The organism is Acinetobacter albensis (assembly GCF_900095025.1).
In the GTDB taxonomy this organism is placed as follows: Bacteria; Pseudomonadota; Gammaproteobacteria; order Pseudomonadales; family Moraxellaceae; genus Acinetobacter; species Acinetobacter albensis.
This window is the reverse complement of record NZ_FMBK01000019.1, coordinates 1-46,186: the sequence shown is the minus strand read 5'-3', so window position 1 is coordinate 46,186 and position 46,186 is coordinate 1. Positions and strand designations below refer to the sequence as shown.

Below are 46,186 nucleotides of genomic sequence, written 5' to 3'. Positions count from 1 at the left end.
TCGAGTAATTTCTACCATCAATCAATGAAAATAATTTCGATCAATCAATCAGTAAAAATCCACACAAGTTGTTCTTCATAAGCTCTTAATGATCTCTCTTATTCCTCGTCAGAATAAGTCGCTCAACAACATAAACTTGAAAACTCAGCATCTAGCGCTTCGTACTTTCCGTCTATCTCGTCGGGATGCAGCGTATTCTATACACTTTATAACAGCACGCAACCCCTAAAATGATTTATTTTTCACGTATGCTTATTTTTTCTACCAAATCTCTCAAAAACTCTATTTTTAAGCTATTTTTTATACTTTTATTGGGTGGGAAGCTGATTTTTTCTTAATTGGATTTGTTTTTTTCTAAATAAAAGTACTTCTAGTTCTTTAAAAAAGAACTTTAGCTGTGAGCTCTTCGATTTTTTCACATAATTGTAATTGTAAGCCATAAAATAAGCTTATCGCCAAAGTGGTTATTTTAAGCTTTTAATTTAAAAAGAAAGCGATCAATCCACTCTTCTTTCGAAATCATGTGATTTATTTGTGAAATTCATCCCAGCCTATAAACCGTTTAGAGAAAAACAAGGGAGCTTACTTTTATTCTTTTACTAATTGATTTGAAAATATCCGCGCAAACCCAGATTACTTTTTTAATTGCATAAGCTCTGTCGTGATTATTCCCAAAAGAAGAGATCAATCACCTGAGAACATGGCTTTATTATGCTAAAAACTGGCTTAATAAGCTGAGTTAAAATTTACTCAATTTTAAATAGAAAAAAAGAAAGAGATCTCTCCCAAAACCTCTCCCTCGGAGTTAGACCATTAACCGATCCATGATGTCATTATTATAGTTATCTACAAAACTTAAACATATAGAGTGTTTCACACATATTATATCCACGCTGCGTGGCGAATAAATCTTATCTATAAACAAATAACATTACAAGCTTTTTGGGAAAATTTAATCTTTGTTTTTATAGGACTTTTTCTGAATTTACTTATTCATAATCCAGATATATAAATAAAAAATAAAAGCAGACCAAGGTCTGCTTTTATTTCAATAATTTAACGCTTTTTTAGTCAATGAAAATAACCTTCGCAATCGCTTTTTTGCCTGCTTGAATAATATAAGTTTTATTCTCAGCAACTGAAAAGTTTGCATCCACCACTTCCCAATCTACCTTTACAGCGCCACGCGCTACTGCATCTTTGGCTTGTGCTGCATTTTTGGTTAAGCCAGCCGTACGTAAAATAGAAGCAATAAACATTTCACCGCCAAATTCTGACCGTGAAATAACTACTTCTGGCGTACCTTCAGGAAGTTCACCTTCGGTAATAATATTGCCTGCACCTTTATGGGCATTAGCAGCGGCATCTGCGCCATGAAAACGCTCCACCAACTCCAGTGCCAGAATCTTCTTGACTTCTTGTGGGTTACGCCCTTCTGCCACTTCTTTTAATAATGCCTCAATCTCTTCAACAGATTTAAAACTGAGCAAATCGAAATAACGTTCAATTAAGGTATCTGGCATTGAAAGGACTTTTTGGTACATTGCACCCGGTGCATCAAAGACACCAATATAGTTACCCAAAGATTTAGACATCTTGTTGACGCCATCCAAACCTTCGAGAATGGGTACTGTAATACAAACTTGCGCTTCTTGATCATAACGACCTTGTAGCGTACGACCCATTAATAAGTTGAAGGTTTGGTCTGTACCACCAAGCTCTACATCAGCCTCTAATGCAATTGAGTCATACCCTTGAACCAATGGATACAAGAATTCGTGAATCGCAATCGGCTGATGACTGTTATAACGCTTGGTAAAGTCATCACGCTCAAGCATACGAGCAACTGTTTGCTGTGAAGCCAACTGAATCAGATCAGCAGCCGTTTTTGTGGCGAACCATTCAGAGTTAAAACGCACTTTGGTTTTATTTGGATCAAGAATTTTAAAGACTTGTTCTTGATAAGTTTTGGCATTTTCCAATACTTGCTCACGCGACAAAGGCGGACGTGTTGCACTTTTACCTGTTGGATCACCAATCATAGCAGTGTAATCACCAATTAAAAAAGTCACTTCATGACCTAAATCTTGGAACACCTTTAGCTTATTAATCAATACAGTGTGACCTAAATGTAGGTCAGGTGCTGTTGGATCAAAGCCCGCTTTAATTTTTAAGGGGCGACTTTCTTTAAGTTTCTTTAACAGATCCTCTTCAGAAATAATTTCATGAGTGCCTCGTTGAATGAGGGCAAGTTGTTCTTCAGCCGGCAGGAAATTTGACATCACAAAACCCAATACATCTGTTATACAATTTGTGCGATATACTAACACTTTTTCAGCACAATGCAGGCTTAACTATCATCATGACAGCGATCTATATTGGGGTAATGACCGGCACCAGCATGGATGGCGTTGACATCGTGGCTGCTTCCTTTGATCCTTTGCAGCTTCACGCCACTCTGACCTTGTCCTTTGATTTAGATTTACGTGATGAATTAATGGCGCTCACTTTGCCAGATGACAATGAAATTGATCGTATGGGTAAAGCAGATGTTGCTTTGGCTCAAATGATTGGGCATGGGATTAATGAGCTGATTGAAAAGAATCACTTAGATCGTAACCATATTAAAGCGATTGGTTCGCATGGACAAACCATTCGTCACCGCCCTGAACATGGCTTTACCCTTCAAATTGGCGACCCCAATATCATTACCGAAATTACTCAAATTCCTGTGATTTCAGATTTTAGACGTCGCGACATGGCTGCGGGTGGTCAAGGTGCACCTTTAGTGCCTGCATTTCATCAAGCCTTATTTCAACATTCTAGTATTCATCGCGTCATTTTAAACCTGGGTGGTATTGCCAATGTCAGTATGTTGCCTGCAAACCATCCTGAAGGTGTATTTGGTTTTGATACAGGGCCTGCCAATATTTTAATGGATGCTTGGTGCCATCGTTATACTGGACAACCTTATGATGAAAATGGCAATTGGGCTGCCTATGGTCAACCTATTCGCAGCTTACTTGACCGCTTACAATCTCATGAATATTTCTCCAAAGAACCTCCAAAAAGTACAGGTCGTGAAGACTTCAATTTAGAATGGCTCGATGAACAAATAGCCGACTGGCATAATGATACTGAATATAACGAATTAGAAGATACACCTGAGAATGTTCAGGCAACACTCTTAAAACTCACCACACGCGCCATAAAAAAAGCGATTTACCGCTCAAATATGGATACAGGTGAAGTCTATGTATGTGGAGGTGGTGCCTATAATTCATATTTGCTTGAACAATTACGTTGGCGCTTACGCAAACACAATTGGTCAGTACAAACTACCTCTGTCTTAGGTTTAGCACCAATTTGGGTAGAAGCGACCGCATTTGCATGGTTGGCCATGCGTTTTATCACCCAACAGAGCGGTAACTTGCCTACGGTGACAGGTGCATCTGGATATCGTATTTTGGGAACAATGACTGCTGTATAAGAATAAGTTAGCCAAAATAAAAAGGTCAGCTTCAAGCTGACCTTTTTGATGATCAAAAATTTATTGCATCATATTTTTAGCATTTTCATTGCGAATAACACTTAAAATTTGTTGTCCTGCACGTCCTGTCGAACTTAAACCCAAACGAATTTGCTCTTGACGAATGGCTTGACGACTTTTATCACCAATTAAACCATCCACTGCACCAATGTCATAACCACGATTAATTAAAAATTGCTGAATTTCACGGCGCTCTGCTCTTGAGGTTCCCGCATCTGCTGTCGGCCAAGACTTACTAAAACCCGCTTTGCCTTGTAAACGATCAGATAAATGCGCAATCGCTAAAGCATAACTTTCCGCAGCGTTATAACTATAGATAGCATCGAAATTTTTAAACACCAAGAATACAGGACCATTTGCACCCGCAGGTGCCATTAATCCAGCCGAACTGTTTTCAGATAGACTCCCTTGTACTAAAGGACTACCATCGGCACGAACCAAACCACGGCTCATCCAATGACTTAAAGACTTTTTATTACGACGCCCTTCACCATTTATCGACATTGTCTCAGGAATTCGAACCTCAAAGCCCCAAGGTTGCCCTGTTTGCCAACCCCGTTTTTTTAAGAAATTTGCAGTAGAAGCCAAGGCATCTGAGGTACTCGAAACCAAATCACGACGGCCATCGCCATCAAAGTCAACAGCAAGCTCTTCATAAGTAGATGGCATAAATTGGGTATGACCAAACGCACCCGCCCAAGAACCTTTCATTTGAGATTCACTTAAATCACCGCGTTGTAAAATTCGCATGGTGGCAAAAAACTCGCCACGAAAATAACTTTGACGACGCCCCTCACAACTTAAAGTACCCAAAGCCTGCAATAAAGGATAACTTCCCGAAATTCCACCAAAATTACTTTCAACACCCCAAACAGCCACCACTGTTTCAGCAGGCACTCCATATACAGATGCAACGCGATTGAGTACCTCCCGATGTTGAGCTAGTTTTTGCTGCCCCAGCTGTACCCGCTCATCATCAACCAAACCAGACAAATAGTCCCAAATAGGTGTAGAAAACTCAGGTTGATAATTCAATTTATCAATCACTGAATAATCAGGCATTAAGTTTTGGGTATAACGATCATATGTCGAGCCATTTACCCCTGAGGCCACTGCCTGAGAACGCAAATTTGCAATACATTGCTGAAAATTATTTTGTGCAGAAAAACTTGGTGCTGGAGAAAGATTAGAACTTGCTGGTTGGCCATTAATAATCAGCTCAGCATGGGCTTGAGTCATTGCAAGAAAAACTGAACCTAAAACAGAAGCTAAGCGAATCATCATATCCTTTACAACATTTGAATCTAAATTATATTTTTACCATACCATCATCATTCAAAAAGTTCTAAATCAAATCGTAAATTTAAATTCATTTTTCTTTATTTTAAATTCATATTCTGTATTTCAACCGAAAAACTTATCCACATTTTTATTTTTCGCCCTTTTGAATTCAAAAAACCACCACCTATATGAATTTAAATTCATTTTTTAAATTTAAACCGATTATTTGAATTCAAATAGCCTGTGGATAAATTAATTATCTAATATTTCAATGAATTAAATTTTATTTTTTTAAATTCAAAAACCATTCACTCAAGTTAAAATTTTAAATTCAAACACTACGATCCGACTTTGAATTCGTATTTTATAAAATCAAAAATAACCCTGCTGTTTAAATTCATAAACTTTGAATTTATTTTTAATGATTTGAATTTAAAAGCTATGCTTGTTAGTTTCCAGTAATGTAAGAACACCGCAAAAATTTTGAATGATTATATTTTTAATATAAGAGCTTAACTTACATCGCCTATTTTTTTATTCTGCCCCGATCCATGATGCTTTCTCTTAAAAAGGGCGCAATCATGCCCGAACTTCAGACCTAAAAAAAGCGCTCATAAACATGAACGCTTTTTTTGTATTCAATCTCAGGATTAAATGTTCATATCTTGAGTCAATGCTAAAGGTTGAGGCAAAATTTTTGCCAATTGACGACATAAACGGGTCAATTCGATGCTGTCATTTGGCATCAGTGTAATATGACCAATTTTACGACCTTCACGCTCTGCTTTATTATACAGATGTAAGTGTGCGCCATTCAGTGCCAAGACAGCTTCCGTTTTTGGATGCTGACCTATAATATTGACCATCACACTCGGACGAATCACATCAGTTGAACCTAAAGGTAAACCAGCAACCGCACGAATGTGATTTTCAAACTGTGAACATACTGCACCTTCAATCGACCAATGCCCTGAATTATGCACGCGAGGTGCCATTTCATTAGCAAATAGACCTTTATCTGTGACAAATAATTCTAAAGTGAGAACACCGACATAATTTAAATGATTGAGTAGGCGAGTAATATAATCTTGCGCAACCGGTTGTAAATCTAAGCTTTTTGGTGCCGGTACAATCGAATGCGATAAAATACCGTTGTGATGATGATTTTCAGCCAATGACCAAGTTTTAACTTCACCATTTTGTCCACGAACGGCAATAATGGACACTTCACGCGAGAAATTCACAAAACTTTCCGCAACAAGCGAACCTGCTGGCCCAAGTTCGAGCCATGCTTGCTGGATTTGATTGCTGCTACGCACTACAAACTGACCTTTGCCATCATAACCACCTGTGGTGGTTTTCAGAACAATTGGTAAACCCAGTTCTGTCACGGCTTGTTCTAAACTTTCTAAAGAATTGACCGCTTTATACGGTGCAACAGGAATACCGAGCTCATCAAATAATGCTTTTTCAAGCAAGCGGTTTTGGGCAATCGCCAAAGCCTGACGCGATGGATATAATTCTTTTTGTTTGGTGAGTACATCAACATCTGCAAGAGGCGTGTTTTCAAACTCAAGGCTAAAAACATCTGCACTCTGAATAAACTGATTTAATCCATTTTCAGCTTTAGGAGAAATGACCTGACCCAATGCAACCGATGGACAATCTGCATTCGCTTCAAAGAAAGTACATTGAATATTTAGGGGAAGGGCAGCTTGTGCCATCATACGGCCAAGCTGACCTCCTCCAAAAATACCGATGGTCTTATCCATAATATATGTCTCGTTTTAAGCTTGACCGGGGATATTGTTACTGGCGACTTTATCCGTCTGAGCAGCACGAAATGCTGCAACATTTTTGGCAATTTCAGGGCGGGTTAAACCCAAGATTTGAGCTGCCATAATGGCTGCATTGGTTGCACCCGCAGGGCCAATCGCCAATGTGCCAACTGCAATACCCGCTGGCATTTGTACAATTGAAAGCAATGAATCTACACCATTTAAAATCGAAGATTTTACGGGTACGCCTAAAACGGGTAAATCGGTTTTTGCTGCGCACATCCCTGGTAAATGTGCTGCACCACCAGCACCGGCAATAATCACTTGAATACCACGATCACGCGCTGTTTCGGCATATTCAAATAAACGATCAGGTGTACGGTGTGCAGAAACCACTTCCGCTTCAAATGGCACGCCCAGCTGTTTCAGCATATTGGCGGTATGTTCTAAAGTTGCCCAATCAGATTGAGAACCCATGATAATTCCAACGAGAGGTGTGTTTTGTGCAGCAGCCGTATTCATTGCAAATATTCCATAAACGAATGTAAGGAAGGGAAAATCTTGACCCATGCCAAGCTTTAAATGAATTACAAGCCCGCTATTATAGACTGAAAATTCGTCTCGCCAAAATTTAACAGTTCGTGTAGCGCGATATTTTCGCTATTTTTAGAAAAATAATAAATAAATTGATTTCAAAAACTAAAACTAAATTGATGCTTAGAAACGTTATTCGTAAACTGAGCAATCAATAGAGTAGATTTTGTAGCATAAGCCGAGAATACACTGAATAAGCAAAGTTTCTGTAATTGATAGAATTTTCGGCCTATTTAATGATTTTTGCGTATAGCATGCCTATGCTTACTTTTCCCCAATCAAACTCAGTCGAACCCAGTTTATGTCCAGAATTCAATCACCATTGAAAAGACTCTGTTGTACAAACTATATAGACTTTTTATCAGCTTAAATTTTACTGGCTTCTAAACACAAAATACACGCAGCCTAAAAGACACAAACCTGCCCAAATATAATCCAATTTAAACGGTTGCTTGAACATCAAAAGCATAAAAGGAATAAAAACCAGTAAAGTCACCACTTCTTGGGTAATTTTCATTTGCCCAACTGCCCAGCCTTGTTGTGCTAAAAGTTTAGTAGCAGGAATCATTAAACTGTACTCAAACAGGGCAATGACCCAACTCAATAGAATCGCTTGCCAAAGCGGCGCATCATGAGGTAAAAATTTTAAATGCCCATACCACGCAAGTGTCATAAAACAGTTAGCAAAAATCAATAATAATAAGGGAAATAGCATGGCAGATAGATCACGGGCAAGACTTTATATTTTACGTTTTTCACTCTAAAAAGTATGTTATTTCGCTTCATATTTCTGCTTAAAAATAAAAATATATTCCAATATAACCGCTGTCTAGATTGCAATGAATAAGATACAAGAAAGACTATCTTTTCGGTAAAACCCTTGATATCGTTGCTTCCAAATCGAATAAATCATGACAACAGCACGTCTGAATATGTGATGTGTCAAAATAATAGTGGAGTTAAAATCAATGCATCTGCATATTTTGGGTATTTGCGGCACTTTTATGGGTTCGCTTGCATTATTGGCACGAGATTTAGGACATACCGTGACGGGTTCAGATGCAAACGTCTATCCACCGATGTCAACCCAATTGGAAAATGCAGGCATTACCTTAATGCAAGGTTATGATCGTAGTCATTTACAACCGCATCCAGATTTAGTGATTGTGGGGAATGCCATGAAACGTGGTATTGATGCCATTGAATATATGTTGAATGAAGGTTTAGCCTATATTTCAGGTCCACAATTTTTGGCAGATTATGTACTGCAAGGTAAACACGTTTTAGGTGTGGCAGGGACTCATGGTAAAACCACAACGACCACCATGTTGGCATGGGTACTCGATCAAGCGGGTTTAAATCCAGGGTTTTTGATTGGTGGCGTACCACTGGGTTTTAGCGAAAGTGCACGTTTAGGCGGCGGACAATATTTTTGTGTAGAAGCCGATGAATACGATTCTGCATTCTTTGACAAGCGTTCCAAGTTTGTACATTACCACCCTAAAACAGCTATTTTAAATAATCTGGAATTTGATCATGCCGATATCTTTGATGATTTGGCTGCTATCCAAAGACAATTCCATCATTTGGTGCGTACTATTCCAAGTGAAGGCCGTATTATTGCACCGATCACTGAAACCCATATTGATGAAGTTCTAGAACAAGGCTGTTGGACACCTGTGGTTCGAACAAGTTTAGAAGCCCATCCACAAGCGGTACTTTCAGCCGAGCAATTGAGCGCTGATGGCTCACATTTTAAAGTGCTTGAAAATGGGATATTAAAAGGCGAAGTTAAGTGGAATATGACTGGACAGCACAGCGTTGCGAATGCTTTAGCAACCATTGCCGCAGCAGAGCATGTCGGTGTTGCGATTGAAACTGCATGTGAAGCACTTTCAAACTTTGGCGGAGTCAAACGCCGTATGGAATTATTAGGTACGGTGAAAGGTATAGAAGTTTATGATGACTTTGCTCACCATCCCACAGCCATTGAAACGACTTTAGACGGTGCCCGTAAACGCTTAGGTGAACGCAAACTTTGGGCGATTATTGAGCCTCGTTCCAATACTATGCGTATGGGCAGTCATAAAGATGGACTTGCACATTCTGCGCGTTTGGCAGATGAGGTGATTTGGTATCAGCCAGAAGGTTTAGACTGGGATTTACAGCCTGTTATTGATGCTGCATCTAACAAAGCCATTATTGTACGTACTCTAGATGAGATTCTTCATCAGATTGTGGCTGAAGCAGGTGAGGGCGATGCGGTAGTCATCATGTCAAATGGTGGCTTTGGTGGTTTACATCAAAAATTAATTGCTGCGTTAAAAGCCTAATTTATTTTTAAAAAAGCCCGCGAAAGCGGGCTTTTTTATAAAATTCATACGGTTTTTTTTAAAGGTCAATAAAATGCCTTTGATTTTCTGGATCATTTCAGCATTTTCCATCAACTTCTTAATTTTAGAATATTCATATCAAAGCTTAAATTCTTTAAATCAGATATTGGGAATGTAATATTGACTGAGAACAGCATATTTTTCGACCAACCCGCTTTATCCAAATGACTTTAGGGTTGTGTTTAAGCGACTACATCTGCCAGACTTTGATCACGTTTAAACATCACATCGACATAAGAACAGGTCGGAATAATTTTTAACTGTTTTTCACGTGCAAATTCAACCAATATATCGAGTAACTGGCGTGCTACGCCTTGGCCACGTAAAGAATCGTCCACCCAAGTATGATCTGCAATAATGGTATGTTCATTACGCCAAACATAACTGATTTCTGCAATACGCTTACCTGTCTCATCAAAAGTAAAAAATTCGCCTTTCTGTTGATTAGCTTGATGTTCAAATTGCATACATTTTCCTTAATCTGATTCACTTTTACCTCATTCAGAATACGTTAAATATATCTTCTTTTAAAACCTCTTTTTGCTGCTTCATTCTTGAAAAACTAAACCTATACCGTATTCATTTTTGTTTATGTTACTGACCACTGTGAGCTAACGATGATTCAAGAGCATTTTTTCGTCTTTATTTTTAAACTTAACAAATGACATGTTTAAGCCTAAACTTTAGCATTCTTTTGTAAATTATCTGACCATGTCATCCTTATCTCCCGAACCATTATCCAACCCAACGCGGCAATGGATGTGTGTTATTGGCTTAGCCTTTGCTGCATTTATTTTTAATACCACTGAATTTATCCCTGTGGCATTACTCAGTGATATTGGACAAAGTTTTAATATGCAAGCGACAGATGTGGGTCTCATGATCACGCTGTATGCTTGGGTTGTCGCTCCTATTTCTCTGCCGTTGATGTTACTCACTCGTAATATTGAACGGCGTTTTTTACTCATTGCACTGTTCAGTGTTTTTATTGTCAGTCATGGTTTGTCTTACTTTGCTTGGAATTTTAATGTTTTATTAATCAGCCGAATTGGGATTGCTTTTGCACATGCATTATTTTGGTCAATTACCGCCTCTTTAGCAGTCAGGGTCGCGCCTAAAGGCAAAGAATTTCAAGCCCTCGGCTTATTGGCGACAGGTACAGCTTTGGCCATGGTCTTGGGCATTCCATTTGGGCGTATGATTGGAGAAGCTTATGGCTGGCGCAATACTTTTGCTCTAATTGCACTCGGTGCCGCCATCATTTGTATTATTTTAGCCAACCTATTACCCAAACTTCCCAGTATCAATTCAGGCTCCATAAAAAGTATTGGTGTTTTATTCAAACGCCCAAGCTTGGTGATGGTATTTATACTTACGGTGATTATTATTACCGCACAATTTACGGCTTATAGTTATATTGAGCCCTTCAGTTTAAATATCGCCCATTTTAGCTCTGCACAAACCACCAGCTTATTACTGATTTACGGCGGCGCAGGCTTTTTAGGTTCTTATTTATTTGGAAAATTTGGTCCACGGCATCCTAAAGTTGCCATTCCTTTAGCCGCCTTCTGTCTGGCCATTTCAATGTTGCTGTTACTCCCTTTAGCACAAGGTATGAGCCATTTATATTTGATCAGTTCATTTTGGGGAATGGGGATTATTGCCATGAGTTTAGCCTTGCAAGCCAAAACATTAAGTCTGGCTTCAGATGCAACCGATGTCGCCATGGCCATTTATTCAGGGCTTTATAATGTTGGCATTGGTGGTGGTGCTCTATTGGGTGGCATGGTCACAGCTCATTTTGGTTTAAGTTATATTGGTATAGTGGGCGGCTTGCTTGCCGTGATTGCCACCTTATTTGCGTTGGTATTGATCACACGCAAGGACTTTATGGGTACATAAAAAATAAGATAAAATTTGCACAATGCTCATAAATATGCGATTCTTCAACCACATTTGGATTTAATCCAAAACAAAATTGAGTTGAACAAGGGGAGTAGCCTCCTCCAAACCTAAGCTTTTTAACAACTTAAAATCTGTTGAAACTTAGGTGTCAGACTATCGTCATTACACTTTGAAAAAAGTCGGTATCTGAGCATCTAAAATACGCAATATACGTATTTAGATGTAGGCAAGACCTTGATCATGTTGAAACAGATGTTTAATTCATCTGGCAACTGGTCAAGGTTTTTTTATGCCGAATCCATTTGCCCGATGTGGAGATTTTTATGGAAACCATCGGCAACCCTGGGTTGTACTTAGCATTTTTTGCGATTGTGGCAGTCATGCTGATTATCGACTTTTTAGGCTTTAAACAAAAAGAAGGCCAACCTGTCCAAATTAAAACGGCAGCCTACTGGAGCATTGCTTGGGTCAGTGTTGCAATGCTATTTGCAGGTGGCTTATGGCTGTATTTACAGCAAACCGCTGGTGTTGTATTAGCCAACCAAAAAACCATGGAATATATTGCGGGTTATTTACTCGAAAAATCACTGGCTATTGATAACGTGTTTGTCTGGTTAATGATTTTTGCAGCCTTTGCAATTCCCCCTGCATTACAGCGTAAAATTTTACTCTACGGTGTATTGGGTGCAATTGTACTTCGTACTTTATTCATTTTTATTGGTGCATGGTTCGTTCAAGAATTCTCTTGGGTACTTTATATCTTCGGTGCTTTTCTGGTCTATACCGGTTATAAATTTCTTCGCGGTCATGAAGAAGATCCCAATATTGAAGAAATGCCGTTGCTGAAATGGTTACGTAAACATATGCGTATTACCCCACAGCTTGAAGGAGAAAAATTCTTTGTTCGTCAAAATGGGCTATTGTGGGCAACGCCGTTATTTTTGGTGCTAATTTTAGTCGAAGCGTCGGATGTCATTTTCGCTGTTGATTCAATTCCTGCCATTTTTGCTGTAACTTCCGATCCATTTATCGTATTAACTGCAAACTTGATGGCAATTTTGGGTTTACGTGCGATGTTTTTCTTACTGGCAGGTGCAGCGTCTAAAATGCATTATCTGCCTTATGGCTTAGGTATTATCTTGCTCTTCATTGGTTTCAAAATGTTGATGTTAGACGTATTCCATATGCCAATTTGGATCTCTTTAGGCTTTATTGTCATCGTATTGGCGATTACTGCTTGGTTATCCGTTCGTTATAATAAGAAGCAAGAACAGCTTTAATACTTCAATAACAGAGGAAGCCTTTCATCTTTAGGTGAAAGGCTTTTTTATTGAATCAATAAAACGTAACTGAAAATATTGAATGGCAATATAGTCTTCACTCAAATCAATGATTTAAGCCCATAACAAAAATTTGGCAAACTTCTTGCTTAAACAAATAAAAAAAAGCCAATTTTTAATCCAACTGCACAGTGTTGGCGCACACTCAAATACTCTATGCTAAAAATTAATGTATCTCATTCTTTATCATCATGTCTTCACTCCAATCGCTTACCCACAAATCAAGTGAATACTGTTTAAAACCATACATTCAGGTACAATCAATCGAAAAAATGAAAAGTTAAAGGTATTGTATGTCTCCCATTCAAGCTCAACACGCCGTTCGTGGCCGCTTTCTCGATATTCAGTACAGTGTTTCTCAAGCCTCTGATATTGCACAAGCGGTACGTTACATTGGAGATGGTTTACTCATCACCGTCGATGGAAAAATCACATGGTTTGGCACATGGCAAGAAGGGCAAGCTTTACTGAATAAAGACGTGATTTTTGAACACTATCCTGAACAGTTGATTGTCCCTGGATTTATTGATACCCATATCCATTTTCCCCAAACAGAAATGGTCGGTGCATATGGCGAACAACTTTTAGAATGGTTAAACACATATACTTTTCCGACTGAGTTACAGTTCAAAGATAAAGCCTATGCCGACAAAATCGCACAATTTTTTGTTCATGAACTGCTTAAAAATGGCACCACCACTGCTTTAGTGTTTTGTAGCGTCCACACTGCATCGGTTGATGCCTTATTTGAAGCAGCAGAACAGCACCAAATGCGTTTAATTGCAGGCAAAGTGATGATGGATCGTCATGCACCAGCAGAGCTTTGCGACACGCCAGAAAGTGCCTATCAAGACTCGAAAAAATTAATTGAAAAATGGCATGGTAAAGGACGCAATCTCTATGCAATTACCCCGCGTTTTGCACCCACATCAACGCCTGAACAACTGGTCAAAGCAGGGCAGTTGAAAGCCGAATATCCCGAGGTATATGTTCATACCCATTTAAGTGAAAATAAAAATGAAATTGCTTGGGTGAAAGAATTATTTCCAGAACAAAAAGGGTATTTGGATGTCTATCATCATTATGGTTTAACTGGCCAACGCTCGGTATTTGCGCATTGTGTTCATTTGGAAGAACAAGAATGGGATTGCATGCATGAAACTAATTCCGCAATCGCTTTCTGCCCAACCTCGAATTTATTCTTAGGGAGTGGTTTATTTCCGCTGAAAAAAACGTGGGAAAAACAGGTGAAAGTTGGCTTAGGTACAGACATCGGAGCAGGTACGTCATTTAGTCAACTCCAGACCTTAAATGAAGCCTATAAAGTCCAACAACTTCAGGGCAATAAACTTTCAGCCTTTGAGTCTTTGTATCATGCGACACTAGGTGGAGCCAAAGCTCTAGATCTACACGATAAATTGGGCAATTTTAATGTAGGTAAAGAAGCCGATTTTATTGTTTTAGATTTAAATGCCACAGCACTACAAACGCTGCGCCAACAACGTACACAAGGTATTGAAGATGCATTATTTGCGCTTATGACCATGGGCGATGATCGTAATATTCAAGCCACCTATGTCTATGGAGAACGGGTTTATGTCAAAAAATAACAGCAATAAGCAACCTACTAAAAAGTTTTTTGTATTGATTGGCATCGCCATTATTTTTACGCTGGTGCTTAAACGCGATAGTGCAGCTCCGCAGAGTTGATACATTTTGAAAAGCAAAAAAGGTGCATCAATTGACCAGATGTATTAAAATTAAGATGTCTTTTGAGGTGTTGCTGGTCAACACCTTTTTTATTTTTTGATTTTTTTTAGGTATCTACCCATGACCGTTCAAATGAGCGTAATGATTTCGGCTGAAGAAATTCAAGCCAAAGTCAAAGAGCTTGGCGCAAAAATTGATGCTCACTATGCCCATAGTGACAAAGAACTTGTTTTGATTGGTTTACTTCGTGGTTCTGTCATTTTTATGGCAGATTTATGTCGTGTCATCAGCAAGCCGCATGAACTCGATTTTATGACTGTATCTAGTTATGGTGGGGGTATAGTTTCAAGCCGTGATGTTAAAATTTTGAAAGATTTGGACGGTGAGATTCGTGGCAAAGATGTGTTGATTATTGAAGATATTATTGACTCAGGTAATACCCTCAGCAAAGTTTTAGAAATACTTGAAACTCGCCAACCAAACTCTATTGAACTTTGTACTTTAGTTAGTAAACCTTCACGCCGTGAAATTGAACTTAAGGTCAATTTTTTAGGCTTTGAAGTTGCAGATAAATTCATTGTGGGTTATGGCTTAGACTATGACCAGAAATATCGTCATCTACCGTTTATTGGTGAAATCGGTCTATAAAATTTTTCTCAATTTTAAAGTGGCTGATAGCCACTTTTTTTATCGGCCAAACTTCTCTAAGAACAAAAAAACAACAGTTATTAGCATGATTCATCTATTCGTTTTGTCATAAATCATGAATGATTACTTTTAAATCTTGATGAAAATATATAAACAAAAGATAAATGGAGAGCACTTATGTGGACATTAATCGTTGCCATCGTAGTAGGTTTTATTGCTGGTTTAATCGCGCGTGCCATTCATCCTGGTAATGATAAATCTGGATTTATTGTGACCACATTATTAGGTATTGCAGGTTCTTTACTGGCCACTTATGCAGGTAGGTTGCTCGGACTCTACGACCAAAACTCTGCAGCTGGATTCATCGCATCAGTGATTGGCGCCATTATTATTCTGTTTATCTATAATTTAATGACCAAAAAATCTCGTGTTTAACCCATCAATATTCAATTGAAATAAAAGCACCTTTCAATAAGGTGCTTTTTATTTGATATTTATTTTGTAGAAACTGCAATACTTTATAAACCCAATTCTTTCCAAATTTTCTCTATTTCTAAAGCAGGGTAGGCACCCATCGCTTTAAAGCCATTTGAAAAAATAATCGTGGGTGTACCGTTTAAACCTAAAGATTTTCCTAGATTTAAATTACGTTCAACGGGATTGGCACATGCTTTTATTGAACGGGGTTGAATCCCTTTGCCTATTAAATTTGACCAAGCTAAAGCAGGATCTGACTCACAAAAAATCTGTTTTGATATTGCAACCGATTGTGTTTTGATCGGATAAATAAAAGTATAAATAGTGACGTTGTTTAATTTATTTAATTCAGTCTCAAGCTGTTTACAATACGGGCAATTTGGATCAGAAAATACTGCAATCTGGCGTTTCCCATTACCTCGTACTGTTTTCACAGCATCTTGTAAAGGCAATTTTTTCCAATCAATACTGTTTTGTTTAAGCACTAAATCTTTGGTGATATTTTTTTGATCACTGAGGCGAAACATAGAGCCAATCAGGATATGTTGCGCATCTTCGCCCATATAAACCACTTGATTATCCATCAATCCACTATAGATACCTTTCATTTCAGTGGTTTGAATATTTTCAATCTTCAGTTTTGGATGTAGTTGATTCAAATTGGTTTTCACCGTATTCACATCTGCCCAACTTAAACTTGAGATAACACTGACTAAGGCGAATAACCATGTTTTTTTAATCATGTTAAATATCACTTATAAATATTGCAGCCAATTCTACTGAAAATTTAATTTTTAAAGGCGTTATTTTAAGAACTGATTACCGAAAAACCACATATTTATCTGTTAAAGTTTCACGTGGAACATCTAAAATTTTTCATCGTGGATTGTTTTTATTCATTGTTCAGTGATACAGCCCAGATTTATCAAAATGGGAATAAAATATGATGGCTTAATACACTGACAGATAGCCTCATTTCTGCAAGATATTTTCCAACCCTTTTACTTGACTCTGAAAGCGAATTAAATTTTGGATAAAAGATTAAATTTTTCAGAATTATTAAAAACTTACCACTGTAATATTTACATGTTATAAATTGACGATAGCACGCTCAAAGAATTACTCTATGATTCTCCCTTTCCTCTAAAAGTATTCATTTTTTGACCAAATGGTGAATCTTTCTGTGAGCTTACATGATGAGTCAGCAATCATGGCGACCCTTTTTAATGGTGAGCCTGGCACTATGTATTGGTACGATCGGCACGGCTCTGGCCAGTCCTTTATATCCGATTTATCAAGAACTATGGCATCTTTTACCTAGCCATATTACTTATATTTTTGTAGCTTACATGTTCGGTTGTTTGGCAACCTTGTTGTTTCTAGGACGAACCAGTAATAGTGTTGGATTTTTACGCACCCTGCAAATTGGGATTGTTTTTGTAGTCATCGGTTTGCTGTTATCTGTTATAGCCTCTAATGCACTTTGGCTCGGTCTAGGGCGGTTTATTATTGGGATTGCCTCTGGACTCATCAGCACCTCTGCAATGCTTGGCTTAATCACCACCATTCCAGATAGCCATAAAAAAAATGCACCACAATTAAGTTCTATTATTACCGTGATTGGTTTCGGCTTAGGGCCTTTTATCGGCGGATTAATTGCACAATTTTCTCATGAACCTTTAGTTACGCCCTACTTACCCATTATTGTAGCTGCAATTTTATGTTTTTTCGGTTTATATCGCGTCAAGACTCCTCAATTTAAATCTCAGCCATTTTCGATAGCACCACATTTAGAAATTCCAGCACCTCAATACAAATCTGAATTCTTTATTGCAGGATTAACTGCTTTTTGTGCCTTTGGCGTGTTTGGCCTATTTGCTTCTTTATCGCCTTCATTTGTTAAAGATTTAATTCCTTGGCATGGACCTTTCGTAAGTGGGGCTGCCATTTCGAGTATTTTATTTATTTCCGCAATAGTACAATTTTTTGCCAAATCATTGGCTGCGGAAAAATGTTTAAATTATGGTTTAATTACCCTGACCATGAGTCTGGTCTTATTGGCGCTGTGTATGACCATGCAGTGGAGTAGCTTATTCTTCTTAAGTGATATTTTTGTGGGTATTGGCCATGGATTTGGATTAATGGGTGCATTTGGTTTAATTCATAAAATGACATCAATAGACAATCGGGCCGCGGTCATGTCGACTTATTTGTTCATTGGATATTTAGGTACTATTGTTCCTATTGTTGCAGTGGGTTATCTTGCTGATCATTTTGGCTTAACCTTCGGAATTTTAGGATTTTGTATTGTGATTGGCTTATTGTGTTTAAGTCTTTTGATGTGGCATAAGAAAGTTCATCTGATTGCTGATTAAATGAACTTTTATAAATAGCCTTATAAATTAAGGCTATTTTTTCAACATTACTCAAATAGAGTTCGCATTTAAGTCATTATTGAATTACTTTCCAATACAGAACGATCCAAAAATTTTCCCCAATAGATCATCTGCACTAAACTCACCAGTGATTTCTGCCAAAGCATTTTGTGCCAACCGTAGTGACTCCGCTACCAATTCTCCAGCCTGATATACCACTAACTGCTCATTTGCCTCTAAAAGATATAGCTGCGCGCGCTTCATTGCATCTAAATGACGTGTTCGGGCTATAAAGGTATCTTCTTCTGGCTGGAAGCCTGCGTGTGCTGTAATCGCATCTACAAGCGCTTGAACGCCAGTTTCTTGCTTAGCAGAAACTGTAATATGACGAAATCCCTGATAATCGCCAATTTCGGCAACAGTGCCCGTCAAATCACATTTGTTGGCAATCAACATTAAACGCTTGGGTTCAAGATGCTCAGCAAAATAGTTTTGTGCCAACTGTAAAGGATTATCACCTTGGGTTAAGTCATACACCAACAATAATAAATCGGCTTGTTCAATTTCTTTAATGGCACGGCGAATCCCTTCTTTTTCTACCACATCCTTTGTTTCACGCAAGCCAGCAGTATCCGTAAGAGTAATCGGCAAACCATTTAGTGTAATTTTTTCATGCAATACATCACGCGTTGTACCCGCTATATCCGTGACAATAGCACGATCATTTCCCGCAAGCGTATTTAACAATGAAGATTTACCAGCATTGGGTTTTCCCGCAATTACCACCTGTAAACCTTCACGTAAAAGCTGTCCTTGACGAGCAGATGTCTGTACTGCAGTTACTGAACTTTGTACGTCTTGGAGTAGTGCCAAAATTTTACCATCAGCTAAAAAATCTATTTCTTCTTCTGGAAAATCAATAGCTGCTTCAACATGCAGACGTAAATGAATCAATTTCTCCAATACACTATTTACTTTGGTTGAAAAGACACCCTGTAACGAGCGTACCGCAGAACGAGCAGCCGCCTGTGAGGTTGCATCAATCAAGTCAGCAATCGATTCCGCTTGAACCAAATCAAGTTTGCCATTTTCAAAAGCGCGCATAGAAAATTCACCCGCTTTGGCTGCGATTGCACCCAATTCTAGTAAACGTGCCAATAATGCATTTTGAATGACAGGTCCGCCATGACCTTGTAATTCCACAACATCTTCACCCGTAAATGAATGAGGATTAGGAAAACAAATCGCTAAACCTTCATCCATTACCTCACCCGCAGCATCATAAAACTGACGAAAGCCAGCAAAACGTGCTTTAGGCAGTGCTTTTTGAGTTAAGGCTTCTGCAATTATATAAGATTTGGGACCAGACAAACGAATTACTCCCACACCGCCACGGCCAGGTGGCGTTGCAATCGCAGCAATCGTAGTTGTTCGGTTTTGCATAACATTCACCTCAAAAATCCCAAATCATAAACAAAGAAAAATCCGCCTAAGATTACCATCTTAAGCGGATTTATTCAGTACTTCACGAGCAGTTGTTAATTAAACCACTTCACGTTTCGCACGATCCTTCTCAACACTCTTGTTAATCAGACTCTGCTGTAAAATGGTAATACTGTTATTGACAATCCAGTACAACACCAAGCCTGCAGGGAAGAACAACATAAATACAGTAAAGATAATTGGCATCAGCTTGAAGACTTTCGCCTGCATTGGATCAGCCGGTTGTGGATTCAATGACTGCTGAATAAACATAGTCAAACCCATCAATAACGGCAGAATAAACCAAGGATCCATCGCAGATAAATCTTGAATCCAGCCTAACCAAGGTGCATGACGAAGTTCAACCGACTCCATCAACACCCAATACAAGGCCAAGAAAATCGGCATTTGTAAAAGCAGTGGCAAGCAACCAGACAATGGATTGACTTGTTCGCGCTTATACAGGGCCATCATTTCTTGAGAGAAACGCATACGATCTTCACCGAATTCTTCTTTCATGCGTTGCATTTCAGGTGCAATCACACGCATTTTCGCCATAGAGCGGTAGCTCTTAGACGACAATGGCCAAAGAATCAGTTTAACTAATACAGTCAATAAGATAATTGACCAACCCCAGTTGCCTACAATGTTATGGAAGAACTGAAGTCCGAGGAACAATAACTTAGCAATCGGCCATAACCAACCATAATCTACGGTTTGGTTTAAACCTACCGCCAGATCTTTCAGTTCAGATTGAACTTTAGGACCAGAATAGAAGGTCGCGTCTAACTCAGCTGCAGTACCTGCAGGTACATTAATCATCGGCGAAGTAAAACCGATAATATTCATGTTATCTGTCGATTGACGAGATTCCAATTTAGCACTATATGGCTGACCACCAGCTTGTGTCAGCTTAAGATCACCTGGAATCCATGCACTTACAAAATAATGTTGCACAACAGCAACCCAGCCACCTTTTGCTTCTACATTCAATTTTTCTTCATTGAAGTTGGCAAATTTCAGCTTATTATAATGTTCTTCAGGCGTACCCCAAGCACCCCCTAGGAATGTTCCCAGAGTGAAAATTCCTTGATCTGATTTACCCGGATCATCTGAATTATCACGTTTGATCTGACCAAACATCTGGCCTTGCCAATTTTGGCCACTACGGTTAACCACTTTGTGGTTCACAATAATCGGATATTCACCTTGTTTAAAGGTGAACGTTTTAATAATTTCTACGCCATCAGCAGTTTTATACACCATTGGCACAGATAAAACTTTAAACGCTTTACCATCTTTGGTTTGCTGCGCTTTGGCATCGGCCAAAGTATAAGCTGATTTCTCAATCTCATAGACTGGGCGACCATTACGGTTACTGTCCGGCCCATTCAAACCAATTAAACCAGACTGAGCAACATAAGTACGTTTTGCATCACTTTCCAGCATCACAAAAGGTTGATCACTGTCTTTATTCTTATCATGGTTCAATAATTCAATACGAACAATGTCACCCCCTTTAGGATTAATCCAAAGATGATAAAGGTCAGTTTGTACTGAAATAAGCTGTTGACTTACAGGTGCTGTTGCATCTGTTGTAGTTTGCTGAGTAGCAATATTTGCTTGCGGCATGTCAGATGCTGTCGTAGCAGCGGTTTGACCATTTGGCAAATCTGCAGATACTTCATGCGAAACAACAGCGGCATTTTGCTGTGGTTTAGTTTCTGCATGACCATAATCTTTTTGCCAAGCCAAAATAAGCAAATATGCGACGACAAACATGGCCCCTAGAATTGCAAACCTGGCCCATTGTTGCATATCTATTATCCCAAGTAGTTAAAGTGATTTCGGTTCAATAAACGATCACGAAAGGGTACAACAACGTGAAGCGTTTGAGAATCTATTTGCTGAAATGAAATAAAACGAATTGCCTTTTGAGGAACAGGGTCATAACCTGACCCACCCCAAGGATGACAACGACAAATACGTCGAGTAGCTAACCACACACCACGTACAGCACCATAAGAATGGACTGCTTCTAAAGAGTATTGAGAACATGTTGGAATATAACGACAGCGGGGTCCCAATAAAGGACTAATCGCGATCTGATAGAATCGAATCAACCAATGCAGTAAACGTACCATTGGCCTTCTCTACTTTTGTGGGGAGGGAGCTATCTTGTTATGCTTTTTGGCAAGGCGTTGCAATTTCTGCCAAGCAAATTGTAATTGCTGCTGCAATTCTGCATTAGGTACTGCTTCAATCCCTATTTTAGGCATGACCACAATATCTAATAAGTCTAACTGCTGTTGATGCAGGCGAAAACTTTCGCGAGCAAGACGTTTTACTCGATTTCTTTCATGCGCACGACGCACTTTTTTCTTGGCAACAACAATTCCCAAACGGCTTGAAGGCTGTTCGGAACATTTTGCAAGAAATAAGAAATGGGGTTGATGCACTTTAAAAAGCGCACCATCAAACACACTTTTATAATCGGCAGCACAACGTATACGTACGTTTGTGCTGAAGCCATAAAGTGTCATAACACCCAAAATCGTAATAGCTTAACTAATTAAACAGTTAAGCTATGACGACCTTTTGCACGGCGGCGAGCTAATACTTGGCGACCAGCTTTAGTAGCCATACGAGCACGGAAACCATGAACGCGCTTGCGCTTTAATTCAGATGGTTGAAATGTACGTTTCATATTGAAACTCCAAAAATGATCTTATATGAAGGTTCGCGATTTTAGTGGTCAAACGATAAGCTGTCAATGAAAAACAAGTATTCTTTCAAAATAAGCAATTTTTAAATACTTTTATTCAAACGGTTGTTTTTATTTTTCTGACAATATTATTAATTTTATACACAATACAAATAATTGATTAATATAATATCGTGAGTTATAAACAGAATTATTCACAATATTATCCACAGTGTTTAAATTTTAATTACCCCTACTTTAGTTTTTGAATTTAAATTTAAACCATTTTAGAGTTATCCGCATTTGAAGACTTACTTAATAAATAAATTCAAATTTATAAATTTAAGTTTATTACTATTAGGGAGCTATTTTTCTGTGTAAAAGTGGTTTTTTAAAATATAAAACATATATTTAGGTTGTGAATATCTATGTTTCTATGGAGTGGTTAATTTGTGGATAACTTTATGGTATATTTTATCCACACCTTGCGGATAACCTTATCCACACCTGTTTTGAATTTAAATTTAAATGGGTGGTTTTAATTTTTAACTGACATTTTCTTATTTTTGCCATGACAGATGTGGATAACTTCGATAGAATGGCGACCCGCTTAGTCGGGCTTGGTAATTTTTTATTATGTACAATGGACTGAATAGGGGTTTCACATGCTTTGGACAGACTGTTTAACTCGTTTGCGACAAGAGCTTTCGGGGAATGTCTTTACCATGTGGATTCGTCCGTTGGTGGCTGAAGAATTAAATGACACCTTACGCTTGTATGCTCCAAATCCGTATTGGACACGCTATATTCAAGAGCATCATCTGGAATTAATTACTATTTTGGCTGAACAAATGTCTGAAGGGCGGGTACGTAAAGTTGAAATTTTGGTGGATTCTCGACCAGGTGCAATTTTATCTGCCCATGAACAACCTGCAACGACCACTGCTGCGTTGCAATCCAATCCTGCCCCAGTCATTAAACCAAAAAAAGAAAAAGATGAAACTTCATCGAAAAATACACGCAAGCGTTTATTAAACCCATTATTTACTTTTTCATTGTTTGTTGAAGGCCGCTCTAATCAAATGGCGGCTGAAACTTGTCGTAAAGTTTTAACCCAGTTGGGTGCATCTCAACACAACCCATTGTTTTTATATGGGCCAACTGGTCTAGGTAAAACCCATTTAATGCAGGCAGTGGGAAATGCGTTATTACAAGCGAAACCAAATGCACGCGTGATGTACATGACCGCTGAAAGTTTTGTACAAGATTTTGTCAGCTCATTACAACAAGGCAAAGTGGAAGAATTTAAGAAAAACTGTCGTTCACTTGATCTATTATTGGTCGATGATATTCATTTGTTGGCGGGAAAAGAAGCCAGTTTGGTGGAGTTTTTCTATACATTTAATGCATTATTAGATGAATCAAAACAAATTATTTTGACTTCGGATCGTTATCCGAAGGAATTGACAGAATTAGATGCACGCTTGGTTTCACGTTTTTCTTGGGGCTTATCGGTGGGCGTTGAGCCACCTGATATCGAAACCCGTATTGAAATTTTATTAAAAAAAGCTGAGAACAGTGGTGTTGATTTACCGCGTAATTGTGCTTTATTTGTGGCGCAACAGGTGGTCGCAAATGTGCGTGAACTAGAAGGAGCACTGAATAAAGTCGTTGCGATTTCTCGTTTTAAAGGCACTGCGATCGATCTGGACGTGGTTCGTGAATCATTGAAAGATGTTTTGGCCATTCGTGCCCGAACCATCAGTACTGAAAATATCCAACGCGTAGTCAGTGAATATTTCCGTATTCCACTCAAAGAAATTGTAGGGCCGAAGCGTACTCGTATTTATGCACGACCACGTCAACTTGCTATGGGGCTTGCACGTGAACTGACAGGCGATAGTTTTCCCGAAATTGGGATGGCATTTGGTGGTCGTGACCACAGTACCGTCATGCATGCCTGTGAGAAAGTTTTAAGCCTGCGTGAGCAAGATCCAATCTTCAACGAAGATTATAAAAACTTGCAACGTTTGCTGCAAAGTTGATCAAATTCTCGTCTTGCAATGCGGCATATTCTGCCGCATAGTACACTGCTAAAAAACATATTTATTGATTATTTATCTTCAGTTGTTAGAGGAATGTACCGTGCGTTTAAAGATCGCGAAAGAAAACTTACTGAATGTTCTATCACATGTTGTAGGAGCGGTTGAACGTCGCCATACTTTAAACATTTTGTCCAATGTCAAAGTTCAAGTCAGCAATGAGTTATTAACCATCACAGGTTCTGATTTGGAAGTAGAATTGGTAGCCAGTACTACGCTTGCTGAAGGTGCATGTATACAAGTGGGTGAAAGTACGGTTCCTGCACGTAAGCTGATGGATATTTGTAAGTCTTTGCCTACCGCTGCTTTGATTGACTTACAAATTACTGAAGATCGTTGTATTTTAAAATCAGGCAATAGCCGCTTTGTGTTGGGTACGCTCCCAGCAGAAGATTACCCATTATTAAACACGGAAAATACTCAAGGTACACAAGTTACTGTGACCCAACGCGAATTAAAACGTTTGTTTGAGAAAACAGCTTTCGCGATGGCTGTGCAAGATGTCCGTTTTTATTTGACAGGTACATTATTAGAAATTGACCAAAATCAGCTTCGTGCAGTGACTACAGATGGTCATCGTTTAGCACTTTGTGAAACCACTGCAACTTCAACTGCAACCAGTCCAATTCAGGCCATTATTCCACGTAAAGCCGTAGCAGAATTACAGCGTTTGTTGAGTATTGAAGATGAACAATTATCTTTATTAATTGGTCGTGAATTATTAAATGTGACGATTAGTGCTCCAAGTCGTGATAAGGAACAAGCCAATATTACTGTACGTTTTACCACTAAACTGATTGATGGTAAATTCCCTGATTATCGCCGTGTTATTCCGCGCGGTGGCAATAAAAATGTATTGATTGCCCATGATGTATTCAAACAGTCGCTTCAGCGTGTCGCTATTTTAAGTAATGAAAAATTACGCGGTGTATTTTTAAATTTCGGTGCAGATTGTCTACAACTACGTGCCAATAATCCAGAACAAGATGAAGCGATTGAAGATTTAGTGATTCAATACGCAGATGAAGCAATGGAAATGTCATTTAATGCCCAGTATTTGTTAGACGTATTGGGTGCCCTGGATGGTGATGATGTGACCATGACCATGACGGAAGCCAATCAATCTGTGCTGGTTCATGATCCATCACAGCAAGATCAAACTTATGTTGTCATGCCGATGCGTGTTTAATTTTTCTATTTTATACTATATTTCATTATGCATATTACGCGTCTACATATAGAGCGTGTTCGAAATTTAAAAGCGGTTGCACTCCAAGAGTTGCAACCGTTTAATGTTTTTTATGGACACAATGGCTCTGGAAAAACCTCTATTTTGGAGGCGATTCATTTGTTGGCAACGGGACGCTCTTTTCGGACTCATTTGCCGAAAAATTATATTCAAAATGAAATGGGAGATGCGATTGTATTTGCGCAATCTGCTACTGAAAAAATTGGTATGCAGAAAATGCTTTCGGGCGAGCAGCTGATTAAAGTCAATGGTGATTTAATTGCCACTCAAGGTCAGTTGGCTAAAATTCTTCCTTTACAACATATCGATCCACAAAGTACCGACATTATTGATCATGGCGCCAAACCAAGACGTCAGCTGATTGACTGGCTAATGTTCCACGTGGAACCTGATTTTTATCATGCTTGGCAATATTATTCCCGTGCATTAAAACAAAGAAATAGCCTGCTCAAATCTAGACGAAATATTGCGCTCAATGAATTAGAGCCATGGAATAAAATGCTATCTGAATACGGTGAAATCCTTCATTCCCAACGCAGTGGTATTGTTGAACAATGGAAAGTTTATTTTGAGCAAGATTTACACTATTTATTGCCAGATTTAGAGATTAAATTGGAATATAGTCCAGGTTTTCACACGGAGCTTGGTTTATTGAATGACTTAACTGTCCACCATCAAAAAGACGTAGATAGGCGTTATACCGAATATGGTCCACATCGTGCAGATTTACGTTTAAAAACAACGCTGGGTGAGGCAGATGCCGTGCTGTCACGGGGGCAAAAAAAGCTACTACTGATGGCTTTGAAGCTCTCACAGATTGCAATGCTGCATGCCTGTAATAGGGAAACTGTGGTATTATTAGATGATCTAACGGCAGAATTAGATTTTATAGCCCAACGCCGTTTAATTGAGCGATTGAGCCAATTGGGCAGCCAAGTTTTTATGACTACTTTAGAGTATGAATCAGTAAAAAAACATTTACATGATTTGTCTATTTGTTATCAATTATTCAATGTTGAAGATGGTCAAGTTCGCGTTGTTGTGCAATAGTTTTTTAGATTTTACCCATCTTCGGATAGACCTATATTTTCACTAGGGAGACACCATGAGTTCAGAAGATCAAGCTGCTTCTCAAACAGAACAAACCCAAGAAAAAGCTTATGATTCCTCTAGTATCAAGGTATTACGTGGTTTAGACGCTGTACGTAAGCGTCCTGGTATGTATATTGGTGATACGGACGATGGTTCGGGCTTACATCACATGGTGTTTGAAGTCGTTGATAATGCGATTGATGAAGCCTTGGCTGGTCACTGTGATGAGATTTTGGTGGTCATTCATGAAGATGAGTCCGTCAGTGTTTCAGATAATGGCCGTGGGATTCCAACGGATATTCACCCAGAAGAAGGTGTGTCTGCAGCCGAAGTGATTTTAACCATTCTGCATGCAGGTGGTAAGTTTGATGACAATAGTTATAAAGTTTCAGGTGGTTTACATGGCGTGGGCGTTTCAGTTGTAAATGCTTTATCAAGTAAATTATTACTGAATATTCACCGTGCTGGGAAAGTTTTCGAGCAGGAATATCATCACGGCGATCCTGTTTATAAATTGCGTGAAATTGGTGAGACGGAAAAATCAGGAACTACTGTTCGTTTCTATCCAAGTGAGCTTACGTTCACTCAAACCATTTTCAATGTTGATATTTTAGCGCGTCGTTTGCGTGAATTATCATTCTTGAATGCTGGCGTGCGCATTGTATTGCGTGATGATCGGATCGCTGCAGAGTATATTTTTGATTATGAAGGTGGCTTGTCTGAGTTTGTGAAATATATCAATCAAGGTAAAACACACCTGAATGAAATTTTTCACTTCACGACTGAGTCAGCTGAAACAGGTATTACTGTTGAAGTGGCTTTGCAGTGGAATGACACTTACCAAGAAAATGTACGTTGTTTTACCAATAATATTCCACAGAAAGATGGTGGTTCGCATTTAGCCGGTTTCCGCGCAGCTTTAACCCGTGGTTTAAATCAGTATTTAGACAGTGAAAACATTCTGAAAAAAGAAAAAGTAGCTGTTACAGGTGATGATGCACGTGAAGGTTTGACTGCAATTGTTTCAGTCAAAGTACCTGATCCAAAATTTTCTTCACAAACCAAAGAAAAACTGGTATCCAGTGAAGTTAAACCTGCTGTAGAGCAGGCGATGAATAAATCATTCTCTGAATATTTATTGGAAAATCCAGGTGCTGCCAAAGCGATTGCAGGCAAAATTATTGATGCAGCACGAGCGCGTGATGCAGCACGTAAGGCACGTGAAATGACGCGTCGTAAAAGTGCTTTGGATATTGCAGGCTTACCAGGTAAATTAGCAGATTGCCAAGAAAAAGATCCAGCATTATCTGAATTATACTTGGTCGAGGGTGACTCTGCTGGCGGTTCTGCAAAACAGGGTCGTAACCGTAAGATGCAAGCAATTTTACCGTTGAAGGGTAAAATTCTGAACGTGGAACGTGCACGTTTTGATAAAATGATTTCTTCGCAAGAAGTTGGTACCTTAATTACTGCACTTGGTTGTGGTATTGGGCGTGAAGAATATAATCCAGATAAATTGCGTTATCACAAAATCATCATCATGACCGATGCCGACGTCGATGGTTCGCACATTCGTACACTACTATTGACTTTCTTCTTCCGTCAAATGCCTGAACTGGTAGAGCGTGGTTATATTTATATTGCTCAACCACCGCTGTATAAGTTGAAAAAAGGCAAGCAAGAACAGTATTTAAAAGATAATGATGCTTTAGAAAGTTATTTAATTTCAAATGCAATTGATGAGCTTTCACTGCATATTAGTGCTGATTCACCTGCAATTCGTGGTGAATCATTAGCCAGTGTCATTGGTGATTATCAAGTTTCACAAAAAAGTTTAAATCGTTTGACTGTACGTTATCCTGCAAGTTTGTTGGATGGTCTATTGGGTTTAGATGCTTTTAAACTTGATCAGAATTACGATGAAAATTATGTGGCGCAATGGGCAGAGCAACTGCGTCTAGCAATTGTGAAATATCAACCAAGTTTACGTCCAGAAATTACTTTGGAAGGGTTTGATAAGGAACATGCCGACGGTACCACTGTGAAGCATTTCTGGCCACGTGTAACGGTGTATGTGCATAATTTGCCACATCACTATTTACTAGATCAAGGTTTATTGGCATCGGGTGAGTATAAGCGTCTATTGCAAAACTCCAAGAGCTGGTTCACTTTGCTTGAAGAAGGCGCTTATTTGCAGAAAGGCGATAAACGCATTAATGTTGCGACGTTCCATGATGCTTGGCAACATATTTTGTCTGACTCACGCCGTGGGATGATGATTCAGCGCTATAAAGGTTTGGGTGAGATGAATGCGGATCAACTTTGGGACACCACTATGGATCCTGAAAACCGCAATATGTTACAAGTCACTATTGATGATGCGATCGAAGCAGACCGAATGTTCTCTTGTTTAATGGGAGATGATGTTGAGCCGCGTCGTGCCTTTATTGAAGCAAATGCCTTAAATGCAGATATTGATGCTTAGCCTATAAAGTATATTCAATCATCAGAAAGCATCCTTCGGGATGCTTTTTTTGTGCTATTTTTATATATATTTGATTTAATTTTGATCTATTTTTTTATTAAATTGACTTATTTCTCGGTCATGATGATATCTATAACGGGAGATCATGATGCAATATTACGAGATCAACACCATGGATAATCAATTAGAGCAAGCGCGAGATATTTGGGTTAATGCATTTTTTACAGGGCAATATGAGGTACTGGCACAGTATGAGCATGAACAATTTAAAGTTATGGATGAACGACAGAATCGAGTGGAAAGCAACCATACTCGTTATGAACGCATTGCGCATGCAGTAAAAAATGGCGTATGGAAACCACAAAAACCTGAAGTTGAATTTGAAGAATTCGAGTTTGATTATGATCAGACTCGTTGTCAAATCACGATTGGTTTGGAAAAAAATCAGCAACAGATTCAAGAGTTATGGGTTTATCAGAATGGCTGGAAAATTGTAGAATTACGGTTTTTAAAGTAAAGAAATAACGTTAAAACTCAGATTTTTACCATTGGTAAAATGGTAATTGTGGATAAGTTTTATTGATTATTTGATAAAATGAAAAAATAAATTTATCCACAAATCGTTCTGTATTACTTTTTAAATTTAAATCTTTTTGATTTAATCTTTTGAATTTAAAGTGGTGATTTGAATTTAAAAAATATAATTTCTTATCTTTGAATTTAAAGCATGAAAATAGCTTAAGGCTGAAAAACCATTGTGTAGAAAAAATAAAAAATCGCAGTGCAATTTTAGGATCACACTGCGATTAAAAAATCACCGATGGTTTAGCTAAGCTTTACAATGTTAAAGAAAGCTTCTGAAAGCTATTATTCAAACGAACTTTCTAATTCCTCTAACTCCATCATCAGCTCTAACATTTTTTCTTCAGCACCTGACAAATGATTTTTAAGCTCTGTTTGTTCATTCATCAATTTGATTAAATCATCTTTACGATTTGCATCATACAAAGCAGTGTCTGCTAGTAATGCTTCGATTTGAATCAAACGTGGCTGTACTTTCGCAATCTGTAATTCATTTTTTTCGATATTTTTACGAATTGGTCGTCCCAATTCACGGCGGCGTGCTGCTTCTTTACGTTGGCCTTCTTTATCTAATTTTGAAATACTGGATTTAACTTCTACTTGAGATTGCACAGGTGCCGAAGGCTTTTGACCATTTTTGATCATTTCGATACGCGCTTGACGTAACCAATCTGCATATGCAGTCAAATCACCGTCAAACTCACGACTTTGCCCACCATGAACCAAAATAAGCTCGTCACAAACACTGGCCACCAATTGGCGTTCATGTGAAACCAGAACGACTGCACCTTCAAAATCAGTCAATGCCATCGTTAGGGCATGACGCATATCGAGATCTAAATGGTTGGTCGGTTCATCTAAAATCAGGACATTAGGACGTTGCCAAACAATCAATGCAAGCGCTAAACGGGCACGTTCTCCACCAGAAAAACTTTCACTTGGCGTATCCATGCGCTCGCCACTAAAACCAAAACTACCTAAGAAAGAACGAAGGCTTGCTTCACTGATTTTTTTATCGGCTATACGTGCTAATTGTAACATTGGGCTGGCATTACCATCCAAAGCATCCATTTGATGCTGAGCAAAATAGCCAATATTTAATAATTCAGAATCTTTACGAAATCCCTGCATCAATTGTAAATCACCGACCAATGATTTAATGAGGGTCGATTTACCTGCACCATTCATTCCAAGTAAACCAATACGACTGGTCGGAGTAATTTGTAAATTGACATTGGTGACAATCAATTTATCACCATAACCAATATCTGCTTGTTCAAGTTCAAGCAGAGGGGAACTCATTTTGCTCGGTTCACGGAATGAAAAAGTAAAAGGTGTATCGACATGCGCGGCTGACAATTCTTGCATGCGCTCTAATTGTTTAATACGACTCTGTGCTTGTTTGGCTTTGGTGGCTTGTGCTTTAAAACGATCAATATATTTTTGCAAATGGGCACGTGTTTCTAATTGCTTTTCATAAGCCTGTTGTTGTTGGGCCAATCGTTCACTTCGAGTACGTTCAAAAGTCGAGTAATTTCCTGTGTAAAGAATCAGTTCTTGATTTTCAATATGTAAAATATGATCGGTAATGGCATCTAAGAAATCACGGTCATGTGAAATGAGAACCAAAGTGCCTTCATAGGCTTTTAACCAGTCCTCTAACCAAAGAATTGCATCTAAGTCCAAATGGTTAGTCGGTTCATCAAGTAGCAGTAAATCTGAACGACTCATTAGGGTACGTGCCAGATTTAAACGCATACGCCAGCCGCCTGAAAAACTGGAGACATCAAGTTGTGACTGATGTTCAAAAAAGCCTAATCCTGCCATCAGTTGTGAAGCTTTAGACGGTGCAGAATAGCCATTGATCTCATCAAAACGACCATATAAATGGGCTAATTCTTCATCATTTAGCAGATCAGGTTGGTCAAGTTTGTTTTGGATTTCCCAATACTCTTCATCACCTGAAAGCACAAAATCAATGGCTTTCATGTCTAAAGCTTTAATTTCCTGTGCCATGTGTGCAACCGTCCACACCGCAGGACGAGTTAATGAACCACCATCAGACTCCATACCCCCTAAAAGGGCTGAAAATAAAGTTGATTTACCTGCTCCATTGACACCGGTTAGGCCAATTTTCCATCCTGGATGTAACTGCATAGACGCTTTTTGAAATAAAACACGTCCACCGCGACGTATAGAAAGTTGATCTAACTGAATCATTGAAATATCTAAATCTGAAGAAGAATAGCGCCTATTCTAAAGGAAGCGACTCAGAAAAGAAAAAATACCGTAACGATTATTCAAATAAAGCAGGATTTAATCCAAATAAAGATTTTAAAAGCTTGAACAAAAAATAGCCTTTCGTCAGAAATAGAATAAATACTCTATTTTTAATCAAGGAACAACATTATATTTATTTAAGAACAACATAAGTGCAAAAAGAATCAGGGGACAATATGCAAAAAGGGATATTAAGTTTATCTGTAGGGATACTTTTAAGTTTTTCGAGTATGGTTCAAGCGCAAGACAAACAAAAAATATGTGTATTTGATTTATTGGGAAAAGCAGGTGAATCTTATAAATTTATGGAAGAGTGGGCATTAAGTAGCAAAACATGGGGGGCAAATGTCAGCTTACTTTCTTATCAAGATGAAGCAAAAGTAGAAAAAGATTTTAATGCAGGCGTATGTGACGCTTTTTATATGACCTCCATGCGTGCACGATCATATAATAAATTCGCAGGTTCTATTGATGCATTGGGTGGAGTGACCAGTAATGATATTGCACGTAAAGCGATTGCTTACGTTTTAGATAAACGTAATAACCGACGTTTAATCACAACAATGAATAATGAAAAATATGAAGTGGCAGGAATTGGTCAAATTGGTTTGGCTTATATTTTTGTCCGTGATAAGTCTATAAATTCAATAGAAAAAGCCAAGGGTAAAAAAATTGCAGTTTTAGAATATGATGATGCGCAAAAAATTATGGCTCAGCGCATAGGTGCAATTCCAGTCATGTCGGATATTTCTAACTTTGTGAAAAAATTTAACAGTGGTGAAGTCGATGTGGTCGCGGCGCCTGCTTATGCGTTTAAACCTTTAGAAATTTATAAAGGATTGGGTTCAAAAGGCGGAATGATTAATTTTCCTATCGTAAATGTAACTGCAGACTTAATTATTCGATCCGATGAATTTCCGCAAGGTTTTGCCGTACAATCTCGTCGTTGGTTTGTAGAAAAAATCCCAAAAAGTTTTAATATGGTACAGCGTTTAGAAGCCGATATTCCCAATAAATATAAAATCAATTTGAGTAAAAAAGACGAAGAACAATATCAAAAATTACTACGGGATGGACGCATAGATTTAACGAAGCAAGGAATTTATGATTCATCGATGATGACGGTACTCAAAAAAGCACGTTGTACAATGCAGCGGACCAATTTTGAGTGCTCTTTAGGTGGAGAGTAGAGTATATTTTATGAATAAATATGTAAAAGTACTAAAATTCTATCAAAATATGAAAAAATACACAAAATCTAAATATATGATTTTATTAATAACTTATTAATTTTATAAAAAAGTGACAAATTGATCATAAAAAATGGAGCAAATGCTCTATTTTTTTATATTGAACTTGCTTAATATCCATTACGTAAAACGGACTCTCGTTAAACAAAAAGATTCTGAAAAGGACTGCAACAATGAAAAAAATGATTTTCGCATTAACCGCACTCTCTGTTATGGGTTTGGCAACGACTACTCAAGCGGCCAAAGTAGATGTCTGTGTATTCGATTTACTGGGTAAATCGGGTGAATCTTATCAAATGGCACAAGAGTGGGCGCTTGCTGCAAAAGGTTGGGGAGCAGACATTAATCTTGTTCCTCGCCAAGATGAGGCGGTTGCCGATAATGATTTTAAAGCAGGCAAGTGTGATGCTGTTTTTATGACGGCAATGCGTGCACGTCAGTACAATAAATTTGTTGGTTCTATTGATGCACTTGGTGGTGCACCAAGCAACGCTATTGCGCAACGTGCTATTACCTTTGCTTTAGATAAACGTAATGCACCAAAAATGATGAGTAATTTAAGCGGTAAAAAATATGAAGTGGCAGGGATTGCACCTTTAGGCTCAGCTTTCATTTTTGTACGTGATAAAAAAATTGATTCAATTGAAAAAGCAGCAGGTAAAAAGTTTGCGGTATTGGGGTATGACGACGCGCAAAAAATTATGGTGCAACGTGTAGGTGCACAAGCCGTTATTTCTGATATTTCTAACTTTGTCGCAAAATTTAACAACGGGCAAGTAGATATGGTAGGTGCACCAGCATATGCCTACAAACCTTTAGAGATTTATAAGGGTATTAGCCCAAATGGCGGTATGTTTAATTTTCCTGTCCTACAAGTCACAGCCGATTTTATTATTCGTCCTGATCAATTCCCTGCAGGATTCGGTCAAAAATCTCGTGATTGGTTTGTGAAAAACTTACCAAAAAGTTTCAACATGATTAACCGTCTAGAATCGAGCATTCCAGCAAAATTTAAAATGAATTTAACTGCAGAAGATAAAACCAAGTATCAAAAAATGTTACGTGAAGGTCGTATGGATATGACTAAGCGTGGAATTTATGATCCAGCGATGATGAGTGTATTGAAAAAAGCACGTTGTTCTGTCGATAAAGCGAATTTTGAGTGTTCACTTGGTGGTGAATAGTTTTGATTTTTAAAGAAAAAACCTAGATTAAATCTGGGTTTTTTTTTGAGTTGAATTCGTCATTTCTGCCATTGTAGGTGACTTAAAAAAACGTAATCATTGAAAAATAACAGCAGGCTTTATCATGTCGATAAAATAAAGATTTAATACTGTCATTGATGATAAATAGAAACTCATTTTAAAAATGAGAAAAAACAAAGCGAAGTAACAAGGAAGAAAAATATGATGCAATGGTCTAAAGCACTTTTACTGGGTGTGAGTTTGTCTGCAATCACTGGATTAGCCCAAGCCAAACAAGTGATCTGTGTATTTGATTTGGTCGGTAAAAACGGTGATGTTTTTGCACTCATGAAAGATTATCAGCTTGCTGCCAAAAATTGGGGCGCAGATATTGAACTTCGCGTTGGTCAAAATGAAGCTGTTATTGCTGAAGATTTTAAAGCAGGTAAATGTGATGGGATTAGTGTCACAGGAATGCGTGGTCGTCAGTTTAATAGCTTTACCGGTTCTTTAGATGCAATTGGTGCAATTCCAGATATAAAACTTGCAGTTAAAGTTATGCAAGGCTTAGCGAGTCCTACTTTTGCCAAACATATGGTACGTGGTAAATATGAAGTGGTTGGTGTTATTCCTGTAGGTGATGCCTTTTTAATGGTCAATGACCGAAGTATTAATACAGTTGCGAAAGCTGCGGGCAAAAAAATTGCGGTGTTAGATTATGATGAAGCTCAAAAAATCATGGTTCAACAAATAGGGGCACAAGCCGTCACAGCGGATGTAACTAATTTTGGTGCTAAATTTAACAATGGTCAGGTCGATATTATTGGTGCACCTGCTGCTGTATTTAAACCCTTAGAATTGCATAAAGGTTTAGGCAGTAAAGGCGCTATTGTGAATTATCCTATCTTGCAAGTGACAGGTAACCTGATTATACATCCTGATAAATTCCCTGCGGGTTATGGACAAAAATCACGTGAATGGGTAAAAAGCCAATTACCACGTGCATTTGGTATATTAGGCAAGATCAAAACAGATATTCCAGCCAAATACTGGATGCAAGTGCCTGCTGCAGATAAACCAGGTTATCAAAAATTAATGCGTGAGGCACGTGTCGATTTAACGAAACGTGGTGTTTATGACAAACGCATGATGAAACTTTTATGGCAATTCCGCTGTAAAGAAGATCCAAAGAATTTTGAATGCAGCCTGCAAGATGAGAACTACAAATAATATAGAGTTGAATACTTCTATTTGACTTTAAATTTTCAAATACTGACCATATATTGGGTATGCTATACTTGAAATATGGTCTTTATTTTTAAAGCTATCTGAATTGAAGAGGAATCTAACATGAATGCTCAGGCTCTGCTACTGACTGACAATGCTGCGAATAAAGTACGTCAATTGCGTGATAGCGAAGGCAATCAAGAATTAATGTTGCGCGTTTATGTTACTGGTGGTGGTTGTTCAGGTTTTTCTTATGGCTTTAATTTTGCTGAAAACATGAATGAAGATGATGCTGAATTTATTAATGGTGATGTGAAAATGTTGGTAGATTCTCTAAGCTATCAATATCTTATTGGTTCAGCGGTTGATTATATAGAAGGTTTAGAAGGTTCACGTTTTATTGTACAAAACCCGAACGCGACAACCACTTGCGGTTGTGGTTCATCTTTTTCTATTTAATAAGTGTGTTTAAAAAGCCCTTAATAAAGGGCTTTTTTCATATTAAATTTTACGATTAAGGTTCTAATTTTGCTGCTTCTAAAATATCAAAAATAACAGTCGTCACATCCTGACTTAAATCACGATTATTAAAAATTTCATGTGCAGTAATCGTGATATCTGTATCACTTGGAAGTAAACGTTGTTCTTCTTCAATTAATTGTTGAATTGGCAGTAAAGTCTGCTTAATTTCTAAATGTAAAATATCTTTAAACTCAATATTGTCATCTTCAAGCTCAATAATCTGTTCATTTAAAAATGGCAATAGAATGGAGTGGAGATAGGGTTTAATCTCAACAATATCAAATATTTCGATTTCGCGTGTTTGCTCAATCGTACTAATGTGATCATTCATTTCAATCAGAACATGGTAGTAACTCACGCGCGTCTCCATAAATTTTCTGTTGTCATTTCATCTTTCACCATAACATGAAATTATCTGAATTGCCGCTCTATTGCCAGACATCTACGGATAAAAAGTAAGGGGGTTTTTCATGATATTTTATAGCGTTTTAACGTGCGTTCAATAAGGCTAGATCAGCTGATGTTAATTTGAAATTTTGTAAATCCTGTTTTTGCATCATTGGAAACATTAATGCCTGTGGATCGTGATTATGTTGGAGTCCCAAGGCATGCCCGAATTCATGTGCAAGGGTTAAGCGTAAATCTGCCGTCGATGAAAACTCATAAATCATGATTTTGCTACCATCAAAAGCGCCTTTATCAAACAAACGTGGCTGAAAACGTTGGTTAAATTGATCGACTGCATGATTTAACTGATCATTCATTTGATTCAACTCGTTTACTTGCTGATTTAGCTGTTGGATTTTTTGGTTATAGCGATTAACGTTTTGTTCGAGTAAAAATATGTCTTGTTGTAATTGATGGCGCTGTTGTATCAATAAATCCCGCTGTGAAGATGGAATTCCACCATTTTTATTGATTTCGGTAATATGCTGATTATATTGTTGTAATTGTGCTGCCAATTGATTTTTGTTGTTGTCTAATTGAGTGTTTGCCCAATCAATCTCTTGCTTAAATTGCTGAAGGTTTTGATTCTTATCTGCCCAAACTTTTTGATTATTTTCGATATGACCTAACTGTTGACGGCGTTGATTGGAATTATCTTGGCGCTCATCATAGATTAAATGAATCGTGAGTTTGGCTTTTGGATCGTATACAAAAGCCTCTTTTCCAGTACCTTGTGTCCAAATATCCGTAGCTTGCTGAGTGATTAATTTAAGTTCCGTTATCGTTAATCCAAAACGAGGATCAACTTCTGCAATGCGGTAACGTAAGCGGGTATCTAATGGATGCAGAATGCGATCACTCAGCGCGTTAAATTTGAGTTGTGGATGTTGAGAGCTTTGATAATTTGACCATAACAGAAACATGATCAATCCTAACAGAATCAAAAGACGTGTCATTTTATCCTCTTCTATTCATCGACATGAGCATGTTCGAAATGATAAAACTCTCTAATAACTGAAGAAATCCAAATATAACAAAAATAGATCGGGCGAAAAAATATGCACTCATACTTTTAGCATTCTGTTCTAATAGATGGATAAAAATAGATCAATAAAAATGAAGGAAAAAGAATGCTGAAATATTTTCTCAAAAAGCCTGATTTAGCATGGGTAGCAACTTCTCCAGCTGAAGCAAATCATCAAAATTTAAAAATTAAATATTTGGGTACAGCAGGCTTTATTTTATCTGATCAGCACAGGACTTTGGTTTTAGATCCCTTTATTAGCCGTCCAAATATGTGGCGCACTTTTACTCAGTCACTCTTGAGTGATCCTGAATTAGTGAGAGAATATATTCCAAAGGCCGATGAAGTATTGATTGGACATGCACATTATGATCATATTTTAGATGCACCTGAGGTATGTAAGCAAACAGGTGCACGATTAATTGGTTCCAAAGCAACGCTGATGTATGGCCGTTCTGCAGGGCTGTCTGAGTTACAAATGCTAGAAATTCAAGGGCGTGAAACCATAGATTGTGGCACATGGAAAGTTATCGGTTTACCATCTATACATGGAAAAGCACTTTTTGGTCGTGTTCCTTTACCTGGAGATATGACGACACCACCACCATACCCACCGAAATTTCATCATTTACGACATGGGCAAGTGTTTAACTGGTGGATTGATACAGGCAAACTCACTGTGGTTCATATCGATTCAGCTGATTTTATTGAGCAGGAATTACACGGTAGACAAGCTGATATTGTCTGTTTGTGCGCGATTGGACGTAAATACCGCCCCAACTATGTGAAAGATGTCGTGCGCTTACTGAAACCCAAATACATTATTCCTTGCCATTGGGATACGATGGTGACGCCGATTAGTGAGACACCTCAATTACTTCCCGATGTAAAAATTCCTGAGTTTTTAGAGGAAATTAAAGCATGTGGGGTAATTCCTTTATTTATGCCAATTTTAGGTGAGTTGTATTTTGATCAAAAAGTGGAAAAATAAGATCGAAAAATAAATAAGTCAAATTAATTAAAAAATTACCAAGCATAAAAAACCGCGCTTTCGCGCGGTTTTTAACTCTTTCGAGTTTGTTAAAATGACAAATTATTTCTTGTCATCTTTCACTTCAGTGAACTCAGCATCAACTACGCCATCGTCCGCTTTTTGTTGTTGACCTTCGCCGCCTTGGAAAGCGTTCGGATCAAAACCTTCAGCACCGCCTTGACCTTGTGCCGCTTCATAGGCACGTTGGCTGATTGGCATGATGATGTTTTGAAGCGCTTCAGTTTTTGCTTTAATCTCTTCAACGTCATTTTCTTTCGTAGACGCTTCAAGCTCAGAAACGGCAGTTTCGATTGCAGTTTTTTCGTCTGCAGTCACTTGTTCACCAAGATCTTTAATCGCTTTTTGTGAAGATGAAACTAAAGCATCTGCTTCGTTACGCGCTTTTGCAAGCTCTTCAAATTTACGATCTTCTTCAGCATTCGCTTCAGCATCTTTAATCATCGCTTCAATTTCAGCATCGCTCAAACCAGAGTTTGCTTTAATTTGAATTGATTGTTCTTTACCAGTGCTCTTGTCTTTCGCAGACACTTTCAAGATACCATCAGCGTTGATATCGAACGATACTTCAATTTGTGGCACACCACGTGGAGCAGGTGGGATATCGCCCAATTGGAAGTTACCTAACAATTTGTTTTGCTGCGCCATTTTACGTTCACCTTGGAACACAGAAATGTCTACAGCAGGTTGGTTGTCAGCAGCAGTTGAGAACACTTGAGATTTCTTCGCAGGAATCGTGGTGTTTTTCTCAATGATTGCAGTTAACACACCGCCCATGGTTTCGATACCAAGTGTAAGTGGAGTCACGTCAAGAAGAAGTACGTCAGTTTTGTCGCCAGACAATACCGCACCTTGAATCGCAGCACCCATTGCAACCGCTTCGTCAGGATTCACGTCTTTACGTGGCTCTTTACCGAAAAATTCTTGTACTTTTTGTTGAACCATTGGCATACGTGATTGACCACCCACCAAGATTACGTCAGAGATGTCTGAAGTCGAAAGACCAGCATCTTTAAGCGCAATACGGCAAGGTTCAATGGTACGTGCAACCAAGTCAGCAACTAAACCTTCAAGTTTAGAACGAGTCACATTGATCACTAAATGTTTAGGACCAGTCGCATCAGCCGTGATGTATGGAAGGTTGATTTCAGTTGCATTCGAAGAAGAAAGCTCGATCTTCGCTTTTTCAGCCGCTTCTTTTAAACGTTGAAGTGCAAGTGGATCTTGTTTCAAGTTAAAACCTTGTTCTTTCTTGAACTCTTCAACCAAGTATTCGATTAATGCGTTATCGAAATCTTCACCACCTAGGAATGTATCACCATTAGTCGACAATACTTCGATTTGTTGGTCGCCATCAAGGTCAGCAATTTCAATGATTGATACGTCAAAAGTACCACCACCCAAGTCGTAAACCGCGATTTTACGATCGCCTTCTTTTTTGTCCATACCGAATGCTAAAGCTGCAGCAGTAGGTTCGTTAATGATACGTTTAACTTCTAAGCCTGCAATTTTACCTGCATCTTTGGTTGCTTGACGCTGTGCATCGTTAAAGTAAGCAGGAACAGTAATGACCGCTTCAGTAACAGTTTCACCTAAGTAATCTTCAGCTGTTTTCTTCATCTTTTTCAAGATTTCAGCAGAGATTTGTTGTGGTGCCAATTTTTTATCGTTGACATCTACCCAAGCATCACCGTTGTCTGCTTGAATAATTTTGTAAGGCACCAAACCAATATCTTTTTGTACTGCTTGGTCTTGGTATTTACGACCAATCAAACGTTTGATCGCGAATAATGTATTTTTTGGATTGGTGACTGCTTGACGTTTTGCAGATTGACCAATCAGAATTTCACCATCTTTGTATGCAACAATAGAAGGCGTCGTACGTGTACCTTCTGCATTTTCGATGACTTTAACTTTGTCACCTTCAAGTACTGCAACACATGAGTTTGTTGTACCTAAATCAATACCAATGATTTTAGCCATTTGGGTGCTTCCTCTTAAATTCTTTTTACGATATTTTCGCTTGTTATCCGATATGAGAGCCATTCAAAATTTTTCAAGTTTATTTGATTAAAAAAAGTGAAAAAACTCTCGAATTTCTTTGTCTTATTGACCGACTAAAACCATCGCTGGGCGAAGTAAACGGTTCGACAAGGTATAACCTTTCTGTAATACAGTACCAATTTCACCTGCTTTGGCATCTGGCGCGATCCCCACGGCTTGATGTAAATCTGCATTAAACCCATTGTTCATATCCACTTCGACCACACCAAATTTTTCTAAGGTGGTGAGAAGAGATTTCAGGGTAAGTTTTACACCTTCAAGTAAAGGAGATTCCACATCACCAGCGGCCTGAATAGCACGTTCTAAATTATCGACAGAGTCGAGTAACTCTTTGGCAAACTTTTCAAGCGCCGTTTCTTTATGTTTTTCAGCATCACGTTGAATACGTTCTACACTTTTTTGTGCTTCGTATACTGCATTGGCAGTACGCGCCTTTTCAAGTTTTAAACTGTCTTGCAACTGGGTGATTTGAGCTTGTAAATCTTCAACTGAAAGGTCTGTTTGCTCTGCTTCAGTTTGAGCATTTACAGCCTGTTCATCCGCTTGCTCTAGTCCTAAATCTTGAGCGTTTTGGTTTTGCTCAGTTGCCATAGATTTACTCCGTTTAAATAGATTCTTAAACATGTACAGTCCTTTTGGCTTCAGTATGAACTGGGTTAAGTTTGAACTGCCATGAGTGATAAAATTCATGAATACTACAATGGTCGGGGCGAGCGCTAAAAATTCAAGCTAAACCTTTTATTAAAACTGTTTAATTTGATTCAAATCATTAAAAAATAGTGATTTTCACAGCAAATCGATCAATATTTATTCTATTTTTTATAATAATGGTGGACTGCTTTAAAATATAAGGATATTTGAAGGAAGATTATTTTCAAAAATATCAATTTGATTTTCATCATAAAATTTTAAAAAAATAATAAAGACCAGTAGAAAAACATGAAATAAAACATTTGAAATTTTTCATACAGGTTTCTAGATTCAGCAAAATTTTAAGATTGAATTGATAAACATGATTAATATTAAAGGAATTATCTATTTTACAAATTCTCTAAAAAAATAAATAATGATCAACAGATTCTATCGCTGTAGTTTCTTTTGGTATTTTTAAAATGTGTTTTCTAAGCTTACTCGCTCTGAGTAAGCTTTTTTTTGTCTGCTTGTTTTGAACTTTTATAACATGTATCTGTTTCACGGGTATTTATAGCACTTCTCGTCAAGCAAAAAAGAAATGAAATCGTGAATTATTCTTTTTTTCTTCATTTAAAAAAAGATTAAAGCAATAAACACAATTGTTTAGATTTTAGTGGATGGTTTTAAAGAACTTAATTCACTTAAAATTAAAATTAATAAAAAGCCTATTAATTATTACGTATTTTCGCAAAACTACAACCGAAGAGGTGCGCAGTATCAAAAGATTTTTTTAATCATAGGCAGCGCAAAGTTGAGCTTTGTATTTTTATTTGAAAAAGGAAATATTAATGAAAAAAGCAGGTTTATTATCTTTGGTTATGGTTGCGACATCGTGGGTTGCTGTCGGTTGTACCTCAACAGAATCAACTCAAGCACCTGAAACTGCACAAGTCACCACAGGTGCTGAAATTGCAGCGCAAGATCAACAAGGCAGTGTCGCAGTTCAAGCAGATACGTCAGTACAAGCTGAGCCTATTCAGTCTGCGCCTAGTGAAGCTCCAGAAGCAGCTCAGCCTGTTCAATAATGAAGATCGTTTAAATTAGAAGATCAGCTTTTAGTTTGAACGAATACTGGATGTTAAATCAGTGAGAATAGATGGTAGGTCGGATGCCTCTACCATCTATTTTTTATTGTTTAACTTAGAGTAACGAAGACAGTTAAACTGTCTGATCAAAAATGCCCAAATAAATAGGGCATGGTGAGGAATGGGGTGTTGATTTAATCGCGACGATTGTGTCCTCTTGGATCATTATGATCAGGACGATTATCTGAACGTTTTTCGCGGGATTTGCGTTGCTGCTCAAGATCACGTTTTTTGCGTTCCCAGTCAGATGATTTTTTACGATTTTGTTGTGCTGCTTTTTTGCGTTGTTCTAATTGATGTTGCTGTTCATGTCTTCTACGTTCCCAATCAGACTGCTTGTGGCGGTTTTGTTCCCATTGTCGACGCTCAAGATCGCGTTTTTTACGGTCTAGTTCTAAACGTTTTTGTCTTTGTTGATATTCCCAGCGTTGTTGATTTCGTTCACGTTCATATCGATCATCATCACGGTCATAACGACGATCATTACGTTGGTCATAACGTCCATCATAATAACCGCCACCATCTTCTGGAAAAGCAACACAACCTACTGCTAAAAAGCTGGTGACCAATGAAAGGAGGAGAAGTTTTTTAACCATTTGGAATGTCCTTCTGCTTAAGGAGTAGCAAAACACTCCTAAATATCTATAGAAACTGTCAATGACAAGTAATTAAAAGAAGATTAGCGTATAGAAGCTTTTACTGTGTATGCAGATGATTAGATTTATATAACAATATGGTCACTTAAGTGTTGATCATGTAGAAAATATGAAGAACATAAAAAAGGAAAATGCAGGTATGGTGGCTTTTAATCAAACTTTACAGAATATAATAGAAAAGAGTCAGGGCACAGCAGCACGCACCTTAGATCGATTGCCGCGCTTTACACAAGCGTCTTTGGCAAAAATTTTAGGATATCCCTATGAGTATCCAGATCTTGATCCTTTAATCAAATGCATGATGGCAGTTCAGTTAAAGCAAGGAAAGAGCGGTTTAATCAGTTCTGATATTGCCGAATCTCGGAAAAGCTTTGATTTACAAATGCAGTCCATTCGAAATAAGCCAACGCTTGTGAAGCGCGTAGAAGATTTACGTCTACCGTTACATAGTGGAACTATTTTTGCACGCCATTATCATCCTGCACCAAATAAAAAACTTCCCATGGTGGTGTTTTATCATGGTGGTGGTTTTGTGGTAGGGGGCTTAGATTCTCATGACGAAGCCTGTCGCTTAATCGCTATTCACGCCAGAGTTCAGGTCTTAAGTATCGATTACCCTTTAGCACCTGAAACCAGTCCTGCTAAATTAATTCAAACCTGTGAAGACGCACTTGCGTGGGTATATCAAAACAGAAAACAACTAAAAATATTAAAGAATAGAATTTCAGTTGCAGGTGATAGTGCAGGCGGTAATATTAGTACAGTCGTTTCACAACGTAGTGCGCACAAAATTTATGCGCCACAAGCACAGTTACTTTTTTATCCTGCAGTAGATTTTAAAAGTCGTCATCCTTCCTTTTTTGCGAATAAAGATGGATTGGTGTTGACGGGACAAGATATTGATCACGTTACGACATTTTATGCAGAACAGCATCAGATTGAATTGGATGATCCATTGATCTCTCCAGTGTATGGTAAACATGACAAAGTGCCACCCGCGTTCATTATTACTGCAGGGCACGATATATTGCATGATGAAGGGGAAATTTATGCCAATAAATTGCGTCATCGTGGAGTGAAAGTGCATTATCAGGATTATCCAGACCAAACACACGGTTTTTTAAACATCACCCCTATTTCTTATCGCGCTAAAAAATATGTGATTGAAATTAGCAAAAACTACAGAAAGTTTTGGGATAAAAATAGCTAAATTTTGTCATGATTTTAGATTAGGTGTTTCACGTGAAACACCTTTTTTATTTTTTCAAAATTCTAGCTTCAGGTAAGGTGAGCTTAAATTCAGGAACATAAAAGCTATGTAAGTATTTAGCTTGAGAAAAATCTGGAAAAATTGCTTGAGTATTTTCCCAAGTTACCTGTTTGAGTTTACACAGTTTGCCACGGAATTGAGGGCTGAATTGATAACGTAAACCTTGTAATGCTTGTTGGATAATGAGTAAAGAGGCAGGTACATGATGACTATTAATATAAAAAGATCGACGGTGTTTATAGTGATACAAAGATAAATGCATCTGCTGTTGTTCGAAGGACACCGTGCAATGAACAACATTGTCTTCCTGAACCCACTCAAATTGAGCTAATTGCTTAGGGATACCCCAAAAATGTCGGCCCTGATCAACAGAAATTTGAGTGGACACATAAATTTTAGGAATTGAAGATAAGCGTTTCTTACTTATTAATGGATGATCCAAAATCAATAATTCATCATATGGACCTACTGGTGAATCCAGATAACGAACCAGCATAATCTGAACCATTCGTCCAATTGGAGAAGGTGCAATACGAAAATTTTGATTTTGCTGAATAAATTTAGGGGTTAGCCAATAATTCAAAATAAAGGCTTCACCTTGTAAATGCCAAGGGGGATCGTGATAAATATTGACTGAATATAATTCTGATTTCATTTTAATTCTCGTTGTATGAATCATAAGAAAAAAACTGTTTTATTTATATTGAACGCTTAATATATCGACATTCACTATGCCCCTTTCAAATAGAAGAGTAAAGAAATGTTGAAACAAGCCTTTATAGCAATCGCTACCACCTTCATCAGCTTTCAAATTATGGCTGCAAATACTGTAGTAGAAATGAAAACTTCGATGGGCAATATCGAAATAGAGCTCTTTAATGATAAAGCACCTATTTCTGCGAAAAATTTTGAAAGCTATGTCAAAGATAATTTTTATAATGGTACTGTTTTTCACCGCGTAATTCCTGATTTTATGATTCAAGGCGGAGGAATGGATGTCAAAATGACTGAAAAGCAAACCAGAGCGCCGATTCAAAATGAATCTTATAATGGTTTAAAGAATACACGTGGCACGTTAGCCATGGCACGAACTAATCATCCGAACTCTGCGACTAGCCAATTCTTTATTAATACAGTAGACAATGACTTCCTTAATAAAAGTCAGATGAATGCGGGGTATGCAGTTTTCGGTAAAGTGACAAAAGGTATGAATATTGTCGATCAAATCACAAAAGTTCCTACCGCAAATATGGGAATGCATCAAAACGTACCGAAACAAGCCATTAAAATTATTAGTATGACGATTAAATCAACAGCTAATAAAAATTAAGAAAAATTTAAAACAGAAATATTTTGTTCATATTTCTGTTTTAAAATTATAGGTTTATGTTTAAGTTTGAGTAAAAAACGAACCAAAACAGTGCATAAAAATACAACACTTGATAAAACAATCAGTTAAAAGCACTTGCGTGTGTAGGAAATTGCCCTATACTGTGCTCATCCCGACGAGATAGACGGAAAGTACGAAGCGCTAGATGCTGAGTTTTCAAGTTTATGTTGTTGAGCGACTTATTCTGACGAGGAATAAGAGAGATCATTAAGAGCTTATGAAGAACAACTTGTGTGGATTTTTACTGATTGATTGATCGAAATTATTTTCATTGATTGATGGTAGAAATTACTCGA

The 46,186-nt window shown here is 38.0% G+C and carries 40 protein-coding genes; 21 read left to right on the top strand and 19 right to left on the bottom strand.

Annotated elements, in window-relative coordinates:
• Positions 1-1,067: 1,067 nt before the first annotated feature.
• Positions 1,068-2,282 (bottom strand): tyrosine--tRNA ligase, encoded by a 1,215-nt coding sequence (tyrS, locus tag GA0116959_RS13700; protein WP_092721148.1) that lies wholly within the window; start codon positions 2,280-2,282, stop codon positions 1,068-1,070.
• An 80-nt stretch (positions 2,283-2,362) separates the two neighbouring features.
• On the opposite strand from tyrS, the gene GA0116959_RS13695 reads away from it, so the two are divergent.
• The gene (locus GA0116959_RS13695; RefSeq protein WP_092721147.1) at positions 2,363-3,490 is read left to right on the top strand and encodes an anhydro-N-acetylmuramic acid kinase; all 1,128 of its coding nucleotides are present in this window, start codon (positions 2,363-2,365) and stop codon (positions 3,488-3,490) included.
• A 60-nt stretch (positions 3,491-3,550) separates the two neighbouring features.
• On the opposite strand, the gene GA0116959_RS13690 is transcribed toward GA0116959_RS13695, so the two are convergent.
• The 4 genes from GA0116959_RS13690 to GA0116959_RS13675 form a co-directional block, all read right to left on the bottom strand.
• Entirely contained in the window at positions 3,551-4,831 is a 1,281-nt protein-coding gene (locus GA0116959_RS13690; RefSeq protein WP_053579181.1) for a lytic murein transglycosylase, read from the bottom strand.
• Between the two features lie 650 nt (positions 4,832-5,481).
• Positions 5,482-6,603, bottom strand: coding sequence for a 5-(carboxyamino)imidazole ribonucleotide synthase (locus tag GA0116959_RS13685; RefSeq protein ID WP_053579180.1), 1,122 nt, complete (start codon positions 6,601-6,603; stop codon positions 5,482-5,484).
• 15 nt (positions 6,604-6,618) lie between these two features.
• Complete coding sequence (purE, locus tag GA0116959_RS13680) at positions 6,619-7,131, bottom strand: 5-(carboxyamino)imidazole ribonucleotide mutase (RefSeq protein WP_092721146.1); 513 nt, start codon at positions 7,129-7,131, stop codon at positions 6,619-6,621.
• A 445-nt stretch (positions 7,132-7,576) separates the two neighbouring features.
• A complete protein-coding gene (locus tag GA0116959_RS13675; RefSeq protein ID WP_092721145.1) occupies positions 7,577-7,918 on the bottom strand; it encodes a DMT family protein in 342 nt (113 codons plus the stop codon).
• Positions 7,919-8,171: 253 nt separating this feature from the next.
• On the opposite strand from GA0116959_RS13675, the gene mpl reads away from it, so the two are divergent.
• Positions 8,172-9,536, top strand: coding sequence for a UDP-N-acetylmuramate:L-alanyl-gamma-D-glutamyl-meso-diaminopimelate ligase (gene mpl / locus GA0116959_RS13670; RefSeq protein WP_092721144.1), 1,365 nt, complete (start codon positions 8,172-8,174; stop codon positions 9,534-9,536).
• 242 nt (positions 9,537-9,778) lie between these two features.
• On the opposite strand, the gene GA0116959_RS13665 is transcribed toward mpl, so the two are convergent.
• A complete protein-coding gene (locus GA0116959_RS13665; RefSeq protein ID WP_092721143.1) occupies positions 9,779-10,063 on the bottom strand; it encodes a GNAT family N-acetyltransferase in 285 nt (94 codons plus the stop codon).
• A gap of 244 nt (positions 10,064-10,307) precedes the next feature.
• Between GA0116959_RS13665 and GA0116959_RS13660 the strand changes: the two genes are divergently transcribed.
• From GA0116959_RS13660 to GA0116959_RS13640, 5 genes are all read left to right on the top strand, one after another.
• The gene (locus GA0116959_RS13660) at positions 10,308-11,498 is read left to right on the top strand and encodes a sugar transporter (RefSeq protein WP_092721142.1); all 1,191 of its coding nucleotides are present in this window, start codon (positions 10,308-10,310) and stop codon (positions 11,496-11,498) included.
• 326 nt (positions 11,499-11,824) lie between these two features.
• The gene (locus GA0116959_RS13655) at positions 11,825-12,781 is read left to right on the top strand and encodes a TerC family protein (protein ID WP_053579174.1); all 957 of its coding nucleotides are present in this window, start codon (positions 11,825-11,827) and stop codon (positions 12,779-12,781) included.
• A gap of 353 nt (positions 12,782-13,134) precedes the next feature.
• Entirely contained in the window at positions 13,135-14,451 is a 1,317-nt protein-coding gene (gene guaD, locus GA0116959_RS13650; protein ID WP_092721141.1) for a guanine deaminase, read from the top strand.
• Between the two features lie 220 nt (positions 14,452-14,671).
• Positions 14,672-15,199 (top strand): hypoxanthine phosphoribosyltransferase, encoded by a 528-nt coding sequence (gene hpt / locus GA0116959_RS13645; RefSeq protein WP_092721140.1) that lies wholly within the window; start codon positions 14,672-14,674, stop codon positions 15,197-15,199.
• A gap of 177 nt (positions 15,200-15,376) precedes the next feature.
• Positions 15,377-15,634: a GlsB/YeaQ/YmgE family stress response membrane protein gene (locus GA0116959_RS13640; protein WP_053579171.1), complete on the top strand. Its 258-nt coding sequence runs from the start codon at positions 15,377-15,379 to the stop codon at positions 15,632-15,634.
• An 83-nt stretch (positions 15,635-15,717) separates the two neighbouring features.
• On the opposite strand, the gene GA0116959_RS13635 is transcribed toward GA0116959_RS13640, so the two are convergent.
• The gene (locus GA0116959_RS13635) at positions 15,718-16,419 is read right to left on the bottom strand and encodes a DsbC family protein (RefSeq protein ID WP_092721139.1); all 702 of its coding nucleotides are present in this window, start codon (positions 16,417-16,419) and stop codon (positions 15,718-15,720) included.
• Positions 16,420-16,872: 453 nt separating this feature from the next.
• On the opposite strand from GA0116959_RS13635, the gene GA0116959_RS13630 reads away from it, so the two are divergent.
• A complete protein-coding gene (locus GA0116959_RS13630; protein ID WP_092721150.1) occupies positions 16,873-18,051 on the top strand; it encodes an MFS transporter in 1,179 nt (392 codons plus the stop codon).
• A gap of 84 nt (positions 18,052-18,135) precedes the next feature.
• On the opposite strand, the gene mnmE is transcribed toward GA0116959_RS13630, so the two are convergent.
• From mnmE to rpmH, 5 genes are all read right to left on the bottom strand, one after another.
• Positions 18,136-19,494, bottom strand: a complete 1,359-nt coding sequence (gene mnmE, locus GA0116959_RS13625; protein ID WP_092721138.1) for a tRNA uridine-5-carboxymethylaminomethyl(34) synthesis GTPase MnmE — start codon at positions 19,492-19,494, stop codon at positions 18,136-18,138.
• 99 nt (positions 19,495-19,593) lie between these two features.
• Complete coding sequence (gene yidC / locus GA0116959_RS13620) at positions 19,594-21,351, bottom strand: membrane protein insertase YidC (protein ID WP_092721137.1); 1,758 nt, start codon at positions 21,349-21,351, stop codon at positions 19,594-19,596.
• A gap of 5 nt (positions 21,352-21,356) precedes the next feature.
• Entirely contained in the window at positions 21,357-21,677 is a 321-nt protein-coding gene (gene yidD / locus GA0116959_RS13615; protein WP_053579166.1) for a membrane protein insertion efficiency factor YidD, read from the bottom strand.
• 9 nt (positions 21,678-21,686) lie between these two features.
• A complete protein-coding gene (gene rnpA / locus GA0116959_RS13610) occupies positions 21,687-22,076 on the bottom strand; it encodes a ribonuclease P protein component (protein ID WP_053579165.1) in 390 nt (129 codons plus the stop codon).
• A 29-nt stretch (positions 22,077-22,105) separates the two neighbouring features.
• Positions 22,106-22,240: a 50S ribosomal protein L34 gene (gene rpmH / locus GA0116959_RS13605; RefSeq protein WP_000831329.1), complete on the bottom strand. Its 135-nt coding sequence runs from the start codon at positions 22,238-22,240 to the stop codon at positions 22,106-22,108.
• Positions 22,241-22,902: 662 nt separating this feature from the next.
• On the opposite strand from rpmH, the gene dnaA reads away from it, so the two are divergent.
• The 5 genes from dnaA (at position 22,903) to GA0116959_RS13580 (ending at position 29,682) form a co-directional block, all read left to right on the top strand.
• Positions 22,903-24,282, top strand: a complete 1,380-nt coding sequence (gene dnaA, locus GA0116959_RS13600) for a chromosomal replication initiator protein DnaA (protein WP_053579164.1) — start codon at positions 22,903-22,905, stop codon at positions 24,280-24,282.
• Between the two features lie 100 nt (positions 24,283-24,382).
• Positions 24,383-25,528, top strand: coding sequence for a DNA polymerase III subunit beta (dnaN, locus tag GA0116959_RS13595; protein WP_053579163.1), 1,146 nt, complete (start codon positions 24,383-24,385; stop codon positions 25,526-25,528).
• A gap of 27 nt (positions 25,529-25,555) precedes the next feature.
• Positions 25,556-26,638, top strand: coding sequence for a DNA replication/repair protein RecF (recF, locus tag GA0116959_RS13590; RefSeq protein WP_092721136.1), 1,083 nt, complete (start codon positions 25,556-25,558; stop codon positions 26,636-26,638).
• 55 nt (positions 26,639-26,693) lie between these two features.
• Positions 26,694-29,165 carry a DNA topoisomerase (ATP-hydrolyzing) subunit B gene (gene gyrB, locus GA0116959_RS13585; protein ID WP_092721135.1) on the top strand — a complete coding sequence of 824 codons (2,472 nt, stop codon included), beginning with the start codon at positions 26,694-26,696 and terminating at the stop codon, positions 29,163-29,165.
• Positions 29,166-29,337: 172 nt separating this feature from the next.
• The gene (locus GA0116959_RS13580) at positions 29,338-29,682 is read left to right on the top strand and encodes a hypothetical protein (RefSeq protein WP_092721149.1); all 345 of its coding nucleotides are present in this window, start codon (positions 29,338-29,340) and stop codon (positions 29,680-29,682) included.
• Positions 29,683-30,032: 350 nt separating this feature from the next.
• Here the strand turns inward: GA0116959_RS13580 and GA0116959_RS13575 are convergent, their stop codons facing one another.
• On the bottom strand, positions 30,033-31,967 hold the full coding sequence (locus GA0116959_RS13575) for an ATP-binding cassette domain-containing protein (RefSeq protein ID WP_092721134.1): 1,935 nt from the start codon (positions 31,965-31,967) through the stop codon (positions 30,033-30,035).
• Positions 31,968-32,203: 236 nt separating this feature from the next.
• Here GA0116959_RS13575 and GA0116959_RS13570 point away from each other — a divergent pair, with 236 nt between their 5' ends.
• The 4 genes from GA0116959_RS13570 (at position 32,204) to erpA (ending at position 36,147) form a co-directional block, all read left to right on the top strand.
• The gene (locus GA0116959_RS13570) at positions 32,204-33,217 is read left to right on the top strand and encodes a putative solute-binding protein (protein WP_053579158.1); all 1,014 of its coding nucleotides are present in this window, start codon (positions 32,204-32,206) and stop codon (positions 33,215-33,217) included.
• Between the two features lie 233 nt (positions 33,218-33,450).
• Entirely contained in the window at positions 33,451-34,461 is a 1,011-nt protein-coding gene (locus tag GA0116959_RS13565; RefSeq protein ID WP_053579157.1) for a putative solute-binding protein, read from the top strand.
• Positions 34,462-34,686: 225 nt separating this feature from the next.
• Positions 34,687-35,691 (top strand): putative solute-binding protein, encoded by a 1,005-nt coding sequence (locus GA0116959_RS13560; protein WP_171250365.1) that lies wholly within the window; start codon positions 34,687-34,689, stop codon positions 35,689-35,691.
• Positions 35,692-35,811: 120 nt separating this feature from the next.
• Positions 35,812-36,147, top strand: coding sequence for an iron-sulfur cluster insertion protein ErpA (gene erpA / locus GA0116959_RS13555; protein ID WP_053579155.1), 336 nt, complete (start codon positions 35,812-35,814; stop codon positions 36,145-36,147).
• A 55-nt stretch (positions 36,148-36,202) separates the two neighbouring features.
• On the opposite strand, the gene GA0116959_RS13550 is transcribed toward erpA, so the two are convergent.
• Complete coding sequence (locus tag GA0116959_RS13550; protein WP_092721133.1) at positions 36,203-36,580, bottom strand: hypothetical protein; 378 nt, start codon at positions 36,578-36,580, stop codon at positions 36,203-36,205.
• Positions 36,581-36,698: 118 nt separating this feature from the next.
• A complete protein-coding gene (locus GA0116959_RS13545; protein WP_092721132.1) occupies positions 36,699-37,613 on the bottom strand; it encodes a matrixin family metalloprotease in 915 nt (304 codons plus the stop codon).
• A gap of 174 nt (positions 37,614-37,787) precedes the next feature.
• Between GA0116959_RS13545 and GA0116959_RS13540 the strand changes: the two genes are divergently transcribed.
• Entirely contained in the window at positions 37,788-38,672 is an 885-nt protein-coding gene (locus GA0116959_RS13540) for an MBL fold metallo-hydrolase (RefSeq protein WP_092721131.1), read from the top strand.
• Positions 38,673-38,774: 102 nt separating this feature from the next.
• Here the strand turns inward: GA0116959_RS13540 and dnaK are convergent, their stop codons facing one another.
• Together dnaK and grpE are read right to left on the bottom strand one after the other, a co-directional pair.
• Positions 38,775-40,715 carry a molecular chaperone DnaK gene (gene dnaK, locus GA0116959_RS13535; RefSeq protein WP_053579145.1) on the bottom strand — a complete coding sequence of 647 codons (1,941 nt, stop codon included), beginning with the start codon at positions 40,713-40,715 and terminating at the stop codon, positions 38,775-38,777.
• A 123-nt stretch (positions 40,716-40,838) separates the two neighbouring features.
• Positions 40,839-41,387 (bottom strand): nucleotide exchange factor GrpE, encoded by a 549-nt coding sequence (grpE, locus tag GA0116959_RS13530; protein ID WP_053579144.1) that lies wholly within the window; start codon positions 41,385-41,387, stop codon positions 40,839-40,841.
• Between the two features lie 890 nt (positions 41,388-42,277).
• On the opposite strand from grpE, the gene GA0116959_RS13525 reads away from it, so the two are divergent.
• Positions 42,278-42,514, top strand: coding sequence for a hypothetical protein (locus tag GA0116959_RS13525; protein ID WP_092721130.1), 237 nt, complete (start codon positions 42,278-42,280; stop codon positions 42,512-42,514).
• Positions 42,515-42,708: 194 nt separating this feature from the next.
• Here the strand turns inward: GA0116959_RS13525 and GA0116959_RS13520 are convergent, their stop codons facing one another.
• The gene (locus GA0116959_RS13520; protein ID WP_092721129.1) at positions 42,709-43,170 is read right to left on the bottom strand and encodes a hypothetical protein; all 462 of its coding nucleotides are present in this window, start codon (positions 43,168-43,170) and stop codon (positions 42,709-42,711) included.
• 199 nt (positions 43,171-43,369) lie between these two features.
• Here GA0116959_RS13520 and GA0116959_RS13515 point away from each other — a divergent pair, with 199 nt between their 5' ends.
• Complete coding sequence (locus GA0116959_RS13515) at positions 43,370-44,440, top strand: alpha/beta hydrolase (protein WP_092721128.1); 1,071 nt, start codon at positions 43,370-43,372, stop codon at positions 44,438-44,440.
• A gap of 46 nt (positions 44,441-44,486) precedes the next feature.
• Here the strand turns inward: GA0116959_RS13515 and GA0116959_RS13510 are convergent, their stop codons facing one another.
• Positions 44,487-45,155 carry an acetoacetate decarboxylase family protein gene (locus GA0116959_RS13510; protein WP_092721127.1) on the bottom strand — a complete coding sequence of 223 codons (669 nt, stop codon included), beginning with the start codon at positions 45,153-45,155 and terminating at the stop codon, positions 44,487-44,489.
• 105 nt (positions 45,156-45,260) lie between these two features.
• Here GA0116959_RS13510 and GA0116959_RS13505 point away from each other — a divergent pair, with 105 nt between their 5' ends.
• The gene (locus tag GA0116959_RS13505) at positions 45,261-45,830 is read left to right on the top strand and encodes a peptidylprolyl isomerase (protein WP_092721126.1); all 570 of its coding nucleotides are present in this window, start codon (positions 45,261-45,263) and stop codon (positions 45,828-45,830) included.
• Positions 45,831-46,186: the final 356 nt, after the last annotated feature.

What these genes read in the sequence shown, in the direction of transcription:
- tyrS (WP_092721148.1), bottom strand. Translation starts at nt 2,282, where the DNA reads ATGTCAAATTTCCTGCCGGCTGAAGAACAACTTGCCCTCATTCAACGA.
- GA0116959_RS13695 (WP_092721147.1), top strand. Translation starts at nt 2,363, where the DNA reads ATGACAGCGATCTATATTGGGGTAATGACCGGCACCAGCATGGATGGC.
- GA0116959_RS13690 (WP_053579181.1), bottom strand. Translation starts at nt 4,831, where the DNA reads ATGATTCGCTTAGCTTCTGTTTTAGGTTCAGTTTTTCTTGCAATGACT.
- GA0116959_RS13685 (WP_053579180.1), bottom strand. Translation starts at nt 6,603, where the DNA reads ATGGATAAGACCATCGGTATTTTTGGAGGAGGTCAGCTTGGCCGTATG.
- purE (WP_092721146.1), bottom strand. Translation starts at nt 7,131, where the DNA reads ATGAATACGGCTGCTGCACAAAACACACCTCTCGTTGGAATTATCATG.
- GA0116959_RS13675 (WP_092721145.1), bottom strand. Translation starts at nt 7,918, where the DNA reads ATGCTATTTCCCTTATTATTATTGATTTTTGCTAACTGTTTTATGACA.
- mpl (WP_092721144.1), top strand. Translation starts at nt 8,172, where the DNA reads ATGCATCTGCATATTTTGGGTATTTGCGGCACTTTTATGGGTTCGCTT.
- GA0116959_RS13665 (WP_092721143.1), bottom strand. Translation starts at nt 10,063, where the DNA reads ATGCAATTTGAACATCAAGCTAATCAACAGAAAGGCGAATTTTTTACT.
- GA0116959_RS13660 (WP_092721142.1), top strand. Translation starts at nt 10,308, where the DNA reads ATGTCATCCTTATCTCCCGAACCATTATCCAACCCAACGCGGCAATGG.
- GA0116959_RS13655 (WP_053579174.1), top strand. Translation starts at nt 11,825, where the DNA reads ATGGAAACCATCGGCAACCCTGGGTTGTACTTAGCATTTTTTGCGATT.
- guaD (WP_092721141.1), top strand. Translation starts at nt 13,135, where the DNA reads ATGTCTCCCATTCAAGCTCAACACGCCGTTCGTGGCCGCTTTCTCGAT.
- hpt (WP_092721140.1), top strand. Translation starts at nt 14,672, where the DNA reads ATGACCGTTCAAATGAGCGTAATGATTTCGGCTGAAGAAATTCAAGCC.
- GA0116959_RS13640 (WP_053579171.1), top strand. Translation starts at nt 15,377, where the DNA reads ATGTGGACATTAATCGTTGCCATCGTAGTAGGTTTTATTGCTGGTTTA.
- GA0116959_RS13635 (WP_092721139.1), bottom strand. Translation starts at nt 16,419, where the DNA reads ATGATTAAAAAAACATGGTTATTCGCCTTAGTCAGTGTTATCTCAAGT.
- GA0116959_RS13630 (WP_092721150.1), top strand. Translation starts at nt 16,873, where the DNA reads ATGAGTCAGCAATCATGGCGACCCTTTTTAATGGTGAGCCTGGCACTA.
- mnmE (WP_092721138.1), bottom strand. Translation starts at nt 19,494, where the DNA reads ATGCAAAACCGAACAACTACGATTGCTGCGATTGCAACGCCACCTGGC.
- yidC (WP_092721137.1), bottom strand. Translation starts at nt 21,351, where the DNA reads ATGCAACAATGGGCCAGGTTTGCAATTCTAGGGGCCATGTTTGTCGTC.
- yidD (WP_053579166.1), bottom strand. Translation starts at nt 21,677, where the DNA reads ATGGTACGTTTACTGCATTGGTTGATTCGATTCTATCAGATCGCGATT.
- rnpA (WP_053579165.1), bottom strand. Translation starts at nt 22,076, where the DNA reads ATGACACTTTATGGCTTCAGCACAAACGTACGTATACGTTGTGCTGCC.
- rpmH (WP_000831329.1), bottom strand. Translation starts at nt 22,240, where the DNA reads ATGAAACGTACATTTCAACCATCTGAATTAAAGCGCAAGCGCGTTCAT.
- dnaA (WP_053579164.1), top strand. Translation starts at nt 22,903, where the DNA reads ATGCTTTGGACAGACTGTTTAACTCGTTTGCGACAAGAGCTTTCGGGG.
- recF (WP_092721136.1), top strand. Translation starts at nt 25,556, where the DNA reads ATGCATATTACGCGTCTACATATAGAGCGTGTTCGAAATTTAAAAGCG.
- gyrB (WP_092721135.1), top strand. Translation starts at nt 26,694, where the DNA reads ATGAGTTCAGAAGATCAAGCTGCTTCTCAAACAGAACAAACCCAAGAA.
- GA0116959_RS13580 (WP_092721149.1), top strand. Translation starts at nt 29,338, where the DNA reads ATGGATAATCAATTAGAGCAAGCGCGAGATATTTGGGTTAATGCATTT.
- GA0116959_RS13575 (WP_092721134.1), bottom strand. Translation starts at nt 31,967, where the DNA reads ATGATTCAGTTAGATCAACTTTCTATACGTCGCGGTGGACGTGTTTTA.
- GA0116959_RS13570 (WP_053579158.1), top strand. Translation starts at nt 32,204, where the DNA reads ATGCAAAAAGGGATATTAAGTTTATCTGTAGGGATACTTTTAAGTTTT.
- GA0116959_RS13565 (WP_053579157.1), top strand. Translation starts at nt 33,451, where the DNA reads ATGAAAAAAATGATTTTCGCATTAACCGCACTCTCTGTTATGGGTTTG.
- GA0116959_RS13560 (WP_171250365.1), top strand. Translation starts at nt 34,687, where the DNA reads ATGCAATGGTCTAAAGCACTTTTACTGGGTGTGAGTTTGTCTGCAATC.
- erpA (WP_053579155.1), top strand. Translation starts at nt 35,812, where the DNA reads ATGAATGCTCAGGCTCTGCTACTGACTGACAATGCTGCGAATAAAGTA.
- GA0116959_RS13550 (WP_092721133.1), bottom strand. Translation starts at nt 36,580, where the DNA reads ATGGAGACGCGCGTGAGTTACTACCATGTTCTGATTGAAATGAATGAT.
- GA0116959_RS13545 (WP_092721132.1), bottom strand. Translation starts at nt 37,613, where the DNA reads ATGACACGTCTTTTGATTCTGTTAGGATTGATCATGTTTCTGTTATGG.
- GA0116959_RS13540 (WP_092721131.1), top strand. Translation starts at nt 37,788, where the DNA reads ATGCTGAAATATTTTCTCAAAAAGCCTGATTTAGCATGGGTAGCAACT.
- dnaK (WP_053579145.1), bottom strand. Translation starts at nt 40,715, where the DNA reads ATGGCTAAAATCATTGGTATTGATTTAGGTACAACAAACTCATGTGTT.
- grpE (WP_053579144.1), bottom strand. Translation starts at nt 41,387, where the DNA reads ATGGCAACTGAGCAAAACCAAAACGCTCAAGATTTAGGACTAGAGCAA.
- GA0116959_RS13525 (WP_092721130.1), top strand. Translation starts at nt 42,278, where the DNA reads ATGAAAAAAGCAGGTTTATTATCTTTGGTTATGGTTGCGACATCGTGG.
- GA0116959_RS13520 (WP_092721129.1), bottom strand. Translation starts at nt 43,170, where the DNA reads ATGGTTAAAAAACTTCTCCTCCTTTCATTGGTCACCAGCTTTTTAGCA.
- GA0116959_RS13515 (WP_092721128.1), top strand. Translation starts at nt 43,370, where the DNA reads ATGGTGGCTTTTAATCAAACTTTACAGAATATAATAGAAAAGAGTCAG.
- GA0116959_RS13510 (WP_092721127.1), bottom strand. Translation starts at nt 45,155, where the DNA reads ATGAAATCAGAATTATATTCAGTCAATATTTATCACGATCCCCCTTGG.
- GA0116959_RS13505 (WP_092721126.1), top strand. Translation starts at nt 45,261, where the DNA reads ATGTTGAAACAAGCCTTTATAGCAATCGCTACCACCTTCATCAGCTTT.